This is a genomic window from Candidatus Hodarchaeum mangrovi, assembly GCF_975850365.1.
The window spans coordinates 1-56,051 of record NZ_CDLCQJ010000147.1 but is presented as its reverse complement, the minus strand read 5'-3'; the positions used below and the strand labels follow the sequence as shown (position 1 = coordinate 56,051).

Sequence of the window (56,051 nt, the reverse complement as noted above, 5' to 3'; positions counted from 1 at the left end):
CAGCTACAAGCTTTTTATATTCTTTTGTTCGATAAATATCAATCAGAGCTTTAGCAAGTTCCTGTGCATACCCCTTACCACGGTAGCTCTTGTCCACTGCAATCCACTCGAAATAACCAACATCGGTTAGATGTTCATAACTAGGATGGCCTATGGCAAAACCAATGACTTTTTTTCGAAAAGTTGCAACCAAGGATAGCTCAGGATATTCTTCTATAATCTTACTTAGCCCTGTCAATGTCCAGTAGCTATAAGCATAAGCTTTTTCACTACCTTTTTCCTTTATGTAAGCTGTAACTCCGAGTTTAAAAACCGCAGGGATGTCTTCTATTTCCATTTTTCTTATAACTATTCCAACAGTCAATTCATGCTACCTCCGAAATTATTGTCTTCCCTTTTTTTTACTTTCACGTGATTCCACGAAAATTGATCCTCTGGACTTAAAATACCCCCAAGCAAGCCAAAGTAGGATTAAAGCTGAAAAGAGAAGCACGATTATTATTACAGTAAGTTTAATCGGTTCCTGAATCTCTAAAGGAACATTTAAGGCTGATAGAAAACTATCAAGTAATGATATCTGAGCAAATCCTGCAATTAAAAGAGTTACAACTTTTATCAACCTTTGTTGACTCTGAGAGACTTTTTCATTGTATTTTGAGAGGATATCATCAGCAGTTCTAACTATTCCTTTTTGTGATTCTTTCACCATGTTAAGCTTCTGCTCTAGAGACTGTACAATAGGATCAATTCCAGTATTGTCAATCAAAGTGGTCATAAATTCAGAATGATCAAAAAATCTAAGCGTACCTTGATTTCTTAGCAGTTGAATAGACTGAAGTGCCAATAACTCAAATTCTGTAATTTCAATTGACCTTTTTCGTATTTTTGTGATGGCATCAGTCATTTTTGATATTTTAACCTGTTCTAAAGATCTTTTTGCCTCTTGAACTTGGAGAATTAATGAAGAACGAACTTTTTCAGCCATAATATCAAAACTAATAATTAGTGTTGAAATCTCATTGACAAGTCGTGCACAAGCCATAATCTGTTGTATGATCCAATCAGGGTCATCTGGCATAAATACAATTAAATTATGCCGTGTTTGGATAATTAGATCAACCTCATGATTTCTAATCTCTGCTAGATTTGTCCAAGGTTTTTCTGACTTTTGAATCCAGTCATCTAGAGCAGATCGTCCTTCAAATAGAGGTATTACAATTCCTTTGAAATCAGGACTCCTTTGTAAGTCTTTGTAATGATTTACAGGTTCAGTTGTGCCATTAAACGAATTTTTAAGACAAATTTTTCTAATTAAAATCCTTGAAAACCAAGTTCTTTCATGTTCTCTTGGTACCTTGTCCATATGAAAATCTTCTAAAGTTTTGGAAGTTTGTTTCCATCCCTTATGGAAATTTATTAACAAATCCTCAAGTTCAATACAAATTTTCTCTAGTTTGTCATATTTTTCATCATTCCAAGAAATAACTGTTGTTCCCGTCTGTGGACTAACCAATTGTTGTAATGTCCGTAAATCAGATACATTAAGATTAAAATCATTCAAATCAAATGAAAAGGTTATAATAGCAATTCCAAATCTTCTAATATAAAATTCAGGCTGAAATTTCAGGGTATGTCCTTTAAACTCAAGTGTTCCTTCTTCCAAGATGAGATGAAAATTATCAGCATATTCACTTCCTATTGTGGTCTGTAAAAAGTCATCAAGGCCATCAATACCGGCAGCAACAATAGAAACTTTAGAATTGAATAGTTTCTTTGAGATCTCTTCTATAGGTTCTTTTGCATACTCATTCAAAATATAATTGGCAAAATCTCCCCCTATATAGACACTTAAAGAGAGGACATGAAATGAGTCAGTAATAAGAATTTGAGGATCATTTTTATCAATAATTGCCTTTTTTTGAATAAGATTTTGTAGAAATGCATTCACTTCGGTATATGGAATTACACTACCTAATTCTTTTAATTTAATAACAAAATTATTGAGCTTTAATATTCGATCGTTATATTCAGCATTAAACTGTTTCGGATCTGTGGTTTGCAAGAATATTGTTTCGGCATATTCAGCCATTCCAGCCTGATAATAATAGTACTCCTCCAGTTTATCTTTCATTTTTGAAAGGATTGATTTAGCATCGATTTCTTCTGGATATAATTCTAATGTTTTTTTAGAGATATTTGCTGCCTCTTTGGCATATTTTGCCATTTTTTGGGGATTATTCCCTATCAAACCATTTTCAACCTCAACAGCCCGTTTTACAACTTCAGAGAGTGCAGAAAAGCTTTTTACTAGAATTAATTCATGATCTTTAAGCTCATCGAATAGATCATTGAAAAATTGAATACTCTGATCTAATTTTTCAATGATTGAATAGTAATTATAGCTTTTTTCCCACTCATCATTTGCTTCAGCAAATTTCTTTATTCCAAGAATAATATTCAAGGAAGTCTCGAAAAGTTCTTTTCTTTTTATTTCTTCATCACAACAAAGAATGATTGATTCATATTCTTCCTCAAAATAGAGTTCTAAAATATCATCAGGTAGGTTAAACATGATTTCTGGTTTTTTTTTTGATCTATTAAAATGTTTTATTGCAAGAGGTTCAATCTTAATTCCATTATCAAAACTCTAAAACCTCATCAACAGATGTATCAGAATCAAAGATTATTTTACACTATCAGTCTCAAAAGTATTGATAAGTCTTTAAATGGAATGAATTAAGGCAAAACTATTTAATCTTTAGTTTTCTTTATTTTTTCACCAGTTCTGGGAACTGTTTTAATATAACGTCTTATTTGGCAATAAATTTTAATATTTTCAGGTTTTTTTCTTAGGTTAGATCGTCTATGTTCAAAATAGGGTTAACAATCCAAAAATTTGGAACAACTAATCCATCCAGTTTGGTCAAGTTTGCTGCTTTTATCCGTTTAGAACATATTGAATTTGATATTTCCGTTTTTGATGACATTGAGGCAGTAATCCCTGTTCTTAAATCAAAACAAACCGCTATTCATGCTCCATATTATGAGGATTATAAATTAGACCTTTCTTCTAAAAACCCTGAGTTAGATTCTCTCATAGAGAATATTATTAATTATCAAAAGGAATTAGAAATTATTGGAGTAATAGTACATCCTCCTGTAGATCCTAAAGGCGATCTTGATCTCTATTACCAACGATTAGATCATTTACCTGTTCTACCACTCCTTGAAAATATGCCCCATCAACCTTGGAATCAATTTCTTCTTCAATTTCATACCACTCAAGAAAATATATCCCACTCTCTAGGATTTTGCTTTGATATCCCTCATTCCTATATAACTAATGAAGATCAATTCTTAAACCTACCAGATTCTTTAATTAACTTATTGAAACAAAATTATGGTTATATACACATTTCAGGGGGAAATAAAAATAAAGATACCCATTTTGCACTTTTATCAGAAGGAGAAATGCCCATTCCTCCAATTAAAACATTTTTAAGAAAACTTCCATTTAAAGGAACTGTAACCATGGAACTTGCCCCTCGCAATTTTAATGAAATTGATAAAATGCTTCGATCTTATTCTCAGATGCTTGGTATAGCAAAAAAACCCCTGAAAAAACTTGAAAATGAAATTAAGCGCCCATTTCTTATGAAAAAAATCCGAAAATTTTCCAGTGGTTCTTAAAATTCATGAAAGTAGTAAAAGTAATAAAAGAATTTATTCAAAAATGTCAATAATATTTAGTTGAATTATTCAAAGTCAATTGATTTCTGTTGACATTGTTAAGAATTTAACTTATTTAGAGTTATGATTAGATCAGCAATAACATGATTGGAGATATATGGCAATATAATTTTGTTGACAAATTAAGAGTAAATGTTATAAAGTTGACTTAACTAAAATAAATTAAGAAAGATAATATTTTGAATTAAGGTGATACTTACTTGACCTATTTTATTGTTACTGGTGATTTAATTGCATCTCGTGAGATTCCTAACCGTGCTCAAATTCAAAAAGACCTACAAAAAACTCTTGAAGACATAAATAATCGATTTGCTAAAAATATAGTTTGTCCTTTTGTCATTGGATGGGGAGATGCATTTCAAGGAGCATTAGTTTCGCTTTCAGGACTATATGATATTATTGAATCTTTTGAAAACCAGCTTACTATTAAATTTCGATGTGGAATTGGTATTGGGGAAATTTCGACAGATTTTAAATTAAATCCGCTGGAAATGGATGGTCCAGCATTTCATGCCTCTCAATTTGCCTTAGCTGAAGCGAAGAAGAACCAAAACTTTGTCTGGATCAAATCTGAACGCGGACAATTTGATATGATTATTAACACACTTTGGCTTCTTCTTTCTACCATTAAATCTGGTTGGACAGAACGTCAATGTGAAGTTATCCAACTACGTCGTATGAGTCTAACATATGTAGAGATAGGCAGGAAACTTGGAATCACCAAACAAGCAGTTTACAATATTCTTAAAAGTGCTCAATGGGAGGCTGTAGAGCATGGGATTAATACTCTAAATCATTTGGAATACTAATTTTGCAGATTAAATGGAGAAAAAAATTATGGTACCTCTTGAAGTAATAATTCTTTACCTTATAGGAATTTATATGATAGTAGTAGGGGGAGGTGTTGTCTTTGTTTCGTTTACTTTGAGGATTTTACGAATGTTCCAAGCTGATAAGGATAATATGACTAAAAACATTACGAAGGGATTACGGGGTGCTGGAATTTTTGTTGGTATATTAGAACGTGCCATCGTTCTAACTTTAAGTCTATTAAACCAATTTGGGGCGATTTCCTTCGTTTTCTTGGCTAAATCTATGGCTCGGTTTAAACAGCTTGAACAAAGAGATTTTGCTGAATATTATTTAATTGGAACACTGACCAGTTTTTTTATTGCTTTATTAGGGGGAGTTCTTGCTCAGGCACTCTATCAAGTTCTGATAGTCCCTTTCTTTCCATAAAATCTGAGGATATGTTGATTAAATGTACTGAAGGAACAATTAGAAATAAGAAGAACATAAAGATGTATTTTTTTTCAATACAATCTTAGTGTGCTAATATACTCTCACAGATAAAGATCCTTGAATATAAGCTGATGAGAGTTATTATTTTGAGTATGCAAGGATTTCATTTTCTTCATGTTCCTCAAAACCACGATCATACTGGAGTGAAAGTATTTATTAACACAGAATCCATCTTTTCTCTTGAATATTTAATAACAGAACCATCTACAATTAATATTCATATGATCCCAGTTCAAAGAAAGAGCTGGAGGAAAAAATCTCTTAAAAAAAATTTAGCTATAATTCAACAATTCGCCTCAAGTCTCGGATTACATCCAGACTCTCATCTCATTGACTTTTCCCCAACGAACCCGATTCTCGAATTACTTCAGAGTGAGTTCCAATTTGAATCTGAAGGAACGAAATATTATTGCGGAGGGGTAATAGGAAAGAAAAACAAAGAACCTTTCGCTATTAGACCTTTTACAACAAATTTTATTGATGATCTTTTGGAGATCCTTACTGATTCTCCTCATTTTGCAGTGATCCAGCTAGTTTTTAAATCCGTTCCTCTTCCTAAGGGGGTTAAGTTAGATGAAGAGGTAGAACATAAAAGATCTCATGTAAAATTCAATTTAAGAGAAGGAAAAGTTGAAAGGAACTACTCAGGAATTAGTAGACAGAATATTGTTAATGAAAGTGGTTATTTTGAATTCTCACCACGAATACTGTTAATTGAGACAGATGTTGACATTCTTGCTACTAAATTAGAAAGAATATCTGTTATCTTTTCATCTAGTGGCTTTAAATCTCAAATTCATCCTACATTTTTTCGAAGATTTTCTTTTTTCCGTAAAATCATGCAAAAAAGGAAACTTATATCCTCTAGTCTAATAGATGGTTATTCATTGATGAATTATATTGCATTACCAAAAAACCAATATTCTCATGAAGGCTATAAGATAGTCCCGAATAAATCTTATTATTCTTTAACAACAAGTCCCTTATCCCATATAAAACAAGAACGAATTAACCTTGGTGTTCCAATTCTTAGCGGTAAGACCTCAGATATTCCACTCACAATAGGAGGTAAGGAACTGAGTCGTCATATGGCTGTTTTTGGTATGACAGGTGAAGGAAAAAGTAGGTTCATCTACAGCTTGATTAAAGAATATTCAAGATATGGTAGGAAATTCATTATAATAGACCCAAAAGGAGAATATCTCCCCCCTGTGCAAAATATTTGCTCTGATTTCATCTATCTCAAACCTGGAAGCTCTAATTTTCCTTGGGGGATTAATATTTTTCAAATCCCCAAAGATAGTCAAGGTAAGAACATAATTCCACAAGAAGATCATATACAATTCGTTGTTTCTGTTCTTGAAAATGTTCTCGATGAACATGATAATATCACACCCCAAATGCGACGGTTATTACACTTAGGAGTAGAATCTACTATTTTAAAACAAGGTAATCTTAGGATTTTTCTTGACTTCTTCAAAAACATTCCGAACTCTGAAATAAAAGGACCATATATAGAAAATTCTGCAATTGCTATGCTAAATCGCTTTCAAAAATTTCGTTTTGGTAATGTAGGACGATGTTTTTCAGTGAAACAGACATCATTTGAAATAGTGTCATTACTTGAAAATAATGTAATCATTGACCTTTCTACTTTTGAAATGATGGAAGATGAGTTGGGCCGTCGTTTATTTTTAGAAGTTCTCCTTCAAAATCTCTATTATCATCTCAGGACTTCACGTCCTCCGATTAAAGAGGAATCCCTTCCAAAAAATATTTTAATAATGGATGAAATCCAGAAGTTACTCCCTTCGAAATCTAAATGGAATAATTTTCCAACTTCAATGATCAGTAAAGGCCCGTGGACCTTGCGTGCATATGATATTTCAATGATTTTTGTGGGAACCGATCCAATAGTAGATCAACCGATGTTATCTAATACAGGTATCAAAGCAGTATTTTTTACAACATTTGATCCAAATGTGATTGCTAATATGTTGGGTATTCCACGTAATGAGTATGAACAGTTACGAAAATTATTAAAAATTAAGAATGATGAACATAGATGTCTGTTAGCCATCAATGGTAATATATCATTAATAAAAACTAATAATTTTCCATTAGATCCCATTTCTAACGATCTTTACTTAAATTTAGAATTAAAATCAACTCAGTTAAAGATCAAACAATCATATGAAAATTTAATAATAAACAATCAAGACCTTACACAGTGAGAGAAAATCGCCCCGCCCAGATTCGAACTGGGGTCACGAAGCCAAAACTTCGCATGATGGTCCTCTACACTACGGGGCTTATTATTGTTCTTCTGGTGTCCAAAATACTTCTATGGCCTCAACAGGGCAAACTACTTCGCAAGCACGACATTCAAAACAAAGATGAGAATCAGTCACCTGAATAATCCTAGAATTACTAGAAGAGGATTTTTTTATTTTAAGAATCTCTGCAGGACAACTCCGAATGCACTTTAAACATAGTGTGCAGAGATCTTGATTAATAACTATATTCGGAATAGAGACACCTCTTATTTGGTAAGGAGAGATCTTAATTCGATTAAAACTTTGTCTATATCATTATTTGCTTTCCGAAGCTGTTTATCATAATTTAGCTTTAGCTTCGCATAAGCTTCTTTACCTATCCTTCCTTGGGTTTTCTTTTTCTCAAGTGAATCAATGTTTAGAAGGATAGCTTCACGATTTGCTTCTGCTACCTCGATTGATCGCATTGAAACACGATATTTAGTTCCTTCATCAGAGAGCTTACTTGATACATTTACTAATGCTCGATCCATTCTTTGTTGACGATTCAGTAATATTGTCCGTGTTTGCTCGAATTCTCTTGCACTAATATTTTTAGATTTTCTTTTTTTATCAAGGCGGATGATTTGCTCTCTTAAAGCAGTTTTTTCTTCATATGATTTCACAAATTCTCTAATTAGATCTAGAGGTATTTCCTCAATAACGATTCCTCTAGGTCGCAACCCAAATGAGAGATTCCGAGCTAAGGCATAAATTATACCTAAAGATAAGAAGAAGAAGGATATTGAAAGAGGAACTTTGAAAAATACAAATGGATCCAATCCAAAATCAATATTAATAATTTTATTGCTCAATGGGGTTATATCAGTAAAATTAATTTGTACTCCTGGTTTATTAAATATTCCAAATCCGATTCCAAGTTCACGTTTTTGGATAGATTTATTTAATGTGGCTTGACGTAATGTAGCTGTTTCAATTGTTTCAACGAATTTTTGCCTGCTATATGAAGACCCATGAGGAACAAAGATGTTTAGTTCAAATTCCCTTACAGTCCAATTAAAGTTCATGGAAAGAGGAATAGATAATCTAACTTTCCCTCCTCCACGATCTTTTACTAGCTCCGAGACGGGTTCACGATATGAAAGATAAAGATGATATTCAGCATCCTGTTCAATTTCAATTCGAGGATACACTTCAAGGGATTTCTTTTGAAGAACTGAATCAAAAACAACGGAGGGAGTGAGGTTTCCATAATTGTCATGCATCCCTATTTTACCAGCATACCTAGGAAGATAGAATCCAATAGTATTAAATGTTGGTCCACCGAGATTAGTAGATAAAACTGGTCCAGATTTCAATCCAATATTTTTAATTAAAATTTCATGTTTTGTATATACATATCCCCATTCTGACATCTCAATTGTCGTCTTTAGTTGAGAAAATTCAATTTTAGTTTCTGCAAATTGATAATAATCAAAGCTTAGATATAAAGAGAGATTTTGGGCCAAAGATGGAGAAAATGCTGGGATAAAACTTTTATTTTCTAAAGCTACCATGTCATAATTATAATCAGAGCTATTCAAGATCGTACGATTTATTCCCGTAATTTCTGTGATATTATTAAAGACAATTCCTTGGGTTGATTGTATTGAAGAACCTGTATAATTCGATTTTCTAGGCAAAATGGTCTCATTTTTAATTTTGACTTCTATTTCTGTCCCTACCTTCCAATCAATATCATATTTTGTTATTGGTATTGAAATTAAGGGAATAAAACTCATATTAAAATGATAAGGATAAGCAGTTTCTGCCAATTGATTATTCTTATCAAATGAGACTGCATTTAAGTGATCCATGACAATAACTAAAATTGTGTTTTCTCCTGTATCAATATCAGGAAATTTAATTGTGATAGTACATGAGTCATTTCCTAGAAAACTCTGCCACTCAGTTTGTTGTTCCTCGGTGTCATTAGAAGAGAAAATTTTGATAAACTTGCTATCATCATATTCATGTATTGGTAAAGTCAAATTTATGGCATTAATTATATTTGAATCATTGTTAAATATCCGAAGCTCAGTTCTAGAGGTTGTATAGCCATATTCGTTAGCTCGAATTACTCGACTAACATTTATTGTGTGACTAGTTGAGTCAAAATTCCTAACATCAAAAAAATGAAGATCTTCCAGATTAAATTCATTAGTCTTCATTTGTATGCGTGGTTGAGTAGATTCATCCACCTGAAGATTAATATTGCTATTTAGTGCAATTATCATCGATAAAATTATAAATATTATGAACAAACGATTAAACTGGGATCCTAGCAATTTTTTCATATAATTATGCACCTTAGAATCTGTCTTTGAATATGAACGGAATATAAGTGTTTTATGAAATGTGCTTAATCAGATTTTCTTTCCGAATAGGCCGAATCTTACTATTTTGGACTCGTTTTGATAGATATAATATAGTTTATCTTTTCTTACATAATTCTTCTTCATGGCTTTAAGGGGTATTTAACAACCTAAATTGATAAACTAGGGCAATTGATGATGATAAGCTCTATTTGAAATTTTGTATATCAATAAAATTTATCTAGTTTAATAAAATTTGTTTAACTGGAGGAAAATAGTCAATTGTATCGAGAATCAGCTATTTTACTTTATTAGAGGGAGATTTTTTAGCATTTAGTTATCTGCTTTCTTAGAAATTAAATGTTACAAAAGAAAAAGAATAAATTCCTTTCTTAATTCCGATAGCCATGAAGGTAAACCAACGAAACACATCATTTTACCCTAGTGAAATATTATATTGGATTACCTAAGTTTACCAAATCATTCATATGTTTGAAAGAAAATTTGGTTTATATTTGAGGATAAAATTATGACATCTCGATTTCTTCAGGCTGTTCGCCCATTTATGTCAATCACTCCAGAGGTTATAAAGCCAACTCGTGAAGTTCATTTCAATGAAAAATTAGTTTGGACCTTTGCTGCCTTAGTCATTTATTTTGTTATGGCATCTACCCCAATAATTGGTGCTGATCTTGGAGAGGCAGATCCTTTCGCCTTTATGAGAACTATTACTGCATCAACTCAAGGTTCCTTAGCTGAACTTGGAATAGGGCCTATAGTAACTGCAGGATTAATTATGCAAATTCTTGTTGGTTCAAAAATCATTAATGTGAACATGGGTGATCCAGAAGAACGTTCATTATATACTGGTGCCCAAAAAGTCATGTCAGTGTTGATGACAATCATTGAAGCTTCTGCATTTCTTATTGGTGGAACATACGGATCTAATTTAACCCTCCCAGACCAACTTGCTATTATTGGGCAATTATTAACAGCAGGCATCATTATAATTCTTCTTGATGAAATGGTTCAGAAAGGATGGGGACTTGGTTCAGGAATTTCCCTCTTCATTGCTGGAGGAGTGGGATTACAGATTTTTACAGGTCTTTTCTCTGTTCAAGTCCTTTATGAAGGCCCTCAGAATGTTCTTTCAAATCGAGGTATTTTAATGGCGTTTCTTGCTTGGTTAACAACTGAGGGTCCACTAGTTGCAATTGGGACATTATTCTTCAGATATAATCCTAACACATCATATAATTTAAATCTCCCCTCCTTGTCAATCCTCTCATTAATAGCTACAATAGTTGTATTCATTATAGTTATCTATTTTGAATCAATGAGAGTCGAAATTCCCATTTCTTATTCACAGTACAAAGGGATGAGATCTACCTATCCAATCAAACTCCTATACGTCTCAAATATCCCTGTAATTCTGACTTCCGCAGTCTTTGCAGACATTTATTTTATTGCTCAAATGGTGTGGAATGCAGCAGGACGAGAAGCAGCTTCAAACAATTTATTGGCTCAAATATTAGGTCTTTTTGAAGTTGATGCAGCTTCAGAACAATTTGTCCCAAAAAGCGGATTGGTTTATTTTTTAACACCACCACGGTCACTAGTAGGAGATTTAGGAGTTTTAGACCCCTCTAATCCTGCAGGTTCAATAGTAAGAGCATTTGTTTATGCAATAATATTGATAATACTCTCTATAGTATTTTCAGTCATGTGGCTTGAGACTGCAGGTATGGGGCCCCGTGATGTAGCATCACAATTTTTACAATCGGGAATGCAAATGCCAGGATGGCGTCGAAATAAAAAAATTGTAGAAAGAAGATTAGAAATGTATATTCCAACCATAGCAGTTATAGGAGGATTATTTATAGGAACATTAGCTGCTTTTGCAGACTTTTTAGGTGCAATTGGTTCAGGAATGGGAATTCTGCTTTCAGTGAGTATTATGCGACAATATTTCGAATTAATAAGTAAAGAACGTGTTGCAGAAATGAATCCTGCATTACGGGGATTCTTAGGGATTTCATAATAAATCCTTTTTTCTATTCCACAATTGTTCTTTTCTTTATTTTCTAAAGTTAATATAACAGAAATTATCTTTTAACTGAAGGATTTCAGTTTCTAATAGCTATTTTCAGAATTATTAGTCCAATCAAGCTAATTGAGAATAAAAAACTAAGCCCCCCAAAAAATTTAAGAGAATCTAGGATATTACCAATTAATGTAAACCCAATTAGCGATATCAAGAGATTTACAGTATTATAAACCGATTCTTGAGAACTCCGATATTTTGGGGATGTAATTTGATAATAAACTTCCCAATAAAACCCAGTAGCTAATCCTGAAATTATTACTTTTATCAAGAATAATATAATATATCCTAAAACCTTTACAATGGTTGGAATTTCTAATAATAGCAAGATTATATAGAAACACCAGATAACGGGGTAGTTAAGAAAATAAAATTTTATCAAACTTTCAACTGATGATTTAGAAAACTGGGATATGTGACCTGAAAATCGACAAGCGATTGCATAAATAAGATCTGATGATGCTAATGTAATTGAAGCAAGGAGAGTAGCAATATCAGCAAAATTATAGATTGGTCTCCCAACTATTTTAAAACCAAAAATTTCGTCATATAATAAAGCAATAAAAATAATGGTATTAAATGATGTGGAAGTAAAACCAATCAAAGAAAAACTGAGAAAATATGGAATAACATGAAAATATCTCTGTTTTAATGATAAGGATTTACTGTGTGCTACGAAATGAGTATTAGAATTGTTTTTTAATTTTGGGCTTTGCTTTACATCGTCTCGTTCTAATTGTGGATTTTTTATGAATTTAAAGCCTAAAATAATACCTAAAATAGATATTAGGGCCTGAAAAAAGAAGATAAATTCTGGTGTGATGTTTTTTTCTTGGAGAAGTAGACCTCCCAGTAATATTGCGCCACTCACAATCAAAGTTTTGGTAAAGTTAAGTGATCCCATTATAGAACGAAATATTGATTTATCTTCATTTGGGGAAAAATATTCCCAAGAGTTCATGAACCAAGAAATATATGATCCTGACAATAAAGCAGAGTAGATTCCTACAATAACCTCTAAAATAAGAAACTCCAAAGGTGTTACTGCAAATATTATTCCTATATAATATGATGCTAAACAAAAAAGAGCACTACAGAAAGCTAACCGTTGGCCAAATTTATCTGTTAAAATTCCAAGAGGAATATCAAATCCAGCACCTATAAGCATACCAATAGACACAATTATTCCAAATAAGGAATATGAACCAAGTTTATTAATATAATAGAGGGATATCCAAGCATAAGAAAGATATATTCCAGAGACTGTTGCCTGTAAACTAATATATTTAATGCTTAATAACTGAAGTTCTTTAGGAAAATTATTTAATCCTAAAAACTTGTTAAAGAAAGCCATAATAAACCTCATTATGAAGAATGGGGAGACTTCAAGGAATAAGCTAAACTGGAGATTAAACTAAAATTCACGATTGGAAATTGTTGAGAATTAATCTCGCCTCCTGAAAGGATAATGAGGTATGGAGTGGTTCCAAGGTGATTTTTAAATTTTGAGACATATTGATCAAATCTGTCTCCAATTATCATTGCTCTATTTGCACAATCGAAAAAGAGGCCAAATTTTATTGGGGAGGCATTAAGTGTTTCTAAAGTTAGATCTAATGTCTCTTCGATCGTAATTGCACTCTGACATGTCAAATAAGCTCTTAACTTTTCTGAATTTTTAGTCTTAAGCTTTTTCGCTAATTGATTTGGAGCAGTTAATAGTCCGTGCTTTAAATTGGGATTTATAGCTAATCCATATAGATTTATATCTTTATTTTCATCTAAAATACATAAAGGACGATGAGGGAGATAATAAAAGTACCGTTGAGTGATTTCTTCAAGGATTTCAGGAGTCTGTTCCATATCATACAATTTTAATAGAGCATTAGCTCCCCATTCTCCATTGATCCTTGGAATGAATCCTCCATCTAAGTAACTATCAATTTCAAGTTCCTTATTCCGTAATGGGGTTGCTCCAGAGTCTGTATGGCTCACAAATTCTAATTCAGATGAACTGAGTGAAACGAAAGCCAAAGAATCCTTATAAGCTTGATAATCATAGAATTGATATGATTTATTCATCGTTAATGCATCAGTCCCAAAACTCCCTGTAAAATGAATGTTTCTAGAAAATAACGAGGTAAATAATGGCCATGCACATGAATAAGATATTCCAATACCTAAAAGATCCATAAGAAAACTTGTAATCTTTCCTGAAAATGAAGAGAAGATCGGAAAATTCTTCCAAATTCTGTTGTTCATAATAAAAAATGGATTAAATCCCTCTATTCGATGATTCAATAAATTAACCATAAATTTAGGAAAACCCAACCCAGGAGGAAAAAAAAGAAAAGAAGTGTTTAGATGTTTATTTGTTTTTATGATCATATCACAAAGTGATAAGGCTTTTCGTGATTTCAATCTATTAAAAATTCTAAATCTTTTAATAACATGAGTTTGTGCAACAATATCTGATAACATCATAATTGCTGCACCTTTTAATCCATAATCATGATGATGAGCAATACCAACTCCCGAGCATCCAACCATGGGAACTTCAGGATAGTTCTTTTGTATTATTGACATAGCTCTATCATAGGTTTTACTTCCCCCTTTGTGAGACCCAGTAAAATATAAAATTATAGTAGGATCTTCATTAAGTTCAGCAGAGGCTTTTTTTAAGGCTTTAGAGGTTGAATAATTTAAATCATGATTAATATTAAGACCAACAGATCCTTTCAAAACTTATCCTCCAATTTGTTTTTTAGTATCAATAATCAATCCAATCCTTTTGGCACTACGACTCATCTCTATTTCCATTAATCCTGTATTAGCCTTTGATTGTAGAACTATAACCAGAATACTAGATCGACCTGCCAAATAAAAGTAAACAGGTACTCTTATACTCTCTGTTATCATTTTATTATATTTAATTGATCTTGAACCACTTTGAAGCTCTTCCATTGTTTTAGAAATTATACTTTTAACCCAGCTACTTATAATCAATAGATTTGGGGAGAATTTTTCAGGGTGTCGAGTCTTTAAAACCTGTCCATCTAAACGAAAAAGTAATATTGCAATCACATCTTCATATTCAGACAAATATGAAAGTTCTAAATCAAGAAAATTAAAAACTGATCTATTAAAAACAGTTTTTTCTGAAAATTTATTGGCTAGCGTCATTTATTTTCAAACCTACGTTCAATTCAAAACTAATTGGTTGAGGAGTTTCAGAATGTGCGGAACCTCTAAATTTTCTAATCCTTAGTGTCCTGTTATATAATCCCCCAAGTCCAATATGTTCAAGCTCAATGATTGAATCTGCTAGGAATAATGGTACCCGTGCAAGTGTTTCTCCAAAGCCCTTTTCAATTGTAATTACTGATGTACCAATTTTTCTTAAAGAAGTGAAAATTCTGTTAATTGCGTTTCTTTGTTGATTTACATCAGGAATTTCAAGTAAAAGAGGAGTTAAAGGATCGATTGCTACCCGAATCCCACCTGAATAATGAGCTGATGTTTCCCGTATTACCTCTAAATATTTAGGTAATTCAGACATAAAAAATCTTAATCCGATCTCTCCAGAGGTAAGATTGGAATCTTCACTGAAAGCAACTTGAAATTGAAGAGTACCTCGTTTATATTTATCCTCAAAAGATGATAAACCGATTTCACGACAGTCTCTTAGCACTGAATCCAAATTTTGTTCTAAAGTCACATATAGTGCGGGAGAATTAAAGTCTTGAGAACAATATTGCCAACAAAAGGTTGACTTCCCACATCCAGGATCTGCAATAATAACATTCACTGAGTTTTCGCGGAAACCACCATATACTAACGTGTCAAAACCTGGTACACCACTTTGGATGCGATTGGAGTTTTGAACTTTCATTTTGTTAAATAATTTTTGCAAAAAGTTACACCTCATGACATAATTGGGATTTTAAGAATTTAAATGGGGAATTAGGGTTGTTAAAAAAATTTAGTTTGATTAACCGATTAACTGAAGGTAAATTATTTTTGAAAAAACTAATCAAAATTAAAGAATCTTTAAAATAGCTTTTAAAGGTCTTAATACGTTTATGTTTTTTAATAAACTCTAATGAAATAATTTTACTTTTTTTAAGTGAAAATGTGTCTATTTTTGTTTCGATGAGAAAAAATGGAAACACAAAATTAATGAAATAAACCCATTTTGACAACAAATAAAGGATGAATAAGTCGATTATTATCCTTGAATGAAGCATAATTATTAATTTTTGACTTAATCCGAGAAAAAATAAGCTTGCAATAAAAATCCTTGAAAGTACTGTATTAAAAATCCCTATTTTTTCTAAAATAAGAAAATCAAGTGATCTGCTTCTTTCGATTGGTTTCATCCTAAATAATTCCACCAATCGAAAATATTCCTTTACTAAATATAATCTCACTAAAATCTTTAATCTTTGAACAACTTGGGACCTTATAAAAAGAACTTGTAAAATTCTACTGATGATAAATGAAGATTAATAAAAAACTGCTCAATCGATTATCATTCCTTAATAAAAGGATGAAAACTGACAAAAGAGGGTCTCCTCTAGTTGAAGAAGGGATATTAATCGGATTAGGTTTATTCGGGTTCCTCTTAATATTATCCATTGTTACTGGGGTTCTTGATTGGCTTTTACTTAATGCTGATAAATTATTATCTGAATTAACTTCATTATTTCCTTAAAGTATGGAAAATTAAATCCTAAAATCAAAAAAAATAACCAGAGACTTCCTTTCTTCAAATTAATCTTAATTCTGTCTAATTTTTAATCCCAGATAATTAGTTTATGGACCGAGTGGGATTTGAACCCACGACCTCCTGGATGCAAACCAGGCGCTACTACCAAGCTGAGCTATCGGCCCAAAGATTCAATTCCAGAACAAAAACCTTTTCTTTTTAAATATGTTTCAATCTTCTTCTAAAGGTGGTTCCTTCCAGATTCTTAGCGGTCTTTGCTTAGATTGAAACCGAATTTGTTCAAGATAACGATAAACCGTACTATGTCTTGAACCTTGAATAAGTTGTAGAATCGCCTCTTTAGCATAATTGATTTCCTCTAAGTTACCAATTAATGCAACTTGATTTCCAAAGACAGAAACATGCGTATCGGTACTAGATTCTATAATATTACGCGTTTTTCCTTTTTCTCCTATTATCCGAGATTTAATTCTTTTAATATTATTTTTGGTCCCTTCTAAGTCAATTGTTTCTAAAAAAATATCATCATCAAGGAGATAAAGAGCTTTTTCTGCACTAAAACCCTTACCGATTGCTTTTACAATATCTCGGGCTTTTAAAACAAGCGTAGGATCTGTAGTATCAGGGGTTGATTTAATTATTACTGAACCATCATCACTATTTACTAAAATACTTACCTGAGTAATAGATTCTATATCAGACTTTGTTTCTCCTTTTTTACCTATTAAAACCCCAATTCGTGATTTAGGAATTCGGATATGGCTATCAATTACCATTTTTTGCGCCTCTGATCAAGTAATTTCTATATCAGGAAAGTCACGGGTTAATGACTCAAAAACTTCATTCTCCAATGGAACTGGAATACCTTTTGAAGAAAATGCATATAAGATATTTTCGATATCTCTTTGAAGGAATTCTAAAGCCCTTGGATGTGATGTTAGAACACTTTGACTCATATCAATAAAATAAGGTTTATCATGATGAATGATAATATTATAGGCAGAAAGGTCAGCATGGATAAGATTAGCGTTCAATACAAGCCTTTCCATTTGTACGAGTATTAATTCTAACATCTCTTTTGTAAATGCCTTGGGATAATCTTTCAATAGGGGTGAGGGAGTTCCATCCTCTCCCAAAAGTTCCATGAGGAGCATATTATTTCTTACCAGGATTGGTTTTGGTACATTAATATTAGCTTGAACACATCTTAAAAGATTCTTATATTCTTTATCAGCCCAAAGATTGATAATTTTTCTAATATTTTTACTCTTTTTATGAAATCTAACATCTCCAGAAACATAGTCAATAATTCTCTTAAAATTCAGTGTACTAGTTCTAAAGATTTTAATTACAATTGGTGAGGATACTCCAGATTCTTTTACCATTTCAGTGCCTTTTGAACCTAATAACGCTAAAAAAACTCCAGACTCTTTTCCAGAAGCTATAGTACCAGTTATTTGATCGATTATACGCAATGATTGAAGTTTTTTAATCTGTTTTGCTGTATTTAAATCAATGACAGCACTCACAGTTTCATAATCTTCTTTTTTTTTTCTCTTCTTTCTCCATCGATCTTCTTTATCTTCTAATTTTTCCCATATTCTTTTGTCGTTTATTTTCATCTCGATGGGACACCGGTTTATAAATGATAGGTTTGCCATAATTTCTAGAGGTAATTCTAGGTTGAATTAATCCACAATTTGGACATTCTAATAAATTTTGCCTTTTATATTCTATTTCTTGACCACAATGATTACAAAATGCTATTATAACACCTAAACCAGATCCTACTAGACCAACAGATAATGGAGTTGATGTTCGAATAATTTTTACTGCTAGCCAATCACCTGGTCTAGCAACTTCATACATATTCCTAACATAATGTTTTGACGCCTCAGAAACATGAAGAATCGCATTTACAGGTAGAGGTATATTTATATTGTTAACATAATGCAAGTTAAGGGAAGCAACTTGTTTTTTAACAAATTCTACACGACCAATCCCAATATCTCCTACATTTATTTGTAAGTACCTTTTCTTAGGTACAATGGAAATTTTATGTTTCTTACGATCCGTAACAATATTCCCGAGTAGAGATGAAAAAATTTCTCCTTCTTCTTCAAAACAAGTTTCATCAGGTAAAAATTCTTCTATAATTGCAATTTTTTCCCCTGGTACAACTATTTCATTATGACTTTGATAATCATCTTTTTTACTCATTTCCTTTCCCAAATAGCCATTCTAAAGGTTCATTATTAACTCTAACCACTATGATCAATAGATAAAAATTTGATTTAATTTCATAATGGAATGCAGTATTAAGTCTATCTAAAATTGTTTTGATTAAAATAATTAAAATCATACATTTGTCTTTAAAATCCTGAATATATCAATTCTAACGATATGTTTCTCTTTATGGTGAAATATCATACTTGGAAGTAAAGAGAATTCAACAGTTGACACAATCGACACATCCATATTGTTATTCCCTCCCATCTGAAAGATTCTCTTTCTAGTTCTAAAATTTGATTTATGAATTGAAATTATTGTACTAGCAAATGTCATTGCTTTTATTAAGAATATAAAATCTATTTTTCTTCTTTTTGTCCCGAATGGAGGATTCATAATACATGTTTGGAATTTTTTACTCCAATTAAATGCTTCTAAGAATTCAATTGATGTGACCAATGAGTCAACTTCGAGTTTTTCTTTATGTGCAACTTGTAACATATGTTTAACACTTATTTCGTCAATATCTACACCTAAGACTTTTTTTGTTATATATTTCCTTAAAGGAAGGGTAAATCTTCCAGTTCCACATCCTAAATCTACAATTGATTTATTCTCTAAATATTTCCATTGAGAAATAAATATAAAAGCGATAAGATCACTTGGAAGACTATATTGCTCTAGAATTACTTTTGGGTATTGAAATTCTTGAATAGTTGATATAAAATTAGATATCTGTTCAAGTTTCCTTTGCTTTTCTACGGTCCATCTTAATTCTTGCGAAGATAGAATTTTAAAATTTTTATTAACCAAGTTCAACTCCACTTATCTATCCTCACGTATGAGTTGAAAATCCTAAATGCAAAAAGGATTAAGAAAATTAACGCATTTTCTTCTCTCTTTTTCCAGAGAGCATTGCATCGAGACTAACTCCATTGATGTGAACAACACGATATCTAACACCAGGAAGGTCTCCAATGGCTCCACCTTTAGCCCCTCCAATGCCTTCAATAGAAACTTCATCATGTTCATCAATATATAGCAGACCTCCATCGCCAGGTATGAATGCTGTAACCTGTTTCCCATTTTTAATTAATTGAACACGAATGCATTTCCTGATTGCGGAGTTAGGTTGTTTTGATTCAATACCTACTTTTTCAATCACAATACCCCTTGCTTGAGGGGCTCCCTCGAGGGGGTCATATTTTTCTTTAAGACGAAGAATTTTTCGTTTATATGCAGTACTCTTCCAACGGAATTTCTTTCTTTTGCGAACTAACTTACTTGCAGCAAATTCTCCTCGGGGGGATTTAAGTCCTGTCATTTTTATGCACCTACATCTATATTTCGACTAATTATTAATTTTACAATAAATTCTATTAGTAATTTTAGGAACTAACATTAATTACTATTTTTTACTTGAGTTTTATGAAGGATTGTATTTTTTATATAACTGGGCAGTTTATCATGTTGCCTCGCGAAGCTCTACATGATCAATTCCAAAATGCCTTTTCAGGAGTAATCGAGAACGGTGAATATTTCTACCGTTTTTTCCAATAGCTTTTCCCTTTTCCTTAGAAACAACAGTTACAACGACAACTTTTTCACCAGCTCTCTTTAAAATTTCTACACTTTTAGTTTTGGCTGGTGCTAAAGTGTTTGAAACAAAATCTTCAAGTTTATTAGAATATTCTACAATATCAATTTGTTTTTGGAAATATTCTCTTAAACGTCTTATTGTGGTACCTCCGCGTCCTATTACTTTTCCAGTGTCGTGTCTTTTCACTACGAAAATCACACGACTCCCTTCTTTATCCCAAATACAATCTACAGCTAAAGCTCCAGTGAAACCTTCAAGTTTAGATATAAATTGAAGCTCTTCTTGGGACATTCGAATATTTGACACTAGTAAACATCCCAATTATATATAATCCATTATTTTAGAGTTTCCTGCATCTAAAATGATAATGGAGGATACTTTATGTGGTCTTCCACATATTGCACCGAGATCAGTTCCTGATTTTTCATACTCAATAATCGGAATTTTAGCCATTTTACAACCTTTGATTAACTGTGTTCGTACTTCAAGTGGAACATTATTTGATAGAATAGCTGCTTTAGCTTTTCCAGTTGAAACTTGTCGTAAAACAGATTCAAATCCAAGTTTGACTTTCCCAGTACTAACTGCCATACTTATTGCTTTTTCCAAGTCTGGTTTCATTTTATTCATCCTCTTTAACTTTTACCTTTTGTTTGTAGCCAGGCCACATAATCAAATCAACTGTTCCTGTTCCAAGGGGTATAATCTGACCGATAATTACATTTTCAGTGATTCCTTTCAGCTTATCTTTTTCTCCACGAGCTGCTGAATTTAGAAGGTGTTTAACTGTCACCTCAAATGAAGCACGAGCTAAAACACTTTCTTTTTCTCCACTTATTCCATGTCTTCCAATCTGACGTAAATTTCCATCTTGAGTCATTATATCAGCTACTAACATGATATGACGAATGTCTACATCTAATCCTTGTTCTTGAAGAACAGCGGTTGCTTCATCAATAATTGCTTGTCTAGTAGCTTCAATTCCAAGAGTGTCTCTGATTTCCTGAATATGGTTTGTTTTGATACGAGTGGGATCCACACCTGGTATACTCAAGACATCAGGTAGATTACTCCCAGCTGTAAATAAAACCCATTCATCAACTTCTTGATCCTTAGACATTATTACTCGTGTAATTCCCTTTACCCCCTTTAATTTAAGATCCCTAATTTTTTCATTTAGTTTGTAAATATCATCTATTGTCAGATCTTTTGAATCAACAATTATCTCTTCGCCTTCAAGATTAACTTCTCCTTTTTTCAGCTTTGAGAGTTTGTTAACTATTAATTCAGCGGTGACACCTTTGTCTTTCATTAATGTTTCGTTCAAAGTAATCTTTATCTGCATAAGAGCGAGGTCAACAGTGATATCATCACTAACCGATTCAACTGTTGATAATTCAATCATTCGCTGAACTTCCTGAGCTTTTTCTTTCTCTTTGGAATAAGGATCCTCAAGATATACTGTCATATAAGGAGAAGCAGGATTTTTACGAGCATCCAAAATCTCTATCAGTCTCGGAAGTCCCAAAGTAACATTTAATTCTGCTACACCAGCATAATGAAAAGTTTTTAAGGTCATCTGGGTTCCAGGTTCACCTATTGATTGAGCTGCAACAGTTCCAATTGCTTCACCAGGTTCAACAAGTGACCGTAAATAAGCGTCCTCTACAGAGGTTAGTATCTTTTCAGCTGTCCGCTTATCGAGTTTAGGAATTTCAGATAATTTGAGCACTAAATTTTCCCTTATACTCATCGGAAAACGGCTTTCATGCGCATTAACAAGGTCATTTATTTGCTTTTTAGTTAAACTTGCCAAAACAACCACCTATTACTTCTCCTCTGAGGATAAAACTTCCTCAATAATAGCATCAATATCAACAGGTCTTCCATGGTAAGATTTCATAGGATCTACTCCATCTTCCCCATATTTTAGTTGAACAACATCTCCCTCCGTTGTTCGAACGATTATATCGTAATTTACATGGAGGTCTTGTAAAGCATTTACTAACCTTCTTTGTAGATATCCACTTGTTGAAGTTCGAACTGCTGTGTCTACTAATCCTTCGCGACCTCCCTGAGCATGGAAGAAGAATTCGGTAGGAGAAAGGCCGGAACGATAATTTGAACGGACAAATCCACGAGCAATAGGTCCAATATCATTCTTTTCAAAGTGTGGTAACGCTCTTTTACGGTATCCTCTCAAAATTCTTTCTCCACGAATAGATTGCTGTCCAACACATGCAGCCATCTGAGCGATATTTAATTGAGTACCTTTAGCTCCAGTTGATGCCATAACAACAGCTGTATTCGAGATTCCCATGTAATCATTGGCTATACTTCCGGCACCATCTCTTGCTTTTGCTAGGACACTCATAATTCGCATTTCTAGCGTTTCTTCAAGTGATTTACCTGGGAGAGGTTCTAATTCTCCTTTACGATATGATCCAATCATTTCATGAGCAGAATTCTCTTTTTCTTCAATTAGGGCACGTATTCTCCGCTTTCCTTCTTCGGGAATATTTACATTTGAGTACCCTAAGCTAAATCCTTCGTGAGACAAGAATTCTAGTAGCATTTGAGTAAGGGAATCTAAGAATTCACGTGCACGATCGCTTCCATGATCTTTAACTACAACATGTAATACACTTTCTGATTCATCTGCTCCAATAGCTCGTCGATCAATAACCCCAGATAATAATTGTCCACCTCTGATATACACATAACTATCAAACTCGCAAAGTTCTCCCTTACAAACATCATGCTTACGACATGTTCTAGATTTTGAGGTTACATTGACATCTGGTGGTAACAATAAACTAAAAACTTGTTTTCCAGTCCAAAGTTCTTTAGGATGTTGTACCGCAGGTAAAGGAAGTTCTCTTTCATAATTTCCCGCTAATAGAAGCTGCCATACATCCTCTTTAGTAATTAATGTTTTCTTACGTGTTAAAAGAAATGCTGCTGAGACATAATCATGTAAAGCACCAATTATAGGACCACCATACCTAGGAGAAAGAATTTGTTCCTGAACTCTCATTAAAACTCTAGTTTCTGCCCGTGCTTCTTCACTCTGAGGGACATGAAGATTCATCTCATCTCCATCAAAATCAGCGTTATAGGGGGTACATACACATAGATGAAGTCTAAAGGTTTTATAGGGCATAACTCGTACTTCATGAGCCATTATTGACATTCGATGTAATGAAGGTTGTCGATTAAATAACACCATATCTCCATCCCTTAAATGTCGTTCAACAATAAATCCTTGATCAATCATTTCAGCGGTATTATTAAGATCACCAACAAATCTGAGATCTATTCTTTTTCCATCTGGTCTAATGATATAATTTGAACCTGTTTTAGATACCCCAGTTTTTTCATCAATCTCAGGATTTGGACCATTCATAACTAACTCTTTCATCTCTTCAATATTCCATTCTGTTACTCTCTCTGGAACAGTAAGGATCTTAGCTATTTGTTCAGGCACACCAACTTCATTGATAGAGATATTAGGATCTGGAGAGACAACTGTTCGTGCTGAAAAATCTACACGTTTACCTGATAGATTTCCTCTGAAACGCCCTTCTTTTCCACGAAGGCGTTGTGTAAGAGTTCTCAATGCTCTTCCCGACCGATGTCTGGCAGGGGGAATGCCTGCTACCTCATTATCCATGAAAGTAGTGACATGATATTGTAAAAGTTCCCATAGATCTTCTACTATTAATTGTGGAGCTCCTGCTTCAATATTTTCTCTCAGTCTTTGATTTATGCGAATAATATCTACTAATTTATGAGTGAGATCGTCTTCACTTCTCACACCAGATTCTAAAGTAATTGATGCACGTACTGATACAGGAGGAACTGGAAGGACAGAAAGTATCATCCATTCAGGTCGAGAATGCTGTGCATCTATACCAAGAAGATAAAGATCTTGGGTTGCAATTCCTTCAAACCTTTTTTGAATTTCTGTGGGGGTAATTCTTACCGAGCCTTCGGGTGTCTCCTCATAAAAGCTTGTTGGTTTCTCATACTTGATTTTATACTGAGTTTGCTCACAATGTGGACACTCTGACCTTTTTCTAGCCTCTTTAACAACATCTTTATATAAATCAGAGACAAGCTTTAGGTCTTCTTCTTGTTCTGCTTTTTCAATCGCGTGATGGTATCTTCTGATTGTTAGAGGATCAAGAAGAATTCTTGAACACGCACGACATGAGGTTCGAAGAAGCTTATAGATAATTGACTTTGCATAACCGACATGGATTACAGGTCTGGCAAGCTCAATCATGCCAAAATGTCCAGGACATTCTCCCACTTGATTTCCACAGGTTTTACAACGTTGACCAGGCTCAATTGTACCTAATCTACGATCTATTAATCCACCCTCAATAGGGGTTCCATCTTCGTTATAGGTATCAGCAGTTATAATTTTAGTAACAGCCATTTTCCGAATTTCGTCTGGTGAAAGAATTCCAAATTGAATTTGATTAATTTTTTTCAGCTCTGGTGTCCACATAAGGTATTCTCCCAGCTATTATTACGCTTAATACAAATCAAAGTAATCTTGAAGGGTTAATATCATTTTAAATAGAAAATTGGTCGCGAAATAAGAGAAGTGCTTAGTTAAAGCGAACCACAATTTTGCTTATGTATCTTCATACCAAATTTCTCTCAATTGAGAAATTTTGAAATACCATATTTTCAATATTTTTAAACCAAAGCATTAATTTAACCTTTAAATAGCCTTTAAACTCATTCTTGGAGATCATTTGAACTAAATATATACATGATACTAACCAGAATCGGATTGATAATATATAATGACAGAATTTCTATAGATAGGAGTAAATTAGGCTTTTTGAAGAATAGAGACTAGCTACGACACGATATAACACTTTGGTTGATATTAAAAATTCTTAAGCTACCTTTCCATGGCTTTTATTAATTATATTGAACTGTCAAGAAGAACTAAATATTTAATCCTAAAATTCAAAGCATTCCTTTTTATATAAAGTCTCTGAGGTTAAAAATGTGAGATCTGGTTAATTGTAAATAAGAATAAACCGATAAATAAACAATATTTTCCCAATTTACTTCCAGTTGGAGGATAAATTATTGCACCTAATGCAATTAAAAATGCACCAAATGGAATAGAAGTTATTATCTCAACTATTGAATTAATAATTTGGATTATTATTTCATCTAATATTTCTACCACAACCAAATAGGCATTTTTGGAAATTTGAACCCAATAGGAAGAAGAACACATAAAAGACAGATAATACTTTTCTTTAGACTTTTCTTACGTTTTAAATCTGCTTCTATTAAAAATAATCCTAAATTCCCAATAAAAACTATTAATGATAAAGCAGCAAAGGTAAATAATAAGTAAGAGGTAATATACGAAGTAATTGGGACAATATCAGATAAATATTCGTTTTCTGACTGTTTATTATTCATTTGATATGTAAAAATATTCATTATCAGGATTAACACGATTAATGAACGAGCTATGATCCTTTTCCCATTTTCCTCATTATAATCAACTAAATATGTAATCCCTCCCAAAATTAAAGCAATATTTGAAGTCGCAAATGCTAGGATGATTAAAATCGGTAATATGAACTCTAAACTTGAAATAATATAAGATGAGAAGTTTCCTAGTGTCTGTTCAATTGTAAAAGGGATATAGGGACTTAAACCACTCATTTTGATTTCCATTTATACAAATTCATGCGATTTAATCTACCTGCTACTATCTAAATTTAATCACCTAAATTTTAGGAGGAGGTAATCATTGTATAGTGATACTTTTGAGAGTAAGTGGATCATCAAACATCTGTTTTAAAAAGTTAATAGTAAAAATGTCAGAAGAATTACACTCTTGTGCAAAAAAAGAGTTAATTACTTCATCTTCAATCACATTTACTTGTCCTTTGTTATTTAATTCTGCAATCTTTAATACAAATCTTCTTTTTTTGTTTTTATTCCAAGTTACAGCTAGTTCAACAAAAACATGAGGGATTGAAGTTTTAAGAAGACTTAAAGGTATATGATATATGTCATTAAGCCGAATAAACAAGAGCTGAGAATTGGAACCATGAATTGTTTGAATAGAAGGTATTCCTACTGAAAGAATATTTAAAAAGGCATTATAATGATCTTCCGTAGATAACTCGCCTAGATTGATAAAGTCTGGACTTCGGTGCAAGATTTTTTGGATTTCAAGCGATTTTGTGATCAATTGAGTAGAATAAGGATCATAACCTAATCTGAATTTAATTGTTTTTCCAATACGGGTGCTAGATGCCTCTAAAACATCTTCAATTGAGATGAGCCTATAATGAGAAGGAATAAATTCTATTAATGCGTTCTGAAGCGTTGTTTTCCCCGAGTTAGGAGGGCCTATGATTGTGATCGTAACACGATTTTTTATAAAAAAAGCCAACAACAGGGCTTGATTCCTTGTTAAACTGTTATTTTCTATTAAATCTTTCAGCCTAAGGGATTTATTACGAAACTTTCTTATGTCAATATAATAATCTCCTATTATTAATGGTGGTATATCTACTGTTACTCGTGTATGGAAAAGAGACGAAATAAAATCTGCTTTCATGGTAGGATTGGCATGATTCAATGAAAAATCATTTTCTAATGCTATTCTATAAATAAAAGATTCAATTTCGCTTTTTTTTAACTTAATCGATGTGGAACATCTTCCATACTTTGAATGATCAATATAGAGATTATTATCACTTGAATCTAAATAAATTTCATCTATTTGATTGTCTAAAAGTAAAGGAGCTAATTTTTCAAGTTGGAGAACTTTAAAAAAAATTGGGATAAACAATTTGTAGGGTATCTTCATTTTATTTTTCAAAATTTCTTTATTTAGAATTTGGAATAAATTTCCTAATGAATAGAATTCATTTTTTTCCTTTAAAAAGGAAATTAAATATTCTTTTAATATGGATTCGTACTCAATAAAGTTTTTGAGAGATTCAAACGTTTTTTGATCATAATCAACAGAATATTCAATATTTTGATTTAAATTATCGAATAAAATATTAATTATATAATTGTAATTAGAATACGATTCAATTAATTGGTGTTGCTTCTTTTGTAGACTATTTAACAGGACAGAGTAAGTCAATTTCTAAACCTTTTATGAATAGTATAATTTATCGTGAATTGAGTGAATCTTTTAACATTTGGTCAAAAACTAGATCTAATTTTTTGGGTAGGTGTATATTTCTATTCAAATCATTCTTTTCAGCTATTTCGAAACAATATTTCCTCCTTACAATTCCCTCCCCATCAATATATAGGGTTAAGACATGACCATTATTTGTATGTGAGATTGCCTTAGTGATTAATGCATGATTTGATCGAGCATAATCTAATTCACCTTTACTAAGAAAAATGGTTTCTTTCTCACCACAAAGAGGGCAACTTGTTTGAATCATTGACTTTTGAGCTTGAATAGACACCACAACAATAACCTATCTTCTTTATAATTTCTAGAATAAAAACTCCTAAATTTTTAAGATAAAAACAAACTAGGGAATTTATAAAGAAGAATATAGGTCTTTAAAGATTGATGAATATTACATATGAAATATTCCAAGGTCAAAATTTTAAATAAACCTTTTCCATTCATAAAATACCGCTTTTTGGGAGACTATAACTTTTTTTATGAGATGGAATTTCATAAATATTTTCAATCACGATTTAAACTTCATTTAAAGCATCTAAGAGTAATTCAGGCTTTATTTATCCTAACAGGTTTTGGATTAATATCTATCCAAGCTTTTGTTTCGTTGAAACAATTTTTTCTACTAATTTGTATCGAATGTGTTTTAGTCTTCTTATTCATAAAATCATTATATTATATCATTCACATTCAATTCCAAAATTATAAGATAAACACACAAATAACAGGATTTTTTGTTCTTAACGAGCTATCAATTATTCTAGAGACAACCAAATCCTTAAAAGATGCAACTAAATTCATAATTGCGGGAAGTTATCCTCTTTATTCTCTTATCTTTGAAGAAGCCTTAATAAAGTCACATCTAGGAAATCCGTTAAAAAAAACTTTATTAGAAGAAATAAACAAAAAATTGTCTGGAGAGGTCAGAACATATTTTTTAAACATCATTCAGACTTGGGAAAGAAGCGAAAGAATTATAGAAATATCACGAAGTAATTTAATAAATAAGATAGAAGAGCAAATAGTAAAAGAAATGGAAGAATTAAATACATGGTCCTCTCTTTCTTCTGGTCTGACTTTTTTAAGCCCCCCGGTAGTCTTATGTTTTTTATTGTTATCTAACACATTTTCCCTTCTTTCAGGGCTTATTTTATTTTTATTCCTGATAATTTCGTCTGTTTTCATACACCCTGATAGACATGTCTCAATTTTATCATTAAAAAACCATCTATTATATTCAGAGGATAACTTAGGGTTTGATTTCCTAATTCTTCTTTCAGAAAATCTATCAAAAGGAAATTCTTTTTACCGAAGCTTGTATAATTCTATTAATACTTATATAGAAAGTAATGTGACACTTTCCTCAAAAAAGAGACAAGAAATCCTAAAATTAAGAGTTTATACAAAAGATATATCTGAAAAAGGGATTGAAAAATTCCAATCTATTTTTCCTAAACGAATTGTAAAACTTATATCACTCTCAGCAAAATTTTCTCTTCTTGATAGCAAAATTGCTGGAGAAAGATTATTTTTTCTGTGTTCAGAATTACGAAAACCTATTGATCTTATAATTCAAGGGAGAATGCGGCTTAAAGCCTCAAGCTTCCAAGAAAAGGTAATTCAATTACTTTCTCTTCTAGTTCTAGGATTTATATCTGGAGCAGCTCCTTTTTTTCTTTTTATTTCTTCATTTCTAAGTAAGCAACTTCATGAAACAGAATTAATTATTCAAAATGCTTTATATGACTTTTTATTCATTGGATATGGCCTTTTCATGAGTTTTATCCCATATAACATTCAAAATCTTGAATATTCTAAAATCTTAACAGCTATTCCAAGTAAAGTTTTATTAATGGGATTAAAATTCATTTTATTTCTTGGGATTTTTCTATTTACTCGAATCTTCTACCTAAATCTAATTTAAGGGATTTTAGTAATTAATTACATATTCAACCAATCCACTTTTGATTAATCTTTGGGAGGTTTTATTGATTATAAAACATTCATAAGGTGAAAATTATTACAATGAAGTTTTCACTATGATTCAATTTTTAATCCCCAAAAAAAACTCGCGAATTTTTTCACTCTTGATAATGGTTTTGACATTCTCAATTATTTTTACTCATCACGAACCATTGAATTTTTTAAATTCACCTGATATATCGTTGGAATTTCCTTTCGACCAACAATTTGAGAATGAAAACACCTTAATTTCGTCTGCTCACGAAATTAATTCTCAATTATCCTCATTTGATGAAAATTCATCTATTAAATATAATATAGAGAAGATGGAAGAGAGTATAGTTGATGCATCACAAACATTAAACTTTTTTACACCTAATGAATCTCAATTTCATTTTCAATCAAATATTAGAAATATTTCTTTTGAGATAAATTCCTATCCAAATTTAACTGGTTCACATTGGGCAAACAGCCCTAATATTGGTGATGGTGATGTAAATATTACCAAATTTACTTCTTCTGAGGAGTCATTCTACCGTCTAAATTTTTCTGACACAGGAGAATCCATTATTTATGGTACGGTCAACGAATTATTCAATTCTATATCAATTCCATCAATTTTTAATCATTCAACAATTGTTCAATTCTCTTTTAGAATACCTTATCTATCATCGGAATTAACAAACTCATTACATAGACTAGAATTGGAATTAAATTTCATTAACCGTTCTCTTATATTTGTACTTTCAAATTATGGTTGGAATTATGGAGCTGAAGTAGAAGAAAATATAGTAAAAGGAACAAATGCTCTTTATATAATGTGTAATCAATCAGAATCTATAGAATGGTATCACTTTTCTATCAACATTACAAGATTAATTCAGACATATTTTAATCCTGAAGAATTCAGTTTATTCTCACATATTGAATCCTTATATTGTAATATGCTTTCTATGGTTCCAAGGTATGAATTATTATTAGATTTCAAACAAATTATTTTTAATACACAATTAGAACCATTATTTCCATTAAATTATACAATTGGGAGCTATGATACATTTTCTTTTGATGGAACTTTATTTTATAATACAACGATTGGAAACGTCTCCATTTCAATTGAAGAACAATCTTCATGGGAAAAAAATCTACGAACGATTTTAAATATTAAAGTTAAGAGAATTTTCATTTATAATTCTATCATAGAATTATCTAATTGGAATTCAACCCATTTAGAACTTTTAATGAAGATAGAGAATCAAATTCTTCTCAGTAATTATCAAAGTTTTTTTGTAATTATAATACCTTCTGATTGGAATAATCTAATTTTAAATGTCAACTCCTCATCATTCAAGAGAATGAGAAATTACTCTTCTTTGAATACTTATTTAACGTTAGATTTAGTGAGATTTAATATTACTGGTTTTAATCCAACCTTATTCTCTGCAATTTCCCCAAATTATCTAGAGAATATCTCTGTTCAAACCGAAATCATACACGGAGAAGTATTTAAAGTGAGGGGAGAACTTAAATATCCTTTGCAAGGAAATATTAATTTATTTCTTGAGACTAATCAATTTATTTATTATCAAAGCACATTAGTGATGATTAATTGTACATTTATCTTTCCAGAAATTATAATTTCTGATCAATTTCCTACTGGTCTTGTAAATCTAACTTTAAATTGGACCAATACTTTTGAATATGGTTTTTTCAATCAGATAATTTTGGTTCATGATTTTCCAAATCCTGAATCAGATTATATTTCCCTTGACTCTTCTCATGCTTTAATAATTAACCAGTTTAATCAATTTATATTAAATGTCTCTTTATTCAGAGATGAAATTCCTTTTATATCAAATAAAACTCAAGTTTTTTTGTTAAAAGAAACTGAGAGCTATTTTTTCTTTAAAATAATCGATAATAACTATAAACTCCATATAGAACATATAACATGGGAACCAGGTCTCTATCAACTTGATATTTATGCTATAGAAGTTTCTGGGTTTTTTACCCAGCATTCTATAAATATCACAGTAATAGAGTCAGAAATTCTCTGGAATTTTGAATATTTAAATCCTATCTATCAAATTTCCAGTAATTTAACTTTTTTACTATATACATATTTTTTCCCAAGGGGAAGCGAATCCTATTACCCAATTAATGACTTTAAAATTGAACTATGGATTGATGAAACTCTTTTGGGCATTTATTTTTCAGATCAATTTGGACTAATACTTGTGAATGTTTATCCTGTTATTCAAAGTAATATATCTGAATTTAATCTTTTTATAATTGGATCACTCAATGGAAAAATAGAGAAAATTGACTCCTTATCCTTTATTGTCCAAAATACGAGCATTATTGAGGGTTTTTCTCAAGTTGTCGTTAAAGAAGTTTCAAGAACTCCCATCGAACCAAATAAATCTTTTTTTGTACATTACGAAGTTGAATATTTAACTGATGCTTCAAATTGGTATTATTTTATAGGAACTCAAAGTAATAACGTTCTTTCATCTTTTATTATCAGAGATTCATTTGTAATAAATACAGAAATTGTCAATCAAAGCATTGTTTGGAACCAACAAGCAAATCCAACTTTTAAAGATTTTTTAATAATTGAGTATCCTGGTCCTAGAATTTATACTACAATTGAATTAGATAAACCCATTTTTAAATTTAAAATTGATATCAAATCAAATATATCCATTAGTAATTTTTCAATAAGTTTAAATCTTCAATTCCTTGAATTTCCCTTCTCAAATTTGTCACTTTTGGATTCGCTTTCTCGAGATGTTACTAGTTCATTCCCATTGGAAATTGATGGCCCCATTATCTTTATTAGATCCCTAAATATACTTGAAGGTAAATCAATAATTCTTACTCTTTTAGGTCAATATGAAACTCCCGAAATTATAAATTTCTATCCATTTTTAGAAAATTATTCCTATAATGAGAGTATGATAGGAGGGTGGAAATTCAATTGTTATTCAAATTTTACATATAAGATATATTATGTCATAGATGCAATTAAACGAGAGAATATAAATTCTACTCATTCTAAATTCGAAAATGGAACTGTTATTATCATAACAACATTACCTCGACTTTCTTGGAATAATACAGTATATGTTTATCTTTGTCTTTATTTTTCTGATTATTTTATAATACAAAGTATAGAACAAAAAATTGTTATTAATGACCCTTATCCTCCAGAGCTTACAGTGTCTTTTGAATCTTCTGAAACAGATGTTATTATTCATAGTTTTATTTTTGAACCTGAAAGAGCTTCAGGAATCAGAAATATAATTTTTAACACTGAAAAACGATTGATTGAAAATATCTCAAAACCTGATTACTATTTACAATTCATATTTCCAAGATCAGACCTTAAAACAGAACAATATCAAATAGTTGTTTTTGATTTTGCTAATAATAATATTTCGCTAAAATTTGATTTAACAAGGTTTTTTTTAGAAAATTTACCTGGATTTTTTGAAAATCCTGTTTTTTTCTCAATATTTTACTCTTTAATATTTTCAACTGGAATTGTGCTATTGAGGATATACCGAAAGCATAAAACTACAATTTTATGAGATGAAATATTGTGAATAAGAGAATTCTATTCCCAATTCTAGTAACTAATTTTTTCTTATTATTTTTTATTATTTACACTATAAATTTTTTTGATATTGCCAGTTATTTATCATTATCTCCTTTAATAATAATTCTTTTTCGAGAAATGTTATGGATTAAAAAAACAAATCTTAAGAAGTTTAAAATAGTGTTAACTGATCGTAATTTTGCTTTTATTCAAAATCATAGTATATGGATGTGCATATTTGAAGCACAGATTAATGAAAATATTAAACTAGATAAATTACAACATTTAACATTTCTTAAGACCTTTTCAATAGAAATCAATAAAAACGAATCCATAATATATATTAGGATATTTACTACCTCATTGGAAGAAATAAACCTTTTAGTGAATAAATGTTATCCCATTTTAGAAGTAATCTTTCCTGATATACAATTATTAGAGTTAAACACCCTGATAGAAAAAATTAATGAGTATAAGATATTAACATTCAGAAATAAAAGCTTTCTTTATTCAAAAACTCATTTTATCTTTCCCTTAATTCCAGAAAAGGAAATTGAAATAAAGGAATATTCTTCAATGATATTGACTTACAATAAAGATAGTAAATCAAATAAATTACTTGGAAATATTTATTATATCAAACTATTTGATAAAAAAACCCCTTTCTTATTTTTAAAAGAAATTTTTCTTACCTATGGAACCCCAAGTTATCTAAAGTTTATTAAGAAAGATTTTGTGAGGATAAGACTAAAATCGCCTTTAAAAGACTATTCTGAGCTACCATTTGAGAAAACAATTGATAAAATTTCTTTGTTCTTACAGAAGGAAAACATTAATTCTTTCATAAGTGAGGAGAAAATTAAATCAAGAATTCAGTGTCAGGGGACAAGTAAATTCACTAGTATCCCTCCATCTAATGATAGTTTCATGAGGGGAAAGAAATCAAAATTATTTAATACAATCTACGATCAATTTCTAAATCTTCCAAATTTAAATCAAATATGTTTTGAATTATGTAGTATTTTCGACGATTCCTTTCTTGCAGAGGATGAAAAACGAGTGAAATGTGACCGAAAATCAAAATTTTGCTTGAAATTGCTGAAAAATGAAAACTTCAAGCTTATCATTGAAAATATCACAAAACAAAAAAATGCAGCTGAACTCGAATATCTTTTAGGAGAATTAGCACAGCATATTTCTACTCAACAGCTGGTCTGTGTTATGGCCCATCTTTCTCAAGAATCTAGTAAAAATTTGTTACATAATGATTTGTTACCAATTCTTTACTTTCTCATAAAACTCTTTATTGAAACTCAATTGAAACTAGGAAAAGATGAAACTATTAGTTTAATTCCTTTGAAAAGAGATTTAAATAGGAATAAAATCTTGGGAGATATTTAGAATGCTAAAATGTATATATAATATGGGCCCACCCGGATTTGAACCGGGGATCTTTACCTTGCCATCTAAAAAAATGGCATCTCGGTTATCAGCCGAGCGCTTTAACCAGGCTAAGCCATGGGCCCTTCTTAACTTTCAATTGAGGGTATAATCAGTCCTTCTGTTTATATAAATAAACCTTATGGATTAACGGTAGCTTTTTGTATATTTTGCTCTTGCTCCAGGTCCACCAAATTGTTTAGGTTCACGCCGCCTAGGATCACCAACTATCATATGCCTATCATAATCAAAATATTTGGCTCGAAGTTGATCAGAATTAGTCCATGCAAGTAGGGCTCTAGCTGTTGCAGTTCTAGCAGCATCAGCTTGTCCCATAAAACCACCACCTTTCACTTTAACCTTGATATCGATACTTTTTCTTAATTTTTGGTCGATAAAGTGTAAAGGTTCCATTAATTTCATTTTTACAATATCAGGTTCAAGAATCTCTAAGGGCGTACCGTTTACTAATACACGACCAGAACCATTCCTTATAATTGCACGAGCAATTGCAGTCCTTCTTTTCCCACTTCTTAATATACTTTTCATAATTCTTCCCTCAGATTTTTGCATTTAATTCCTCTAATGTTATATAAGCTGATTTTTTACTCAGTTCCTTCGCATTTTGGAGGACTTCTACTTTTTTTTCTTTGAAAATCTCAGGAGAATTCTTAAAGACAATTAATCTCTTATAGGCCTCTTTACCCTGACCTTTCTTATAGGGAAGCATACCACGTACTGTTCTTTTGAAAATCTGGTCTGTTTCCCTAGGATAAAAAGGACCTCTTAAAGGATTTGATTTTGTTTTAATTTTATACCTTTGAAAATATTTCAAACCAATATTATCAGGATTACCAGATATCATTACCTTATTCGCATTAATTATTATAATTTCTTCACCCTTCAATAAACGTTTAGCCACATTACTAGCTAAACGCCCTAATATCGAATATTCAGCATTAATTATTGTTGCATTTTCAGAAATAAAATCGTCCATTTTATCACCACATTTCCTTCTACTTTATTATTCGTATATTTGATCCTTTAGGGTATTTAGTTAGTAACTCTCGTATTGAAAACATTTGGCTTCCTGAATTATTAAGCTTAGCACGTGCTTTCTCTGAAAAAGATTCAGCTGCTATCTCAATTTTATGATTGAATTCACCAGAACCCAGAACTTTCCCAGGAATTAAAAGAATATCGCCAGACGAAGAAATACGATTTAAATGGGACAAATTAACTGTAGGTTTTTTTCGATTAGGTTTAGATAATTCAGAAGCTAATCTAGACCATATCATAACATTTTGACTTATAGATATAGCTTTTAGCTCTTCAATCAAGGATACCATGTTTGGATTAGTTCTTCCTTTTATTGTCACTCTATTTCCCACATTAAAATTCGTCTACGTGTTTCTTAAATGTTTGAGTCTTTTCTTTTAATACTTTTAGAGATTCTAATAGAATTTCCTTTATTTTCAAAGAACCAGTGCTTTCAATTAAAAATACAAAATCCTTTCCAGTTGTAGAGACATTAACAGCATCTAATTCACAGATATCAACACATTGATTGCACAAACTACAATTAATCACATTAATTGCTTTAATTTTATCATCCTCGATTTTAATAATATCACGAGGACAGACTTGAACACAATCCCCACAATATGTGCAATTATCTAAATTAAATTCAACCACAGGAAAATATTTATAAGAAACTGTTGATACAGGTTGCCATTTGGCGTGATCCATTCCTCTACCTAATCGAGCAATAGCTTCTAGGAAGATTTTTTGATTCTTAGCAAGTTTAAGGAGAGGTATTGTAGAATATACTGGAGTAACTTTAGGATCTTGAGAAAGTAGATCACTAGAAAAAACAACTTCAACCTCTTGAGTTCCAGTTTTTTCCAAAGTTAAAGAGACTTCACATGATGTACAACCTTGACCATTACAGGAACAGACATCTGATCTTACATAGCTGTTAAGATCAGTTTTTAAGGGTATTAATCCTAGTCGATGAGCGATTATCTCGTCGTAAAGCGGTGTAGTATTCTCAATAATGATTACTTCATCAATAGCCATCGTAGGTACTTCGCTCATTATCATTCTTCGTAATGAATTAGCGAAAGTTGGAGTTACATCGGAGAGAATGAACTTAATATAGTTCTCCCGTTGTTCAATTATCTCAAGTTCCAAGTATACACTTCCGCTTTAACAAGGATTTATTTTTTCTTTAATATTATGTAAATTTCAATCGAAATAAAGGCCTTCAGAGCTTTATTTTTTTGTTGATAAATTACATAGAGTTTTTTTTACCGATTTGGCAACATCTGCCTTAGCTTTAAATGTTTTTTTCTGAAAATGGTTTCTATTCCTAAGAAAAGTCGAATATTCAACCTAGAATATTTTGATCTTAGAATTAAAAGAGAAAAATACTCCTGAACTTATATTTACAATTTAAAAAGGATTATTTCAAATCTATATTACCATTTATTCTCATCATTTAAATTATTTTTAGGATATTAACCTTAAATTATTAAGATATATTTCTCTAATCAATAATTAGGGATTTAATAAGAAAATTTTATCAGATAATTTAAAAAATAGGATTGTTCTGAAAATGATTTTAAAAATCCTAGGTCAATGGGATGAATATATCCATGGCTGGCAATTATTGATTGAATCTGGTGATCAACTATTTTGGACTTCTCTCGTTCTAGTCGCTTGGATAGTTAGAGCAATTTCATTAACGATGATACTTTTACAATTAGGTGACAAACTTATTAGAAATAAGAAGGATTTCGAATTTAACTTGTTAATTACAGGAGTAATATTTCTCTTAGTAACTGTACCATTTTTTTTAGCAGGATTACCTTTAGTTTATCCGTTTTTACCATAATTTAGTTTTCAGGAAAGTTTTTCCTGATATCATTATAAATCAACAATATTTCTTCTCGATCAAGATTGATAGGCTGAGACTCCATATTTTCTAGCTCGTCTAACCTCGAATAGTAATTTTTCCATTTAAACGAATATTTTTCCTTAAAATATGGTTTAAGATTGTTTTTTACCTTTTTATGCTTTCGACAAAATAGATGATTGAGAAAGTTAATATAATCAGCAGTTTTTACAACATCAGGTGGACTTAGACAGTCTCCTCTTATTATGCTTGAATACACCTTTGGAGATGGATAAAAAGAATGGGGAGAGATATCTTCAATTATAGTTCTGAATTTGAAGAAATATGAGGGGTAGACTGAAATTTTACTATAATTAGAAGTTGCAGGGGCTGCACAAAGGTGTTTTGCGAATTCTCTCTGCAAAGTAACTACTATTAATTCAGGGGACTGTTTAAGCACGCTAATTCTATGAAAAAAGGGAGATGATATATTATATGGTAAATTTGAAACAATTTTATGATGAAAAGGGAGCTCAGTCTTTAAAAAATCCTCGGAGATGATATCCAGTTTCTTATCGAATTCTATAAACTCTTTCCGAACGAGTGAAGCTAATAACGGATCAATTTCATAAGAATATACTTTCTTACAATTTTTCAGTAAAAAATATGTCAAAATTCCAATCCCTGTTCCTATTTCTATTATAATATCATCTGATTTTAATTCAGAATTTAATATAAGAAGATCAATTAGTCCTTTATCGATCATAAAATGCTGACCAATAGATCTACGTATTCTAAGGGCATATTTATCTGAAATCTCTCTAACAAACTGTCTTAAATCCCCAGATTCTAATAAATTTAATACCTTCAAACTTCATCAAGAGTTTTTCTTTTTTTAACAAATAGAAAATATTTTGGAGATCCATCTAATTCAGAGAGAATTCGATTGGCAAATAAGGAAATAGGATCAGATATTCCCGTACGAATTGAGAAATCTTCAAATGATTCAAAAGGTGCTTTTTTACGGGTGTCTAATATTGCCCACAATCTTTTATTCCCAATCCCTGGAAGCAACTGTAACTGATGCATTTGAGTTGTGAGGGGATGAGCTTGATTCAAGAATTGAATAAATCGTTTCTCAGAGTTCTTAATGATTTCTGTAATAACTTGAGTTAGAATTGAACTAGCTGAATTAGAGATTTGATTTAGAGATGTTTGATTTACCTTAATTATTCGTTTATTTTTAGGTGAAATCATTATTGCATCATTTACTTTTAGGCCTGTTCCTGCAGTCATTGTTACATCGAAAAATTCGAACCATTGTGACGTTATAACTACAGCTAAGGGATTAAAATCCTCAGAACGCCTCCGACTCAATGATTTTCCTTGAGGATAAAAGTCAATAACGATAGCAGTACCTAAATCTTCAAATCTAGGTTTTAAGTCTCTATTTTCCCGTTTAGGTTTAATATCTCGTTGTTTCATCCATCAATTTCCTCAATGGGTTATAAAGAAGTCATTTGGTTTCACTTTTAAAATCTTATAAGCTTTTTTTCTTTGACTTTTTTACTTTAACGATATCATTCTTATTTTAAAAGAAATTAATGTTTTCTTTGACTTTTTTTAAGCTTTTTAAAATTCTCATTTTCACATCAGTCTCTCATTCTGTATTTAATTTACATATAAGGTTCCTATCTTTTTCCTTGGTGATTATGTGAATTTTAACTGTCTAGAGTGTGGTGGAAATTTAGTACAAACAGAGTCAGACTTAGTTTGTATAAATTGTGGGTTGGTGGCAAATAGTATTTTTGAAAATCCTGCAATTCAACTTATAAAAGCAGAAAAAAGTTATGGTAGTCAGTATGCTTCAATAAGTGAAAGGCCTGCAAATATTAAATCACTTGGAACATATGTGGGAACATATCGTAAGTCTTTCCTAGCTGATATCAAAGGATCTCCATTAAAGATATCTGCAAAAAGACAGTTTCGTAGATTAAAATCATTAAACGATATTTATCTTCATTTTAGCGGAAGACAAAGGGAATATCGGGGATACAATCTTCTTTCAACAATTTGTAGTGCTTTACAAATTACAGATGCAACTAAAGCAGATGCGCTCTTTCTATTCCAAAGGATCCATCCACATCTTCAAAGAGAAATAAAATTATCAAGAATTGTTCTTGGATCTATTTATCTATCTTTAAGATCTAGAAAAGAGAACATTGAACTTTCACGATTGGTTTCCACTGCTCAAAGTCAAGGTTATGTTATTAGAGGAAAAGATATAATTAAAGCCGCTTCTCTAATTAGACAACATGCTAGAATCCGAGTTTGTCATGTGAAATCAGAGGAATATCTAGATAATATTCTCTGTCGTCTCCAAAAAGATAACAAGATATTAACGAGACTGGAAAAAAAAGTAGTTGTAAGTAAGAATCAATATTTTCATTACCTCAAGCTTACCTCAAAAAAACTTCTATCTCGATTTCCTTCGTTTGACCGAGGAGGTAGAAATCCGTTTATATTAGCTGCTGCTGTGATTATTGCTTCTGATATCTTACTAGCTCAAAAGAATGTATTCCCAAATTGTTATAAAAAAAGATCAAAACGAGGAATATTAACTCAAAAATATATTGCAAAGATACTTGATATCGCAGAATTTACTCTTAGAGAACATTTTTTACTTCTAATTAAACCACTAATTGAACAGGAGCTGTCAATAGGTTAATAACTATTTGAATTTGAAAAGAGGATCTACTTAATCCCATTGAAGTAAAAATATAATAGATTAATTTTTCAGGAGTAAAACTTGTTTTAATTAATACTTTCCATACAAAAAAATTACAATAGCAAAGAAAGAAAAAAAAATTCAATGCTTATTGAGGGAGTTCAAATGGGGTTAAATTAACCATAATTTTAAGTAAATCTGTATTATTAAATCTGGTAATTTTAGTTTGAAATTTGCGTACACGCTATTTTCAGGGGATTACTTACTATATGAAGAAGGCAAAAGAATTGACATTTCAGAAAAAATGATCTATTTCCCCTTTTAAAGCAAAAATCTTAATTTCTGATGATTTCCAGACAAAACACGTTGTTTCGGTTATTTATAATCCATTTTTCATATAGAGCATGGAAACAAAAGTAAGATAAAGAGAGGATCGGGTCGCTCATATGTTGGATTAAATTTTAAATATCACTCGGTAATGAAATATTTAATCCTAAAGTGTTAATACGAGTAATATTTTGGTGAATAATAATGGCAGATCTCGAAAGAATGAATCTAGTGGTCACAGGACATGTTGATCATGGTAAGTCAACTGGCCTTGGCCATATGTTGTTCTTACTCGGTCAGATTCACGATCCTAAAAAGAAACGACAACCTTGGCGAATTGCCAATAGATATTTTAACGAAAGTAAAGCCCAAGGAATGGGAAGTTGGTCCTACGCATGGATTCTTGATCCCCTTATGGATGAAAGAGAAAGGGGTCTCACAATTAACATTTCCTTCCAAGAATTTAAGACCAATAAATATATTTATAATCTCATTGATGCACCAGGGCACAGTGACTTTATTAAAAACATGATTACTGGAGCCTCACAGGCAGATGCTGCAATTCTTGTTGTTTCAGCAAGAAAAGGAGAATTTGAAGATGGAACGAAGGTTGCTGGAACAGCTTCAGGAAAATATGCTAATGTTATTGGAATGACTACCGAACATATGCTATTACTAACCTCTCTTGGAGTTACCAATATCGTTGTGGCAATCAACAAGATGGACGTTGTGGATTGGGATCAGAAGAGATATGAACAAATTAAAACTCAAATCCATGCTGTTTTTACACAATTAATGACCGCCCTCCAAATTGAAGGCAAAGAAAGTCGTTTAGAAGCAATAAAATATGTTCCAACAAGTGGTTTAATAGGAGTCAATCTTCTATCTAAAGAAACAACACTTAAAAACCTAGAAGGACATATCGCAGCAGCTAAATCTGGTGGTGGAGACGCAGAATTTATTGAATCTCTTGAAAAGGAAGCTGAGGATATTAAAGCTGGATTTGATGGATTATCTTGGTATAAAGGCCCATCTTTGATGGATGCGTTAGATTTACTTGAGTCTCCAGCTGTTAGGAAGGAAACACTGTCAAAACAACCATTACGTATTCCTATTCAACAAACATTGAACATAGGTGGAGTAGGTACAGTTTTAACAGGTCGTGTATCAAGTGGTATTTTAAAACCAAATACAGAAATGGTCATTGCACCAACTAAGCAAAGTATAGAGCCCCTGCAAATCTCTGTTAAAACACTCCAAGAATTTCATAAAGAAATCCCACAAGCATTACCTGGAGACAACATTGGCTTTAATATTAAAACTAAAAATATTGCTGCAAAAGATATTATCCGCGGTGCAGTTGTAAGCGAACCAAATAATCCCGCAAAAGCACTTCGACCTAATGTAGACGCATTTCTCTCTTTAGTGCTAGTAGTAAGAGGTTTAGGTAAGAAAGGAAAGAAGAAGGATGAGGTTTGGGGTATTCATGAGAATTACTCACCAGTAGTTCATTGTGGAACAGCTCAAGTCGCATGTAGAGTAACACAGGTTCAAGAAAAAGATATGTTAAAACAGGGTGATAGAGGCATGATTTGGATGACTCCTCTTAATCCTATGGTTGTTGAACCTTTATCTCAGTCTCCAGCCTTAGGCCGTTTTGCATTGAGGGATTCAGGAAAAACCGTTGCAGTCGGGGTAGTTCAGAAAATAGAATTCGGGAAATATGCATCTTAGATTGCTTATTCCCACTTTTCTCTCTTTTTTCTTATTAATTTATAGTGCAATTTTTCTGGTGTCTCCTAGTAATGGTAGATTATAATCCAACTATTTCTTTAATTTGGATAGGTCATGTAGATCATGGTAAATCTACTACTTTAGGCCATTTATTGGCCCAGATAGGGGTGATTGATCCCCGAACCATCGAAAAACTAAAGGAAGAAGCTATTCAGAATCAGATGGAATCATGGCAATGGGCTTATGTATTAGACTCACTACCTGAAGAAAAAAAGAGAGGAATTACATCAGATATAGCTTTTTATCCCTTTAAAACGCAAGAAAGAAATTTTATGCTTATTGATGCACCAGGACACAGAGATTTTGTTAGAAATATGATTAGGGGGGCTGCTCAGGCTGATGCATGTGTTCTTGTCTTAAGTGCTGTTCCAAATGATTTGAAATCTGGTTTAAAAAAAGGAAAAATAAATGATCCTGGAGGACAAACAAGAGAACATGCAATTTTAGCATCGGTATTAGGTATTGGGCAGATTATTATAGCAATTAATAAAATGGATCTTGTTAATTATCAGGAAGAAGCATTTAAATTAGCTGTTAAGAGCATTAAGGAATTATTTAGTGAAATTCAATCCCCTTGGATGAAGAATTTCGATTCAATACCAATTGTTCCTATTAGTGGTTATTTTGGGGAAAATTTAATAGAAAGCTCAGATAAAATGCCATGGTACTCAGGACTTACATTGATTGGAGCTTTGAATAGCCTTGAGGGAATGATTCCTAAGCGTGAAGGAATTTCTAGGTTCATAACTTATGATGTTGACGAACGTCATGGATTCGGGACTTTCTTAATAGGAAAAACTTTGGGAGCATCTTTTAAGATTGGTGATACTATAACTATTCTTCCTCAGGGAATTAACGATGAAATCAAAGATATCTGGGTTCAAGACGAGAAAAGAGAAGAAATAAAACCAGGAGAACATGGATCTATTCTTTTAAAGAGTTTTGATAAGGATGCGCTTGAAGAAGGCCTTGTATTGGCAACTCAGATGAAAAGTTATCTAAATCCATCAAGTATAAGAGCCCGTTTACTTTTACTCGAAGGAACATTGATACCTGGTAGCTCAGTGGTTTGTCATTGTGGTGCATCGTATAGTACAGGTCAAATCTCTAAAATCAACCAAATTCTTAAAAGTAATCCAATACATAAAAACCTTCCAAGAGAATTTGAAGGAAGAATAACAATCGCATTTCCTAATGAGTTGGTACAAGTTGAAATAAAATTAGATACACCAATCGTTATCGAGAAATTCAATGAATTTCCAGAACTCGGACGACTTATTTTACGCCATTCTGGACAAACAATCGCTGTTGGTATTGTCCACGATTTAATGTACGAAAAATAGGAAATAAAATTCATAATAAAACTTATTTAGGATGATTTAGCGAGCACTTAATGCAACACGTTCAATATCTTGCTTTCGTTTAATAGCATTTGAATTTAGGTTATTTGTTGACGCCATAATAAGCTGATCTGCTAAAATCTCTTCAAATGGCCTAATATTATTAAATGATGTTTTTCGTACAGCATCTGCAATTAGCCTGAGAGCAACATCAACTCTTCTTTGTGGAGCACTATCAACTGCAGTATGATAAACAATTCCACCATATGATATTCTAGTAGTTTCTTCTCTTGGAGCACAATTCACAATTGCATCTACTAATACTTGAACAGGATTAGTACTAGTTTTTAATTCAATTAGATGAAAAGCAATTTTAACTGCATTGAGGGCAACGAGCTTCTTTCCAGTATTTCTACCTGGACTCATTAATTTATTTGCTAGACGTTCTACAATATGGACATAAGACTTGTGAAACCTTTTATGCTCATGTCGGCCTGCACTATGAGGCACGAGTCTATCTGTTAAGTTTATATAACGAGCGAGACTAATATCTTTAACCTCTACTTCTCCACAGTTCCAAAGATCAAAAATTTTCATATTTTCAGAAGAACTCATTCACTTCTAACCTCTTCTAATTTAGGAACGTAATTCAATTTCTACAAAAATTAAGCGGGAAACATTTAATCGAATGATTTGTCTCATGGTTCTATCATCAGCATCTATGTCAATCAAGCGTTTATGAATACGAAGTTCATAATCTTCCCATGTAGCTGTACCCTGTCCGCTGGGGGATTTTCGTACAGGCAATCGTAATTTTTTTGTTGGTAATGGAATAGGCCCTCTCATCTTAACTCCTGATTTTTCTGAGATTCTCTTCATTTCATCACAGATTCCATCAAGTTGCCCTACATCCGTACTCATTAAACGAATCCTTGCTACGGAAACCAAATCATAATTCACCTAAAGAATTTTGCTTTATCTCTTTCAAGAGTGCTCGATTAGGGGGATTGATATGAGGTTATAAGCATTATTGGCTTTTAACATAGTAATTGAAGTTAGATGAATTTAGATCTTCTTCTAAATCCACATATGTATTATAATTATTAATGAAGAATTCTAAGATGATCCTGTAAATATTACATTAATAATGCCATTGAAAAACCAATATTAACGCCGGGGGAGGGATTTGAACCCTCGAGTACAGGAGTACACTGGCTTTCTATCTATAGCTTGAACAATCTATAGACTCAAGGCCAGCGCCGTTCTACAGGGTAATTAAAACCTTAACCCGTCCGCTTGGCTTTCAGTTCAATTTCTTTGTAGAGGTAGAAATATGATACCCCGGCAGAGCGGATGGTTTTGGGTTTATTAGTAAATTAAGTAGTTTTAAAATCGTACATCACAATCGTACCACCAGAGGCAACAATAGTAAGGATAATACCAAGGAATAATAAAGTTAATGACGTTCTTATATCATATGCAAATCTTGTAGAGTAATGAATCAGATACAATCCTCCTGTTCCAATTCCAAAGAATAAAGCAGCTATTAAAGATTCAACGAGAAATTGCTCACTAGAAGATCGAAAAATGGGAACTAATGCATTCGCTGTTTGACCCATAGGAAGAGGATTTTCGGCAAGATCATAAATCCCACCAGCTAGTATGAATACCACCGCAAACAAAGTAATGGCTAATAGATATTTATGAGGAGCTTCATATGGTAACTCAATATCAGGGATACGAAAATCAATATTAGGTCTTTTAAAACCTGGAATCCATGGGATAACTTGAGTTTTTTCGGTTTCTTTATCATTTTGTTTTTTTGACACTTTTTTTCCCTTTTTCTCGTCTTAATAAGAGTTTTTATCTTCAGATTATTGCTTTATTTATTTAAATTATTCTGAAATAGCTTGTAATCTCTGGAATTACTATTAAGCTTGTGATTGACATCTTAGAGTCTGGCTTTTATTGTAATTATACGATATTAGACGCTCTGAATTAAACTTAATTTCCTTTCGACTAGTAATTTATTTTTACTAAAAGTCAAATATTATTTGAAAATCGCTATTTCTAGGTTTTCTCACTTTTAATTAATTTAAAAAATTCCTCTGGAGGCATACTTTCTAAATCAGATATATGTAGAATTTTAAATGAGAGATCTTCAATACAAGTGCTATTAGAAATATTTTCATCCTCAGTAAACCAGAATGCCTTTTTTTTCAAAAATCTTGATAAACTCTCAATGGTTTGAATACGATTTGAATTTATAGATTCATCAGGAGTAGCAACCCCAGTTAGAATAGGAAAAGAATTTTTTTTCCTGATGTTTAGGTTTCCTTCTATGTTTGGTTCTGATAAACCATCAAAAGGCTCCGATTTGAACCAAAGTACACTAAATTCTTTTTCAGCAAGATAATCTGCAACCTCTTTTTGTAATTTTGATCGTGGTAATTTAAAATTATTTAACGTTTCTTGTGTTATGTTTTCTGTCTTAACTTCGAAAATCTCGATAGGAACATCAAGATCCTCTCCTAAAATTTCAGAGAGTAATATAAAGCTTTCAATTTTAGGGAAACTCTCACCTTTCTCATAACGATATAAAGCATGACGAGAAATTCCAGTGAGGTTGGAAATAATGCTCATCTCTAGCTTTAACCTTTCACGACGCTCTTTAAAAAGATCATGTGATAAATTTACAAATATTCCTCCGCGATGGGCAAATTTTGAAATTTTCAGAAACTTTGAGCCTCTCTCTGAATGTAAAAGTTTACGTAAGGTTTCTAACGATATAGCAGAGATATTATGACGTCGATAAAGGGTGAGATCCGAAATCTCTTTTCCAGATGAATACAGACCAATTAATAAAGGAACACCTGAGATTAACTTCGAGATTAATAATAATTGGATGGAAACGTGTTTTTTAAAAAAATCGAAATCAACGATATTTTTAGTAATTATTTTATTTGGTGTTTGAGATACATCTAAATTCGAATCTTCAACTGCAATATAATCAAATGCTTGGGATTTACCACTATCCTCCCATAAAGAGTACCCCGCCTTTAAAAACTCCACTTTGGAAAGATCAATCAATAAATTTTTAGTAACAGGTTCCTGTAAAGCCATAGCAATTCCAAGATTCTAATATTCAATTTTGTATATAAGATGGACCGACCGGGATTTGAACCCGGGGTATACGGTCACTATGGGGTGAACTCCGCCTTGCGAAGGTGGCGTGATACCAACTTCACCATCGGCCCTGATTTGCGATGAAATATCTGCATTATCATGTTTAGATTAAGTTATACTAGGAAAGAATATTGGAGTTCATCTATTCTTACAATCTATTTTAGGTACTAAAATTTTTTTCTATTCTCCACCATTCGAATTTACACACCCAAAATCATTAATCAATTTAAAAAGATAGTGTAGAGACAAAAATATTGGATAAACAACTCTACATTTGATATTAAAGTTGCGAATGAATCCTAATACTTAAAAAAATAAAAAATGTGAGAAAAAAGAAAATTGATTTGGTTACCCAAATAGAGAGGATAATCCTAAATCATCGCCCTCTTCTTCTTTTTCTTCTTCTACTGCACCTTTGTCCTCTTTTTTAGTCTCTGTTGTAGAAGATACTGTCGGAGCGGCTGCAGACATGAGAGAAGCTCCTTTAATAGCTTCTTCAATGTTTATTCCACTTAGAGTAGCAACAAGAGCTTTTATCTTAGAATCATCCGGTTTAGCGCCGGCAGCTTTAAGAATAGCTTCAATTCCTTTTTCTGTTATTTCTTTGCCAGATGAATGTAAAACCAATGCAGCATGTAAATATTCCAATTAAAGTCACTTCCAGATTTATTATCAAACAGTTCTTTGTATTTAATGATGTTAATTTTATTCTACTAACACTAAAGGGTTTTGTGTAGTATTTGAATGCATAAATTGTTACTAAGAACCATTTATTTTCTGTTTCTGGCATTTTCGATACGATATTTATCTGTTTAACTCCCCTTTGAGAAAAGTAATAATCCAGAAATTGGATATATGAAATAAATAAAAACTATTGCTGGGTTAAAAATAAAAAGTATAGATATTAAAAGGTTTTTTAGTAAAATAAAAAACATCTGTTTAAGGAAAATATCAAATTTTATAATATAGATATTTTTTTGATGTAATAATTAATGATTTCGAAGAAATAATATAAAAATTGAGTGGGCACGGTCGGAATTTCATTAAGGAAAGGAATTTTTTCTCAATTTTGAACCGACGATTTTCGGACACCCTGCAACGTGCAGAGGTGACACCGAGTTTCCTCATTTTTCCAGAACTTCATCATGAGTCTCAGTAAACCCAGTGTAGTTCATTGGGGGGTTCTGGAGCCCGGCGCGATACTTATCCGGTCTCGCTAACATAACGCGAGGCCCCTAGCTTCGCTACGTGCCCACTACGCGTGGGAAACATGTACATTCCCGATATAATTAAATTCAATACATCTTATTAAAAATTTTCGTTGAAATCACGCCAAGTAATGTTTTGAAAATTCAGGGGAAAATAAGTTGGATAAATATCCTTTTTAAAACCTTGATGATACCAATGAGTAAAATCGAAGGTTATTTTTCCAGTAAGTAGAATGATAGAGTCATGTGTTAAAATAATGTCATTTTCTATTTGTTTTAATTGCTTATCAACTGATTTTAAACATATAGCTGAGCCAGAAACTCCTAATTGCTGCAATTTTGATTCAATTAAGTATTTATGGATACGACTATGACTTTTCTGAGCATCAAGATAAAAAATTACCTGTTTTGGTTCCAATTTTTTTAGCCCCTCAATATAAACTTGAATTAAGTTTTCATCGATTGCAAATTTCTCTTTAGGATGAATTGATGAAAAAATATCTCTATATAACCCATCACGACTTATGATAAGGGGCTCATTCATAATTAATGAAAAAAAAGTGACAAGTTGATTATAAGCGTCAATATATAATATTTTATTCATAAGTTGAACAGTGGATTTAAGAACTAAACTATTAATTCTTATAGCTTCATTTTCTGAAAATGCAGATCGGTTTAAGATATTTCTTAAATTACTTTTTAAACTGTAACGATTTGCTACAAAATTAAGTGTGGTTCTTTTAGGATAACCTTGATCAAGAAGAAATATAATTTCACGATAAGCCTTAAAAAGGATAGAAGTCGATTCTAGAATATCTAGATAATCTTGCATTAGGATCCCAATTTATACTCTTCATTTAAAAATGAAATTAGTTTACAAACAGCTAAATACCGGTGCGAGAGGCTATATTTTTTCTCTCCTAATTCACCAAATGTTTTCCCATCTCCTTTTGAAGGGATAAATATAGGGTCATAACCCCATCCTGATTTGGAAACTGATGCTGAAATAATACCATTTACCCTTCCTGTAAATAAATATATCTTTTTATTAAAGTACAACGCGATAGAAGATTGAAAAAAGGCTTTCCGATTATCTTTCTCTTCTAGAAGTTTTAAAATTCCCCATAATCCAATTGTTTTTAGGACATAGGAGGAATAAGGCCCTGGAAACCCATTTAAGGTTTCAATAAAAAGACCTGAATCCTCAACAAAATAAGGGATGGTGAAATCCTTTTGAAAACAAGTTTTTAAAGAAAATTTTGCGATTTCTTCAAGACTATCAGATTGAATTTCACTCAAAATCATATTCAGAAATTTTAGTTGTATTTTAGATTTCTGAAGAAAAACTTTGTAAATCTCTTTATATTTTTGCACATTGCTCGAAACAAATCCAATTTCAATACTATTTGGTAAATTCTCCATAATGATTTCAACTTTTAAAATATGAAATAAGATTTATGAAGTAATTCAATTCTCCTTTAAATGACTGCTAATAACAGTTAAAAGAAGAATTAAACATCAAAGTAAATTTATTTATATGTAGCCTCGGTGGAAGATTTAATGGCCCGAATGCATGCAAGAAGAAAAGGAAAAAGCGGATCTACAAGACCAATATGGAGAAAAACTCCAGAATGGGTTCCTTATTCTCCCGAAGAAATTGAAAAACTAGTTATCGATAAAGCAAGAGAAGGTTTAGGGTCAGCACAAATTGGATTGATCTTACGTGATGCTTATGCGATACCTAGCATAAAAAAGATTACAGGAAGGTCAGTTACGAAAATCATGAAGGAGAATGATCTAGGACCAAAAATGCCTGAAGATTTCCTAAATCTCGTACGTCAAGCATTAAACCTTAGAAATCATCTAGAAAGTGGGAATAAGAAAGATAAGCATTCTAGACGAGGACTACAGCTAGTTGAATCTAAAATTCGACGATTAACAAGATATTATAAAAAGAAAGGGGTTTTTGATTCAGATTTTAAATATGAACCCTCAAACGCAACCCTATATCTACGTTAAAAATCAAAAAAATTTTCAAATATTCTTAATCAAAATAGGATCAAGCTTTAAAAATCCAACGAAGGTTATCTCTTGTTAGAACAAGATATAGAATCGCAATTGCTAAAGATTTCCAATATGGAAGCTATTGCTCGTGATATAAAGCATCAGCGTGAAGGGATTAATAGAAAAGTAACTGAAATTGCAAATAAACGAAATTCACTTAATGAACAGGTAAAAGAGCTAATAGCAACTGCGAAAGAAGAACGTGAAAAACGAGATAACTGTAATGACAAGATCACAGCACTTAAAGAAAACAAAACTTTATTATTAAAAGAACTCGAAGGATTTGAAAAGCAAGCAGAAGGACTAAATGGGCAACTTGAAGGATTAAATGTCAAGGGAAATACACATTCTCGTCGAGTAGACATTTCTGCCAAAAAAATTCGTCATGAGATACAAGAACTTGAATGGAAAATTCAAACAACATCAAACTTATCAATTAATGAGGAGAGAGAAATAGTTGAGCAGATTGCAAGATTAGAGCAAAAATTCCGAGAAGTAAGAGAAACTGATGTCATATCAAGAGATTTAAGAACTTTTAATAATCGAATTAATGTACTTAAAGGAAAAATGCGGTCATTAGAAAATGAACTAAGATCAATGGCTCGCGAAAGCCGTTTTCATCATAAAACTATGATTCAAGCATTTAAAAACGCTGATGTAATGAGAAAACAAGCGGATGATCTACATGCTCAATTTATCGATGCTAAAAAACAAGCAAATTCAGTCCATAATGAATATCTAAATTATCTACGTGAGATAAACAGAATTCGTCAAGATATAAATAAAAGTAAACAAAAAGTCAGGGCTAAACAGGATGCTCATCGAAAGGAAAAGCTCGAAGAGAAAACTGAAGACGCACGGAAGAAGTTTGAGGAAGGAAGAAAATTATCATTTGAGGAATTTAGGACTTTAATAGATAAAGGGTTAATCTAAATAAAGATTTAACTTTGTTAATAATACATAAGGAATTGGGTTTTCCTATTAACTAAATCCAATATAAAATTTCAAGTAAATCTTCAAATCTCTAGCTATGGTGTTATTTGCATGGGATCATATGAGGAATTCTTCCAAGTGTGTAATCAAACTGCTAGAAGTCTTCTTTCAAAGGCTTATAACCTTTTTCCGTTTTTAATCTTCTCTCATTATGATCCTGATGGATTAACAGCAGCAACAATACTTGGGACTGCTTTGGCACGGGAAAAAATACCTTATCAGATTCAAATCTTAAAACATCTCGAGTATTCCGCTTTAGAAAAAATTAATAGAATTAATCAAGGTGAAATAACGGTAATTTTTTTGGATTTAGGTTCAGGTGTGATAGATGGCTTTTCAAATTGGGATGAAAAAAAAAGTGTATTTATCATAGATCATCATTATCTTGAAGAGAATATTCAAATCCCAAAACATGTAGAACTACTTAATCCTCATATTTATTCTATTGATGGTAGTTCAGAAATTAGTGGATCTGGAATTGCTTATCTTATAGCCAAAGAAATGAATCCTAGAAATATAGATCAAGCAAAATTGGCAATAATTGGTGCTCTAGGTGATTACCAAGATAAAGGAGAAAAATCAAGTCTACTTGGTTTAAACAAGCAAATAGTAAATGATGCTATAAAGACAAATCAAATTAATGAAACTGAAGCTGTGTGGTTCTTTGACAGATCACGGTCAATAAAAAGTGTCCTCTGGTCAAGTAGATTAATTGAGTTTAATAATGAGATTGAACTTGAATCTTTTTTAGAGGATTCAGGGATTCAATTGTATGATAAAGATAGAGAACGAATTTTCTATGATTTATCATATGATGAATGTAAGAATATTGCTTCTAAATTAATAGAATATGGAGTGGAACAAAGAGAAATAATTAAAACAGATTATCGCTTATTAAATGAAGAAATTGTCGAATTGGAAGACGCAAGAGTCTTTGCAACTAGATTAAACGCATGTGGAAGGTTGGATAGAGCTGATATTGGGATTGCTTTGTGTTCAGGAGATAGATCTACAGCTTTGAGAGAACTAAAACAGATTATTAAGGAAGATAGGAAGATTATATCTGAGAATTTACAATTTGCGAAATCTGAAGGAAATATTACTGAAAAAACAGCTCTTTATGTCCTTGATGGTAGACCAAAAATAAATGAGAAATTTATAGGACGTATTACCTCAATGCTCAGCTATCAGAAGGAATTTAAACTCAAACCAATCCTTGGAATTGCTAAAACCTCAAATGAGCGGGTTAAACTAAGTTTCAGAAATAATACCAACCAAAATGCTAATTTTGACTTAGTATCGATTTTGAAGAAAGTTATCTCAAATATTGAACCCAATACTGAAGTTGGAGGCCATTCAGACGCGGCAGGAGCAATAGTTTCGGAAAATAAAATTGATGAGATTATTTGGGAGATTAATGAAACTATAATGAAGGTGAGAAATCAAAATGATTAAAAAAATTAATTTGATTATTCAAGTAGATTACCCAGATGAACTAATGGCAAAACTGATAAATAGTGCTCTAAGGCCTGACAATTTAGCAAAAGAACCAATGATTCTTATATCGAAAGTATCTAAGACAACACTGAAAATTACGTCAAAAAGGATGGAAAAAATCGAAACTGCTGTAGCTACAGCAAATGATATAATATCTAGCCTTTCCCTCTCAGAAGAAATAATAGAAGTAGGAAAAAAAGGAAAATCTAAGGATTAATTGGCTTTAGGATTTTGGATTTTTGAATTTCGACACTTTTGAGAGGATAAATGTTCTTACACTCATGATATACAACGGAGCCTAGTTTTCCTCCAGTAGCATCGCGAATGAATTCATCTTGTGTAAGTTCATTAGCCTGTTCTGCTACAACCTTAAGCATTTTACGACGGATTGCATCTTTTTGACTGGTTTTTGATCGGTGTTGAGTAAAGCCTGTTGCAGTTATTCGAAAAGGAATTCCATCTTTTGTTTTAACTGTGCTAATACTATCAATTCGAGTTCTTCTACGTCGAACTAGAAATCTGAGATAATCTCGAGCAAAAGAATGACCTTTAAACCGTGTTTTTGCATTATTACCTATAACTTCTGTTATTTGAAAACGAATCTTAACGTGCATCTTTGAATAATCATTATTAATATCTGATAAGGAAATCTCTATAACTCTTCCAATTAATTTATTAGGATCATCAGTAAGAGACTCTCCAATTATCCTTTCTTCACCCTCTAGAAAACCTGGGGGGGTGTAAATCTGATATAATTCCTTTGCAGACCATTTATCTACCATTCTACGAGCTGAACGTGAACGACGACTCAAACAAATTTTTCTCCTTATGCTTTCTCGTCAAATATTTACATATAGGGGAGATTAAGACTAATCTTTAAATTCTTCTCTTTTTAATATACTCCCTTATAACAAAAATAATAACTACAGATCTTTAAATTAATCAATTCAAAATTCTAAATGCGAAGAATTCTAAAGAAAGTAAAAATCTTTAGAAGATATCGCATTTTTATAAATACAAATACCTTAATGTCATAATACCCTTTTTGTTAATCAAGTGATTTAAATGAAAGGTTTTACTTCATCCTTCTTAATTTTAAGAATAAATGAGCAAATCTGGAATGATGAAAAAAGTAAGAATCTAGTTGAATATGCAGTTGAAACTTCAAAGAATAAAGACTTTACGATTGGATTTATACCACCAATTTCAAGTTTATTTACTTTTGTCGAAGAATTTTCAAACCCTGTTCTTTACCCAGGAATACCATTATCTCCTGATGAAATAAAAAGACAAGGATTATCGGGAGTAATTATAGATACCGCGAAAGATAACGTTACACTGGTGAACCTTGAATCTACCATAAGACATGCACGTAACAGACAATTGATAACAATAATTTGTACAGGGAACGAAGCGATTTCCGCTGCAGTGTCAAAATTAGATCCAAATGGAATTGCTTTTACTCCTGAGGAACTTTCAAGAATGAGTACGACGATAGAAAAAATAAATCCAGAAATTATTGATAATCACATTAAAAGAGTAAGAATAGAAAATGCAAGAATAACTCCGATCCTTTATGCACCGATTTTAAATGAAAAAGAACTGAATAAAGTATTAAATCTAGGTTTGAAAGGATTCTTGTTGGATCTAGATTGGATTTATCAATATCCTGATAATTTTATAGATCAATTTGTTAATCAAATAAAAAATTTTAACTCTACGAAATAACAAAAAAGGAGGATAAATAAAAAGAAGAATATTAATCTTTTTTCTCCTCTTCCTCCTCTAATTCTTCATCCTCTTCATTATAAAAAAGAATGTAAAATAGAACTAACAAAAGAGCAATTATAACTAAAATACTAGCAATAAATGTGGCATAGAACCAATCTAAGAGAGCCATAACTGAAGAACTCCATAATTATTGAAAAAAGTACTCATTCTTATCTATCTGATCAAACTTAAAAATTATTTATTTATCTTCAGATCTAGAAATCCTTTCAAAATTAACTGAATTATTAAATTGCCATTTCTTTGCATAAGATTCTGCAGTTTGTTGAAGGTTTGGTGAAATTGATGTGCCATGGTGTTTTCTAGCACGAATCCTGAAAAAAATTGGGTAATTTATTCCTTCTCCAACAATTAATGCTTCCCCGACCTCTAGATCTGGTAACATTTTCAATATTGATCGATCAATACCCTCTGATGTTTTTCCAATGAAATCTAAATCGTAAGGATTACGGATTCGAAGAATTAAATTAGAATTGCATTGGGAAAGAGCTGTTACAGATAAATTTACCGGTCTTTGAGAAATTAAACATAAACTACAGTAAAATTTTCTACCCTCACGGGCAATGGTCTCTATAATACCTTTTGAAACTGATCTAGAGGATTCAGGACAAAATTGATGCGCTTCCTCAATCATGAACACTATCGGAGGTATCTTGTTTTGAATACGTAACGAATAAAGGCTTTTAAGGAAATATAATGCCTGGATTCTTCTTGCTCTAAAACTCTGAAGATCAGAAAGATCTAAAATAACTGTTTTACCAGGTGATATTAAATTTTGGAAGTCTAGATTTGATTCTGGTGAGAATAAATATGTGCGATGAAGGGAAAGTAACCAGCCAACCATTGCTTCTCGTGTTCTAGGATTTACTCCTTCTGTTATCTCTAATTGTTTTATTAATTCTAAGATAGAATAATGTCCCAAATTCATTTTTTTGATATTTGTAATAATCCCCTCCAAAACTCTTGTCTGAACGACTGACATTTCAGGTATAAATTCTGAAATATCCCATGCAGATAGTTCTGGGACACCGATAGAAATTAAAGATCCACTAAGGACTTCTATATTCTCCTTATATTCAGAAGTGTTAAAAATATTGGAATATTCTCCATGGGGATCAATAAGAATCACTCCTAATTTACCATATTGTAAAATCTCTTCTAGAAGAACAGAAGCAGCGTAAGACTTCCCAGCTCCTGAAATAGCTAGAATTGCCAGATGTTTACGAAGCAATCGGGAAATATTTAACTTAATATCTACTTCATTTGCTTGGAGAAATCCTAAATGTAGCCCATTTTTATCTAATCCTAAGAATACTTCAATACTGTGAGGGGATGATCTAAATACTTTCGAACCTGGAGAAACAGGATACTTAACTCTTGAAACAACCTCTTTTTCAATATCCAACTCCCCTAGAGGTTTAATTTCAGCAATAGTATTCTCCCATTCATTAATTGGAAAAATATTATGGTAATCACGAGAAGCAATTTCGTGAGCACTAGCTCCTAGTGTTTCATAATATGCATTATATTTTTTTATCCCACTAATGAGTCCTATGACTTCGATTTTTTCATTTTTGGGAATTGTAACAAATTGTCCTCTTTCTATTATCAAGGAAGAGTCTTTTTCTAGAATCACTTCGATTTTTTCTAAACTAGGCGAATCAGAAGTG

55 protein-coding genes and 5 tRNA genes are annotated in these 56,051 nt (G+C 31.8%); 18 read left to right on the top strand and 42 right to left on the bottom strand.

Features of this window, described 5'->3' with window-relative positions:
- Both ACWVCY_RS14375 and ACWVCY_RS14370 read right to left on the bottom strand, forming a co-directional pair.
- A partial coding sequence (locus tag ACWVCY_RS14375) for a GNAT family N-acetyltransferase (RefSeq protein WP_455143716.1) occupies nucleotides 1-364 on the bottom strand: 364 nt, incomplete at its 3' end.
- An 18-nt stretch (nucleotides 365-382) separates the two neighbouring features.
- Entirely contained in the window at nucleotides 383-2,572 is a 2,190-nt protein-coding gene (locus tag ACWVCY_RS14370) for a hypothetical protein (protein WP_455143715.1), read from the bottom strand.
- Between the two features lie 293 nt (nucleotides 2,573-2,865).
- Here ACWVCY_RS14370 and ACWVCY_RS14365 point away from each other — a divergent pair, with 293 nt between their 5' ends.
- From ACWVCY_RS14365 to ACWVCY_RS14350, 4 genes are all read left to right on the top strand, one after another.
- A complete protein-coding gene (locus tag ACWVCY_RS14365; RefSeq protein ID WP_455143713.1) occupies nucleotides 2,866-3,690 on the top strand; it encodes a TIM barrel protein in 825 nt (274 codons plus the stop codon).
- A 260-nt stretch (nucleotides 3,691-3,950) separates the two neighbouring features.
- Nucleotides 3,951-4,559 (top strand): SatD family protein, encoded by a 609-nt coding sequence (locus tag ACWVCY_RS14360; RefSeq protein ID WP_455143711.1) that lies wholly within the window; start codon nucleotides 3,951-3,953, stop codon nucleotides 4,557-4,559.
- Nucleotides 4,560-4,587: 28 nt separating this feature from the next.
- Nucleotides 4,588-4,989 carry a hypothetical protein gene (locus tag ACWVCY_RS14355; RefSeq protein WP_455143709.1) on the top strand — a complete coding sequence of 134 codons (402 nt, stop codon included), beginning with the start codon at nucleotides 4,588-4,590 and terminating at the stop codon, nucleotides 4,987-4,989.
- A gap of 155 nt (nucleotides 4,990-5,144) precedes the next feature.
- On the top strand, nucleotides 5,145-7,286 hold the full coding sequence (locus ACWVCY_RS14350; protein ID WP_455143724.1) for an ATP-binding protein: 2,142 nt from the start codon (nucleotides 5,145-5,147) through the stop codon (nucleotides 7,284-7,286).
- 7 nt (nucleotides 7,287-7,293) lie between these two features.
- Here the strand turns inward: ACWVCY_RS14350 and ACWVCY_RS14345 are convergent.
- From ACWVCY_RS14345 to ACWVCY_RS14335, 3 genes are all read right to left on the bottom strand, one after another.
- A tRNA-OTHER gene (locus ACWVCY_RS14345) sits at nucleotides 7,294-7,365 on the bottom strand.
- A 2-nt stretch (nucleotides 7,366-7,367) separates the two neighbouring features.
- Nucleotides 7,368-7,568 carry a 4Fe-4S binding protein gene (locus tag ACWVCY_RS14340; protein WP_455143722.1) on the bottom strand — a complete coding sequence of 67 codons (201 nt, stop codon included), beginning with the start codon at nucleotides 7,566-7,568 and terminating at the stop codon, nucleotides 7,368-7,370.
- A gap of 26 nt (nucleotides 7,569-7,594) precedes the next feature.
- A complete protein-coding gene (locus ACWVCY_RS14335) occupies nucleotides 7,595-9,664 on the bottom strand; it encodes a hypothetical protein (protein ID WP_455143707.1) in 2,070 nt (689 codons plus the stop codon).
- 547 nt (nucleotides 9,665-10,211) lie between these two features.
- Between ACWVCY_RS14335 and secY the strand changes: the two genes are divergently transcribed.
- Nucleotides 10,212-11,723 carry a preprotein translocase subunit SecY gene (gene secY, locus ACWVCY_RS14330; protein WP_455143705.1) on the top strand — a complete coding sequence of 504 codons (1,512 nt, stop codon included), beginning with the start codon at nucleotides 10,212-10,214 and terminating at the stop codon, nucleotides 11,721-11,723.
- 85 nt (nucleotides 11,724-11,808) lie between these two features.
- On the opposite strand, the gene ACWVCY_RS14325 is transcribed toward secY, so the two are convergent.
- From ACWVCY_RS14325 to ACWVCY_RS14310, 4 genes are read right to left on the bottom strand one after another with little or no spacing between them, the layout of a single operon-like run.
- Nucleotides 11,809-13,140 (bottom strand): MFS transporter, encoded by a 1,332-nt coding sequence (locus ACWVCY_RS14325; protein ID WP_455143703.1) that lies wholly within the window; start codon nucleotides 13,138-13,140, stop codon nucleotides 11,809-11,811.
- Nucleotides 13,141-13,151: 11 nt separating this feature from the next.
- The gene (locus ACWVCY_RS14320) at nucleotides 13,152-14,528 is read right to left on the bottom strand and encodes an FIST N-terminal domain-containing protein (RefSeq protein ID WP_455143701.1); all 1,377 of its coding nucleotides are present in this window, start codon (nucleotides 14,526-14,528) and stop codon (nucleotides 13,152-13,154) included.
- Between the two features lie 3 nt (nucleotides 14,529-14,531).
- Complete coding sequence (locus tag ACWVCY_RS14315; RefSeq protein WP_455143699.1) at nucleotides 14,532-14,969, bottom strand: hypothetical protein; 438 nt, start codon at nucleotides 14,967-14,969, stop codon at nucleotides 14,532-14,534.
- Complete coding sequence (locus ACWVCY_RS14310; RefSeq protein ID WP_455143697.1) at nucleotides 14,953-15,699, bottom strand: RAD55 family ATPase; 747 nt, start codon at nucleotides 15,697-15,699, stop codon at nucleotides 14,953-14,955. The genes ACWVCY_RS14315 and ACWVCY_RS14310 overlap by 17 nt, the downstream gene beginning before the upstream one ends.
- 585 nt (nucleotides 15,700-16,284) lie before the next feature.
- Between ACWVCY_RS14310 and ACWVCY_RS14305 the strand changes: the two genes are divergently transcribed.
- Nucleotides 16,285-16,500: a hypothetical protein gene (locus ACWVCY_RS14305; protein WP_455143695.1), complete on the top strand. Its 216-nt coding sequence runs from the start codon at nucleotides 16,285-16,287 to the stop codon at nucleotides 16,498-16,500.
- Nucleotides 16,501-16,604: 104 nt separating this feature from the next.
- On the opposite strand, the gene ACWVCY_RS14300 is transcribed toward ACWVCY_RS14305, so the two are convergent.
- From ACWVCY_RS14300 to ACWVCY_RS14235, 14 genes are all read right to left on the bottom strand, one after another.
- Nucleotides 16,605-16,679, bottom strand: a tRNA-Ala gene (locus tag ACWVCY_RS14300).
- Between the two features lie 45 nt (nucleotides 16,680-16,724).
- The gene (locus ACWVCY_RS14295; protein ID WP_455143693.1) at nucleotides 16,725-17,291 is read right to left on the bottom strand and encodes a KH domain-containing protein; all 567 of its coding nucleotides are present in this window, start codon (nucleotides 17,289-17,291) and stop codon (nucleotides 16,725-16,727) included.
- 15 nt (nucleotides 17,292-17,306) lie between these two features.
- The gene (locus tag ACWVCY_RS14290; RefSeq protein WP_455143691.1) at nucleotides 17,307-18,137 is read right to left on the bottom strand and encodes a serine protein kinase RIO; all 831 of its coding nucleotides are present in this window, start codon (nucleotides 18,135-18,137) and stop codon (nucleotides 17,307-17,309) included.
- Nucleotides 18,094-18,735: an exosome complex RNA-binding protein Csl4 gene (locus tag ACWVCY_RS14285; RefSeq protein ID WP_455143689.1), complete on the bottom strand. Its 642-nt coding sequence runs from the start codon at nucleotides 18,733-18,735 to the stop codon at nucleotides 18,094-18,096. The genes ACWVCY_RS14290 and ACWVCY_RS14285 overlap by 44 nt, the downstream gene beginning before the upstream one ends.
- A gap of 138 nt (nucleotides 18,736-18,873) precedes the next feature.
- Nucleotides 18,874-19,557, bottom strand: coding sequence for an METTL5 family protein (locus tag ACWVCY_RS14280; protein ID WP_455143687.1), 684 nt, complete (start codon nucleotides 19,555-19,557; stop codon nucleotides 18,874-18,876).
- A 67-nt stretch (nucleotides 19,558-19,624) separates the two neighbouring features.
- A complete protein-coding gene (locus tag ACWVCY_RS14275; protein WP_455143685.1) occupies nucleotides 19,625-20,068 on the bottom strand; it encodes a 30S ribosomal protein S12 in 444 nt (147 codons plus the stop codon).
- A 141-nt stretch (nucleotides 20,069-20,209) separates the two neighbouring features.
- Entirely contained in the window at nucleotides 20,210-20,650 is a 441-nt protein-coding gene (locus tag ACWVCY_RS14270; protein WP_455143683.1) for a NusA-like transcription termination signal-binding factor, read from the bottom strand.
- 15 nt (nucleotides 20,651-20,665) lie between these two features.
- On the bottom strand, nucleotides 20,666-20,965 hold the full coding sequence (locus ACWVCY_RS14265) for a 50S ribosomal protein L30e (RefSeq protein WP_455143681.1): 300 nt from the start codon (nucleotides 20,963-20,965) through the stop codon (nucleotides 20,666-20,668).
- A 1-nt stretch (nucleotide 20,966) separates the two neighbouring features.
- Complete coding sequence (gene rpoA2, locus ACWVCY_RS14260) at nucleotides 20,967-22,097, bottom strand: DNA-directed RNA polymerase subunit A'' (protein ID WP_455143720.1); 1,131 nt, start codon at nucleotides 22,095-22,097, stop codon at nucleotides 20,967-20,969.
- Between the two features lie 75 nt (nucleotides 22,098-22,172).
- Nucleotides 22,173-24,860, bottom strand: coding sequence for a DNA-directed RNA polymerase subunit A' (locus ACWVCY_RS14255; protein WP_455143679.1), 2,688 nt, complete (start codon nucleotides 24,858-24,860; stop codon nucleotides 22,173-22,175).
- Between the two features lie 507 nt (nucleotides 24,861-25,367).
- Nucleotides 25,368-25,562 carry a hypothetical protein gene (locus ACWVCY_RS14250; protein WP_455143678.1) on the bottom strand — a complete coding sequence of 65 codons (195 nt, stop codon included), beginning with the start codon at nucleotides 25,560-25,562 and terminating at the stop codon, nucleotides 25,368-25,370.
- The gene (locus ACWVCY_RS14245; RefSeq protein WP_455143676.1) at nucleotides 25,556-26,053 is read right to left on the bottom strand and encodes a hypothetical protein; all 498 of its coding nucleotides are present in this window, start codon (nucleotides 26,051-26,053) and stop codon (nucleotides 25,556-25,558) included. Before ACWVCY_RS14245 ends, ACWVCY_RS14250 begins: the two co-directional genes overlap by 7 nt.
- Before the next feature lie 85 nt (nucleotides 26,054-26,138).
- A complete protein-coding gene (locus tag ACWVCY_RS14240; RefSeq protein ID WP_455143674.1) occupies nucleotides 26,139-27,212 on the bottom strand; it encodes an ATPase, T2SS/T4P/T4SS family in 1,074 nt (357 codons plus the stop codon).
- 313 nt (nucleotides 27,213-27,525) lie between these two features.
- The gene (locus ACWVCY_RS14235) at nucleotides 27,526-27,837 is read right to left on the bottom strand and encodes a hypothetical protein (RefSeq protein WP_455143672.1); all 312 of its coding nucleotides are present in this window, start codon (nucleotides 27,835-27,837) and stop codon (nucleotides 27,526-27,528) included.
- Nucleotides 27,838-27,957: 120 nt separating this feature from the next.
- Between ACWVCY_RS14235 and ACWVCY_RS14230 the strand changes: the two genes are divergently transcribed.
- The 3 genes from ACWVCY_RS14230 to ACWVCY_RS14220 all read left to right on the top strand — a co-directional run bounded on the left by ACWVCY_RS14230 (nucleotide 27,958) and on the right by ACWVCY_RS14220 (nucleotide 34,521).
- Nucleotides 27,958-29,481, top strand: a complete 1,524-nt coding sequence (locus ACWVCY_RS14230; RefSeq protein ID WP_455143670.1) for a hypothetical protein — start codon at nucleotides 27,958-27,960, stop codon at nucleotides 29,479-29,481.
- A 175-nt stretch (nucleotides 29,482-29,656) separates the two neighbouring features.
- Entirely contained in the window at nucleotides 29,657-33,112 is a 3,456-nt protein-coding gene (locus ACWVCY_RS14225; RefSeq protein WP_455143668.1) for a hypothetical protein, read from the top strand.
- Between the two features lie 188 nt (nucleotides 33,113-33,300).
- Complete coding sequence (locus ACWVCY_RS14220) at nucleotides 33,301-34,521, top strand: hypothetical protein (protein ID WP_455143666.1); 1,221 nt, start codon at nucleotides 33,301-33,303, stop codon at nucleotides 34,519-34,521.
- 23 nt (nucleotides 34,522-34,544) lie between these two features.
- On the opposite strand, the gene ACWVCY_RS14215 is transcribed toward ACWVCY_RS14220, so the two are convergent.
- The 5 genes from ACWVCY_RS14215 to ACWVCY_RS14195 form a co-directional block, all read right to left on the bottom strand.
- Nucleotides 34,545-34,646 (bottom strand) — tRNA-Ile (locus tag ACWVCY_RS14215).
- 61 nt (nucleotides 34,647-34,707) lie between these two features.
- Nucleotides 34,708-35,109, bottom strand: coding sequence for a 30S ribosomal protein S9 (locus ACWVCY_RS14210; protein ID WP_455143718.1), 402 nt, complete (start codon nucleotides 35,107-35,109; stop codon nucleotides 34,708-34,710).
- Nucleotides 35,110-35,119: 10 nt separating this feature from the next.
- Nucleotides 35,120-35,557 (bottom strand): 50S ribosomal protein L13, encoded by a 438-nt coding sequence (locus tag ACWVCY_RS14205; protein WP_455143664.1) that lies wholly within the window; start codon nucleotides 35,555-35,557, stop codon nucleotides 35,120-35,122.
- A gap of 19 nt (nucleotides 35,558-35,576) precedes the next feature.
- On the bottom strand, nucleotides 35,577-35,939 hold the full coding sequence (locus ACWVCY_RS14200) for a 50S ribosomal protein L18e (protein ID WP_455143662.1): 363 nt from the start codon (nucleotides 35,937-35,939) through the stop codon (nucleotides 35,577-35,579).
- A gap of 13 nt (nucleotides 35,940-35,952) precedes the next feature.
- Nucleotides 35,953-36,753 carry a DNA-directed RNA polymerase subunit D gene (locus ACWVCY_RS14195; RefSeq protein WP_455143660.1) on the bottom strand — a complete coding sequence of 267 codons (801 nt, stop codon included), beginning with the start codon at nucleotides 36,751-36,753 and terminating at the stop codon, nucleotides 35,953-35,955.
- A 424-nt stretch (nucleotides 36,754-37,177) separates the two neighbouring features.
- Between ACWVCY_RS14195 and ACWVCY_RS14190 the strand changes: the two genes are divergently transcribed.
- Complete coding sequence (locus ACWVCY_RS14190) at nucleotides 37,178-37,456, top strand: hypothetical protein (protein WP_455143658.1); 279 nt, start codon at nucleotides 37,178-37,180, stop codon at nucleotides 37,454-37,456.
- A 1-nt stretch (nucleotide 37,457) separates the two neighbouring features.
- Here the strand turns inward: ACWVCY_RS14190 and rsmA are convergent, their stop codons facing one another.
- Both rsmA and ACWVCY_RS14180 read right to left on the bottom strand, forming a co-directional pair.
- The gene (gene rsmA, locus ACWVCY_RS14185; protein WP_455143656.1) at nucleotides 37,458-38,327 is read right to left on the bottom strand and encodes a 16S rRNA (adenine(1518)-N(6)/adenine(1519)-N(6))-dimethyltransferase RsmA; all 870 of its coding nucleotides are present in this window, start codon (nucleotides 38,325-38,327) and stop codon (nucleotides 37,458-37,460) included.
- Nucleotides 38,324-38,941: a DUF655 domain-containing protein gene (locus ACWVCY_RS14180; protein ID WP_455143654.1), complete on the bottom strand. Its 618-nt coding sequence runs from the start codon at nucleotides 38,939-38,941 to the stop codon at nucleotides 38,324-38,326. The genes rsmA and ACWVCY_RS14180 overlap by 4 nt, the downstream gene beginning before the upstream one ends.
- Nucleotides 38,942-39,170: 229 nt before the next feature.
- Between ACWVCY_RS14180 and ACWVCY_RS14175 the strand changes: the two genes are divergently transcribed.
- From ACWVCY_RS14175 to ACWVCY_RS14165, 3 genes are all read left to right on the top strand, one after another.
- A complete protein-coding gene (locus ACWVCY_RS14175) occupies nucleotides 39,171-40,184 on the top strand; it encodes a hypothetical protein (protein ID WP_455143652.1) in 1,014 nt (337 codons plus the stop codon).
- 531 nt (nucleotides 40,185-40,715) lie between these two features.
- Complete coding sequence (locus ACWVCY_RS14170) at nucleotides 40,716-42,245, top strand: GTP-binding protein (protein WP_455143651.1); 1,530 nt, start codon at nucleotides 40,716-40,718, stop codon at nucleotides 42,243-42,245.
- A gap of 71 nt (nucleotides 42,246-42,316) precedes the next feature.
- Nucleotides 42,317-43,648 (top strand): GTP-binding protein, encoded by a 1,332-nt coding sequence (locus ACWVCY_RS14165; protein WP_455143649.1) that lies wholly within the window; start codon nucleotides 42,317-42,319, stop codon nucleotides 43,646-43,648.
- A gap of 36 nt (nucleotides 43,649-43,684) precedes the next feature.
- Here the strand turns inward: ACWVCY_RS14165 and ACWVCY_RS14160 are convergent, their stop codons facing one another.
- From ACWVCY_RS14160 to ACWVCY_RS14120, 9 genes are all read right to left on the bottom strand, one after another.
- On the bottom strand, nucleotides 43,685-44,260 hold the full coding sequence (locus ACWVCY_RS14160) for a 30S ribosomal protein S7 (RefSeq protein WP_455143647.1): 576 nt from the start codon (nucleotides 44,258-44,260) through the stop codon (nucleotides 43,685-43,687).
- Nucleotides 44,261-44,281: 21 nt separating this feature from the next.
- On the bottom strand, nucleotides 44,282-44,593 hold the full coding sequence (rpsJ, locus tag ACWVCY_RS14155) for a 30S ribosomal protein S10 (RefSeq protein ID WP_455143645.1): 312 nt from the start codon (nucleotides 44,591-44,593) through the stop codon (nucleotides 44,282-44,284).
- 428 nt (nucleotides 44,594-45,021) lie between these two features.
- Nucleotides 45,022-45,474 (bottom strand): hypothetical protein, encoded by a 453-nt coding sequence (locus ACWVCY_RS14150; RefSeq protein ID WP_455143644.1) that lies wholly within the window; start codon nucleotides 45,472-45,474, stop codon nucleotides 45,022-45,024.
- A gap of 241 nt (nucleotides 45,475-45,715) precedes the next feature.
- Nucleotides 45,716-46,768 carry a helix-turn-helix domain-containing protein gene (locus tag ACWVCY_RS14145; RefSeq protein WP_455143642.1) on the bottom strand — a complete coding sequence of 351 codons (1,053 nt, stop codon included), beginning with the start codon at nucleotides 46,766-46,768 and terminating at the stop codon, nucleotides 45,716-45,718.
- Nucleotides 46,769-46,808: 40 nt separating this feature from the next.
- A tRNA-Ala gene (locus tag ACWVCY_RS14140) sits at nucleotides 46,809-46,902 on the bottom strand.
- A gap of 277 nt (nucleotides 46,903-47,179) precedes the next feature.
- Nucleotides 47,180-47,479 (bottom strand): 50S ribosomal protein P1, encoded by a 300-nt coding sequence (rpl12p, locus tag ACWVCY_RS14135; RefSeq protein WP_455143640.1) that lies wholly within the window; start codon nucleotides 47,477-47,479, stop codon nucleotides 47,180-47,182.
- A 375-nt stretch (nucleotides 47,480-47,854) separates the two neighbouring features.
- Nucleotides 47,855-48,085: transfer RNA gene (locus ACWVCY_RS14130), tRNA-Trp, on the bottom strand.
- A gap of 54 nt (nucleotides 48,086-48,139) precedes the next feature.
- Nucleotides 48,140-48,871, bottom strand: coding sequence for a DUF434 domain-containing protein (locus ACWVCY_RS14125; RefSeq protein ID WP_455143638.1), 732 nt, complete (start codon nucleotides 48,869-48,871; stop codon nucleotides 48,140-48,142).
- Nucleotides 48,871-49,461 (bottom strand): non-canonical purine NTP pyrophosphatase, encoded by a 591-nt coding sequence (locus ACWVCY_RS14120; RefSeq protein WP_455143636.1) that lies wholly within the window; start codon nucleotides 49,459-49,461, stop codon nucleotides 48,871-48,873. The genes ACWVCY_RS14125 and ACWVCY_RS14120 overlap by 1 nt, the downstream gene beginning before the upstream one ends.
- A gap of 138 nt (nucleotides 49,462-49,599) precedes the next feature.
- Between ACWVCY_RS14120 and ACWVCY_RS14115 the strand changes: the two genes are divergently transcribed.
- The 4 genes from ACWVCY_RS14115 to ACWVCY_RS14100 all read left to right on the top strand — a co-directional run bounded on the left by ACWVCY_RS14115 (nucleotide 49,600) and on the right by ACWVCY_RS14100 (nucleotide 52,810).
- The gene (locus ACWVCY_RS14115; RefSeq protein WP_455143634.1) at nucleotides 49,600-50,058 is read left to right on the top strand and encodes a 30S ribosomal protein S15; all 459 of its coding nucleotides are present in this window, start codon (nucleotides 49,600-49,602) and stop codon (nucleotides 50,056-50,058) included.
- A 72-nt stretch (nucleotides 50,059-50,130) separates the two neighbouring features.
- Complete coding sequence (locus tag ACWVCY_RS14110; RefSeq protein WP_455143632.1) at nucleotides 50,131-51,036, top strand: coiled-coil protein; 906 nt, start codon at nucleotides 50,131-50,133, stop codon at nucleotides 51,034-51,036.
- Between the two features lie 111 nt (nucleotides 51,037-51,147).
- On the top strand, nucleotides 51,148-52,551 hold the full coding sequence (locus ACWVCY_RS14105; protein ID WP_455143630.1) for a DHH family phosphoesterase: 1,404 nt from the start codon (nucleotides 51,148-51,150) through the stop codon (nucleotides 52,549-52,551).
- Nucleotides 52,544-52,810, top strand: a complete 267-nt coding sequence (locus tag ACWVCY_RS14100; protein WP_455143628.1) for a KEOPS complex subunit Pcc1 — start codon at nucleotides 52,544-52,546, stop codon at nucleotides 52,808-52,810. Before ACWVCY_RS14105 ends, ACWVCY_RS14100 begins: the two co-directional genes overlap by 8 nt.
- On the opposite strand, the gene ACWVCY_RS14095 is transcribed toward ACWVCY_RS14100, so the two are convergent.
- The gene (locus ACWVCY_RS14095) at nucleotides 52,800-53,405 is read right to left on the bottom strand and encodes a 30S ribosomal protein S3ae (protein ID WP_455143626.1); all 606 of its coding nucleotides are present in this window, start codon (nucleotides 53,403-53,405) and stop codon (nucleotides 52,800-52,802) included. The two genes, ACWVCY_RS14100 and ACWVCY_RS14095, sit on opposite strands and share 11 nt — an antisense overlap.
- A 253-nt stretch (nucleotides 53,406-53,658) precedes the next feature.
- On the opposite strand from ACWVCY_RS14095, the gene ACWVCY_RS14090 reads away from it, so the two are divergent.
- Nucleotides 53,659-54,321, top strand: coding sequence for a hypothetical protein (locus tag ACWVCY_RS14090; RefSeq protein ID WP_455143624.1), 663 nt, complete (start codon nucleotides 53,659-53,661; stop codon nucleotides 54,319-54,321).
- A 31-nt stretch (nucleotides 54,322-54,352) separates the two neighbouring features.
- On the opposite strand, the gene ACWVCY_RS14085 is transcribed toward ACWVCY_RS14090, so the two are convergent.
- A complete protein-coding gene (locus ACWVCY_RS14085) occupies nucleotides 54,353-54,493 on the bottom strand; it encodes a hypothetical protein (protein ID WP_455143622.1) in 141 nt (46 codons plus the stop codon).
- A gap of 69 nt (nucleotides 54,494-54,562) precedes the next feature.
- A partial coding sequence (locus ACWVCY_RS14080; protein WP_455143620.1) for an ATP-binding protein occupies nucleotides 54,563-56,051 on the bottom strand: 1,489 nt, incomplete at its 5' end.

What these genes read in the sequence shown, in the direction of transcription:
- ACWVCY_RS14335 (WP_455143707.1), bottom strand. Translation starts at nt 9,664, where the DNA reads ATGAAAAAATTGCTAGGATCCCAGTTTAATCGTTTGTTCATAATATTT.
- ACWVCY_RS14240 (WP_455143674.1), bottom strand. Translation starts at nt 27,212, where the DNA reads ATGAAGATACCCTACAAATTGTTTATCCCAATTTTTTTTAAAGTTCTC.
- ACWVCY_RS14105 (WP_455143630.1), top strand. Translation starts at nt 51,148, where the DNA reads ATGGGATCATATGAGGAATTCTTCCAAGTGTGTAATCAAACTGCTAGA.
- ACWVCY_RS14085 (WP_455143622.1), bottom strand. Translation starts at nt 54,493, where the DNA reads ATGGCTCTCTTAGATTGGTTCTATGCCACATTTATTGCTAGTATTTTA.
- ACWVCY_RS14190 (WP_455143658.1), top strand. Translation starts at nt 37,178, where the DNA reads ATGATTTTAAAAATCCTAGGTCAATGGGATGAATATATCCATGGCTGG.
- ACWVCY_RS14160 (WP_455143647.1), bottom strand. Translation starts at nt 44,260, where the DNA reads ATGAGTTCTTCTGAAAATATGAAAATTTTTGATCTTTGGAACTGTGGA.
- ACWVCY_RS14145 (WP_455143642.1), bottom strand. Translation starts at nt 46,768, where the DNA reads ATGGCTTTACAGGAACCTGTTACTAAAAATTTATTGATTGATCTTTCC.
- ACWVCY_RS14210 (WP_455143718.1), bottom strand. Translation starts at nt 35,109, where the DNA reads ATGAAAAGTATATTAAGAAGTGGGAAAAGAAGGACTGCAATTGCTCGT.
- ACWVCY_RS14350 (WP_455143724.1), top strand. Translation starts at nt 5,145, where the DNA reads ATGCAAGGATTTCATTTTCTTCATGTTCCTCAAAACCACGATCATACT.
- ACWVCY_RS14265 (WP_455143681.1), bottom strand. Translation starts at nt 20,965, where the DNA reads ATGAAACCAGACTTGGAAAAAGCAATAAGTATGGCAGTTAGTACTGGG.
- ACWVCY_RS14325 (WP_455143703.1), bottom strand. Translation starts at nt 13,140, where the DNA reads ATGGCTTTCTTTAACAAGTTTTTAGGATTAAATAATTTTCCTAAAGAA.
- ACWVCY_RS14125 (WP_455143638.1), bottom strand. Translation starts at nt 48,871, where the DNA reads ATGCAAGATTATCTAGATATTCTAGAATCGACTTCTATCCTTTTTAAG.
- ACWVCY_RS14115 (WP_455143634.1), top strand. Translation starts at nt 49,600, where the DNA reads ATGGCCCGAATGCATGCAAGAAGAAAAGGAAAAAGCGGATCTACAAGA.
- ACWVCY_RS14290 (WP_455143691.1), bottom strand. Translation starts at nt 18,137, where the DNA reads ATGAAAATAAACGACAAAAGAATATGGGAAAAATTAGAAGATAAAGAA.
- ACWVCY_RS14295 (WP_455143693.1), bottom strand. Translation starts at nt 17,291, where the DNA reads ATGGTAATTGATAGCCATATCCGAATTCCTAAATCACGAATTGGGGTT.
- ACWVCY_RS14275 (WP_455143685.1), bottom strand. Translation starts at nt 20,068, where the DNA reads ATGACAGGACTTAAATCCCCCCGAGGAGAATTTGCTGCAAGTAAGTTA.
- ACWVCY_RS14205 (WP_455143664.1), bottom strand. Translation starts at nt 35,557, where the DNA reads ATGGACGATTTTATTTCTGAAAATGCAACAATAATTAATGCTGAATAT.
- ACWVCY_RS14315 (WP_455143699.1), bottom strand. Translation starts at nt 14,969, where the DNA reads ATGACGCTAGCCAATAAATTTTCAGAAAAAACTGTTTTTAATAGATCA.
- ACWVCY_RS14355 (WP_455143709.1), top strand. Translation starts at nt 4,588, where the DNA reads ATGGTACCTCTTGAAGTAATAATTCTTTACCTTATAGGAATTTATATG.
- ACWVCY_RS14370 (WP_455143715.1), bottom strand. Translation starts at nt 2,572, where the DNA reads ATGTTTAACCTACCTGATGATATTTTAGAACTCTATTTTGAGGAAGAA.
- ACWVCY_RS14120 (WP_455143636.1), bottom strand. Translation starts at nt 49,461, where the DNA reads ATGGAGAATTTACCAAATAGTATTGAAATTGGATTTGTTTCGAGCAAT.
- ACWVCY_RS14170 (WP_455143651.1), top strand. Translation starts at nt 40,716, where the DNA reads ATGGCAGATCTCGAAAGAATGAATCTAGTGGTCACAGGACATGTTGAT.
- ACWVCY_RS14365 (WP_455143713.1), top strand. Translation starts at nt 2,866, where the DNA reads ATGTTCAAAATAGGGTTAACAATCCAAAAATTTGGAACAACTAATCCA.
- rpoA2 (WP_455143720.1), bottom strand. Translation starts at nt 22,097, where the DNA reads ATGAGTATAAGGGAAAATTTAGTGCTCAAATTATCTGAAATTCCTAAA.
- ACWVCY_RS14090 (WP_455143624.1), top strand. Translation starts at nt 53,659, where the DNA reads ATGAAAGGTTTTACTTCATCCTTCTTAATTTTAAGAATAAATGAGCAA.
- ACWVCY_RS14285 (WP_455143689.1), bottom strand. Translation starts at nt 18,735, where the DNA reads ATGAGTAAAAAAGATGATTATCAAAGTCATAATGAAATAGTTGTACCA.
- ACWVCY_RS14245 (WP_455143676.1), bottom strand. Translation starts at nt 26,053, where the DNA reads ATGAGTGGTTTAAGTCCCTATATCCCTTTTACAATTGAACAGACACTA.
- ACWVCY_RS14180 (WP_455143654.1), bottom strand. Translation starts at nt 38,941, where the DNA reads ATGAAACAACGAGATATTAAACCTAAACGGGAAAATAGAGACTTAAAA.
- ACWVCY_RS14230 (WP_455143670.1), top strand. Translation starts at nt 27,958, where the DNA reads ATGAAATATTCCAAGGTCAAAATTTTAAATAAACCTTTTCCATTCATA.
- secY (WP_455143705.1), top strand. Translation starts at nt 10,212, where the DNA reads ATGACATCTCGATTTCTTCAGGCTGTTCGCCCATTTATGTCAATCACT.
- ACWVCY_RS14165 (WP_455143649.1), top strand. Translation starts at nt 42,317, where the DNA reads ATGGTAGATTATAATCCAACTATTTCTTTAATTTGGATAGGTCATGTA.
- ACWVCY_RS14305 (WP_455143695.1), top strand. Translation starts at nt 16,285, where the DNA reads ATGAAGATTAATAAAAAACTGCTCAATCGATTATCATTCCTTAATAAA.
- ACWVCY_RS14255 (WP_455143679.1), bottom strand. Translation starts at nt 24,860, where the DNA reads ATGTGGACACCAGAGCTGAAAAAAATTAATCAAATTCAATTTGGAATT.
- ACWVCY_RS14100 (WP_455143628.1), top strand. Translation starts at nt 52,544, where the DNA reads ATGATTAAAAAAATTAATTTGATTATTCAAGTAGATTACCCAGATGAA.